Below are 45,501 nucleotides of genomic sequence, written 5' to 3'. Positions count from 1 at the left end.
AGCAGCAGCTGCGCCTCCCCCGTGCGGGTGTGCCCGGCCACCAGCGCCGCGCAGTCCGCCAGGCTGGCCCGGGTCAGCAGCACCTCCCGCGCGTGCGGATAGGGCGCCCGGGGCTCGGCGTGCAGGTCGTCACCGTCATCCCAGATCACCACGAGCCCGAGTTTCGCGACCGGCGCCCACATCGCCGCCCGGGTGCCCACCACCACCGAGACCCGATGCCGGCCGGCCGCCAGGAACCGCCGGTACCGCTCGGCCGGGCCCAGCGCCGCATTCAGCGCGACGTGCCGCCCCTCACCCAGCACGGCGCCGAGCGCGCGGTCGACGCGGTCGAGATCACGCGCGTCCGCGACGACGATCACCACACCCCGGCCGGCCAGCACGGTGGCCGCGGCCGCCTCGGCGATCCGAGCCGCCCAGTCTTCCCCCGGCAGGGCGCCCCAGACGGCTCGGGCCGACCGCCCGTCCGCCAGGACCCGCAGGAACGCCGGCCCCGCCGGGTACGAATCCCAGCCGTCGGAAGCGGGCGGGCGCAACGTGTCCGGAGGCCCGTCGTCCCCAGGGGACGGCAGGGCGGTCGTGGCCGCCTGCGCCTCGACCCGCGCATGCCGCGGCGGCACCGCCAGCCGCAGCACATCGCACAGATTTCCGGCATATCGGTCGGCGACCGCCCGGGCGAGCCGCGCCACCTCCGGATCGAGCACGCGCTCGGGCGAGACGACCCTGTCCACATAGGCGAGCTTGCCCTCGTGCGGCGACGACTCGACCCGGTCGAGCAGATATCCCGCCACCAGCTGCCCGGCGAAGCGCACCTTGACCCGCACCCCGGGCTGAGCCGCCTCGTCGTCGGCGGCCGAGACCAGATAGTCGAAGGGCCGATCAAGATGGGGCAACGGCACGTCGACGCAGACCCGAGCCACCGGCAACCGCTCGGCCGGCACCCGCTCGCCACGTGCGCTCCTGCTACTCATCGCCCACCATCTTGCCGGGACCCGCCGACAATTCCCGCAAGATCAAAGGCCGTCACCGAACGACGCCGGCCAGCGCGGCCGCCATCATCCGGTCCACCTCCGCCGAAGACGGCGCCGGCGATGTCGCCGACCGGTCCGCGAACATCAGATGGCCCGTCCCGATCAGCATGCCCGCCACCGAGGTGACGTCGGCGCCCGGCGCCACCCGGCCCAGGTCCTGCTCGGCCTCGAGATACCGAGAGATCATCGCCACCGCCTCGGTCAGCAGCGGCAACCCGGGCGCGCCGCGCAGCTCGCGCAAGCGGGTCCGCAGGTCGTCCCGGAAGATGACCAGGCTCACGATCGCCACCGCCACCGACCCGAACAGGCCGTCCAGCACCGGGCGCAGGTTGCCGGCCACGGTGCCGGTGCCGGCCTTCCCGAGCAGCTCCGCCGCCTCCGTCTCGAGCCGGGCGGTCCGGTCCATCACCAGCTCGGCGAGGAACGCGTCGAAGTCGGCGAAGTGCTTGTGCAGCACCCCCTTCGCGCAGCCGGCCTCGGCGGTCACCGCCCGGCTGGTCAGCGCGTGCGGGCCGGCCCGCAGCAGGATCCGCTCCGCGGCCGCGAACAACTGCTCGCGTACGTCGCGAAGCGCCACACCGGTCGGCACCGCGGCCCCCTAGCGAAACGTTGAATAGTGGGCGTGTGCCCACTTAAGGTGGGCGCGTGCCCACTATAGCGAGAACGGGAGGCTGACCCGATGAGCGACATCCACCGGCAGCGCCACGTCGCGGAGTCCTTCGGCGCCGATGCCGAGCGGTACGACAAGGGCCGCCCGAGCTACCCGGACGCCATGATCAAGCGAGTGGTCGAGGCGAGCCCCGGCCCCGCGTTCCTGGATGTCGGCATCGGCACCGGCATCGCGGCCCGGCAGCTCCGGGCGTACGGCTGCCAGGTCCTCGGCATCGAGGTCGACGACCGGATGGCCGCCCAGGCCCGCACGCACGGCCTCGCCGTCGAGACCGCCAGGTTCGAGGAGTGGGACCCGGCGGGTCGCCGCTTCGACGCGCTCGTCGCCGCGATGACCTGGCATTGGATCGATCCGGTCGCCGGCGCGGTCAAGGCCGCGGAAGTGCTCGGAACCGGCGGGCTGATCGCCCTTATGTGGAACGTCTTCGACGTGTCGCCGGCGATCAAGCAGGCCTTCGCCGCGGTCAATGCCCGGATCGTCCCGGACTTCCCGAACCCGTGGGCCGCCAAGATCCCGATGGCCGAGGCCTACCAGGCGATCCTCGACACCGCGATCGCCGGCCTCCGGGACTCCGGTAGCTTCGCCCCGCACGAACAGTGGCGGATCGACTGGGAGCTGAGCTACACCCGCGACGAGTGGCTGAGTGTCCTGCCGACCTTCGGCGGCGCCTCCCGGCTGCCCCCGCACACCCTGGCCGAGCTGCTCACGGCCAGCGGCGAGGCGATCGACGCCGCCGGCGGCACGCTGACCGTCCACTACAGCACGCTGACCGTGGCGGCAAAGCGGGCATGAACGCGGAAACGCCCCGGGATCGACCCGGGGCGTTTCCGAAATCCGCTCAGGCAGCGGCGCTCTTCAGGTCCTGCGCGCGCTCGGTGCTCTCCCACAGCAGCTCCGGCAGCTCGCGGCCGAAGTGGCCGTACGCCGCGGTCTGCTGGTAGATCGGGCGGAGCAGGTCGAGGTCGCGGATGATCGCGGCCGGCCGCAGGTCGAAGACCTCGCCGATCGCCTTCTCGATCCGCTCGACCGGCACGTTCTCGGTGCCGAACGTCTCGATGAACAGCGAGACCGGCTGCGCCTTGCCGATGGCGTAGGCCACCTGCGCCTCGCACCGCTCGGCCAGGCCGGCGGCCACCACGTTCTTGGCGACCCAGCGCATCGCGTACGCGGCGGAACGGTCCACCTTGGACGGGTCCTTGCCGCTGAACGCGCCGCCACCGTGCCGGGCGTACCCGCCGTAGGTGTCGACGATGATCTTGCGACCAGTCAGGCCGGCGTCGCCCATCGGGCCGCCGATCTCGAAGCGGCCGGTCGGGTTGACCAGCAAGCGGTAGCCCTCGGTGCTGATGCCGAGGCCCTCGAGCTCGGGCGCGATCACGTGCTCGCGGATGTCGGGGGTGAGCAGCGACTCGAGCGAGATGTCGGCCGCGTGCTGCGACGAGACCACGACGGTGTCGAGGCGGACCGGCCGCAGGCCGTCGTACTCGATGGTGACCTGGGTCTTGCCGTCCGGGCGCAGGTAGGGGATCGTGCCGTCCTTGCGGGCCGCCGAGAGGCGACGGGCCAGGCGGTGCGCGAGCGCGATCGGCAGCGGCATCAGCTCGGGCGTCTCCGAGCAGGCGAAGCCGAACATCATGCCCTGGTCGCCGGCGCCCTGCGCGTCGAGAGCGTGCTCGGAGTCACCCTCACGCAGCTCGATGGCGCTGTCCACGCCCTGCGCGATGTCCGGCGACTGGGCGCCGATGGAGACGCTCACGCCACAGGAGGCGCCGTCGAAGCCCTTCTTCGACGAGTCGTACCCGATGCGCAGGATCGTGTCGCGCACGATGCTCGGGATGTCGGCGTACGCCTGGGTGGTGACCTCGCCGGCCACGTGGACCTGACCGGTGGTGATGAGCGTTTCCACCGCGACCCGGCTGCGCGGGTCCTGGGCCAGCAGGGCGTCGAGAATGCCGTCGCTGATCTGGTCAGCGATCTTGTCCGGGTGGCCTTCCGTGACCGACTCGGAGGTGAACAGGCGGCGTGCCACGGTGCTCCTCAGCTTTGTCGAATACAACGTATCGCGAGAGTGTAGTCACCACGCAGGGCTGCGGTCACCCGGGTGCTAGGTCGTCCCACCGTCACCGACCAGGGACTCCAGGACGCCGATCGCCCGATCCCAAATCATATCGGCCACATCGTCTTTGCGGAGTTCACCGAGAGTTGTCGTGCTCCCGTCCGCGCCGAGCATGGTGACCTGATTGTGATCGGCGCCGAAGACCTTGTCCGCACCCACCTCGTTCACCACGATCAGGTCGGCACGTTTGCGGGTCAACTTAGCCCTCGCGTTCTCCAATGCGTCGTGCGTCTCGGCCGCGAACGCGACCAGCACCTGGCCGGGCCGCTTGTTCGCACCGAGTTCGGCGGCGATGTCCGGGTTCGTCACGAGTGTGATGGGCTCGGGCGTACCGGAATCGGTCTTTTTGATCTTTTGGTGCGCGACCGACGCCGGCCGGAAGTCGGCAGGTGCGGCCGCCATCACCACGATGTCGGCGTCACCGGCCACTTTGATCACGGCCGCACGCAGGTCTTCCGTGGTGCCGACCCGGATGATCTCGATGCCCGCGGGATCGGGCAGCGTGACGTTCGCCGCAACCAACGTTACTCGCGCCCCACGCGCCGCCGCCGCCTTGGCGAGCGCGTAACCCTGCTTACCCGATGACCGGTTTCCGAGAAATCGCACTGGATCGAGCGGTTCGCGCGTTCCACCGGCGGTCACCACGACGTGCCGCCCCCCGAGATCAAGATCAAGACCCCGTTTGCGTACGCGCAAAGCCAGCTCGAAGATCGTCTCCGGGTCGGGCAGCCGGCCCTTGCCGGTATCGGCGCCGGTGAGTCTGCCCACAGCGGGCTCGATGACGATCGCCCCGCGCTCACGCAAGGTAGCCACATTGGCACGCGTCGCGAGGTTCTCCCACATCTCGGTGTGCATGGCCGGCGCGTACACGATCGGGCAGGTGGCCGTGAGCAAGGTATTCGTGAGCAGGTCGTCGGCGATGCCGTGGGCGGCCTTGGCGAGCAGGTCGGCCGTGGCGGGCGCCACCACCACCAAGTCGGCTTTCCGACCGATCCGCACGTGCGGCACCTCGTGTGCGTCGTCCCACACCTCGGTGGCCACCGGACGCCCGGACAGCGCCGCCCAGGTCGGCGCCCCCACGAACTTCAGCGCCGACGCGGTCGGCACGACCCGCACCCCGTGCCCCGACTCGGTGAACAGCCGCAACAGCTCACACGCCTTGTACGCGGCGATACCGCCACAAACCCCCAGCACGACCTCAGTCATAAACGCAATGATCCCGCGCCCCTCCCGGGGACGCGGGATCACCCACGACTTGTGTGGCTGTGCACTCGCCGGCGCCTGGCCCTACGGACGGCGCGGACAACCCGGGCCCATCCGGGGCCGCGCGGCGTGGTGCTCGCGGCTGGTCAATGCCGAGCCTGCGACACCGCGAGCGCCGCCCCTCAGCGCGACAACCGATCCGTGGGGTTTCCGGGGGCTCGGCCCCCGGAGCAGGTATGGATCGGCCGTCCTTTGGTCCGCGCTTTCCGCGGACAGACTGCACCCTACGGCTGATCCGTGGCCTCAGCCGTGAGCAGGCCGGCGTTGATCTCACGCATGGCGATGGAGAGGGGCTTCTCCTGCGGGGTGGTCTCGACCAGGGGGCCGACGTACTCCAGAAGGCCCTCGCCGAGCTGGCTGTAGTAGGCGTTCACCTGGCGGGCACGCTTGGCCGCGAAGATCACCAGAGAGTACTTCGACGAGGTCTTGTCGAGCAGCTCGTCGATGGGCGGGTTGGTGATGCCTTCGGGGTTCGCGATGGTTCCCACTGTTCAACAATCCTTAGTGGTCTGGGGCTTGCGCGGGTGTCAGAAACGATGAACCGAGCAATCCTACCAGCTCGTCGGCGGCACGCTCGACGAAGTCGTTGACCACCGTTCGGTCGAACTCCTTCTCGGCGGCCAGTTCCTCGTCGGCGTGGGCCAGGCGACGGCGGATCGTCTCCTCGTCGTCGGTGCCGCGGCCGACCAGGCGGCGCTTGAGCTCCTCGACGCTCGGTGGCGCGAGGAACACCAGCTGTGCCTCGGGCATCGCGGCCCGGACCTGGCGCGCGCCCTGCAGATCGATCTTGAGCAGGACCGGCCGGCCCTGGCCCAGCCAACCCTCGACCTGCGCCCGGGGCGTGCCGTAGAGGTTGCCGGCGAACTCGGCCCACTCGAGCAGCTGACCGCCGTCGATCAGTCGCTGGAACTCCGGGCGGGTCACGAAGTGGTAGTGCTCGCCGTCGGTCTCGTAGTCACGCATCTTCCGGGTCGTGACCGACACGGACAGCTTGATCCAAGGCGAGCGCGCCCGGATCAGCTCGATCACGCTGTCTTTCCCCACCCCTGACGGGCCGGAGAGGACGGTGAGGCGGGCTGCCGGGCGCGCGTCGTCATCCATGCTCACAGGCTCATTCAACACGAGCCGGTGAGTCAGTTCGCAGCGAACTCCCCCAGGAGGGCCTTCCGCTGCTGGTCGCCGAGACCGCGCAGCCGGCGGCTGTCAGCGATCTTCAGCTTCTCCATGATCTGCGTCGCGCGGATCTTGCCGATGCCCGGCAGCGCCTGCAGCACGGCCGAAACCTTCAGCTTGCCGACGACCTCGTCCCCCTCCGCGCGGTCGAGCACGGCGGCGAGGGTGGTCTTGCCGGACTTGAGCTGTTCCTTCAGCTCAGCCCGAGCCTTGCGAACTTCCGCGGCCTTCTCCAGCGCTGCAGCGCGCTGCTCGGGGCTCAGTGACGGGAGCGGCACCAGTTCTCCTCAGGTCCCTATCGCGCCGTAGTTCAATACCGGCGCTTCTGTGAAACGTGGTGTGCCAGGGAACCAAAGGGGCATGTGGTTCCCGGCGCGGGGAAAACTAGCGGTCAACGGCGCATTCGGCAACGTGGGGGTACCCCCGGCGACGCTGTGTCCCGGCCTGGTAAACAGGCCCGACTCACCCGAGAGCGGCCCGGCAGTCGTCGACGGCGCGCTCGGCGGCGTCCCGCAGAGCGGACACGGAAGGTCCCGCGTTGAGAACTTCCCGTGAGTACGACGGCAGCACGTTGCGCAGGCTTTCGCCGAAGACGGAGCGCAGGTCGGACGGGGTCGCGCCCTGCGCGCCGAGCCCCGGAGCGAGCAACGGACCGTTCACTTGAGACAGGTCGTGACCGGTCCGTCCGATCGTCGCGCCGACCACGAGACCGAGGTTGCCGAGCGGCTGGGCACCCCTGTTGACCTGGGAAATCTCGTCGATCACGCGCTGCGCCACGGTGCGGCCGTCCGCGGTGACCGCGTGCTGGACGCTCGCTCCTTCCGGGTTCGACGTCAGCGCGAGGACGAAGACGCCGGCGCCGTTGGCCGCCGCGAGGTCGAATGCCGGCTGCAACGACCCGACTCCGAGGTAGGGACTCACAGTAATCGCGTCGGCACTCAGCGAACTCGCAGGATTCAGGTACGCGGAGGCGTACGCGGCCATCGTCGAGCCGATGTCGCCGCGTTTCACATCCAGCAGGACGAGCGCCCCGGCCTCGCGCAACTGTCGGATAGTTGACTCAAGGATCGCGATGCCACGTGACCCAAATCTCTCAAAAAACGCCGACTGCGGCTTCACCACGGCCACCCGATCGGCCAGTGCGTCGACCACCGTACGGGCGAAGCGTTCCAGGCCGGCGACGTCATCGCCGAGCCCCCAGCGAGCGAGCAGAGCGGGGTGCGGATCGATGCCGACACAGAGCGGCCCCCGCTTCCCGAGGGCGTCCGTGAGCCGCTGTCCGAAGGTCTCCATCGCTGCCGTCCTCGTTGTCAGGTAGCCGCCACCGCGGCGGCGATCCCCGCCACGATCCGGTCCACGTCGGTCTGGTCCGCCAGGTACGGCGGCATCGTGTAGATCAGGTCCCGGAACGGGCGCAGCCACACGCCGGCGTCGACGGCCGCGGCGGTCGCCTTCGCCATGTCCACCGGATGGTCGAGCTGCACCACGCCGATCGCGCCCAGGACCCGCACGTCGGCGACGCCCGGCATCCCGCGCAGCGGCTCCAGACCGTCCCGGAGACCGCTTTCGATCACCCGGACGAGTGATCGCCAGTCGGTGTCCCGCAGCAGTCCCAGCGAGGCGTTCGCGACCGCGCAGGCGAGCGGGTTGCCCATGAACGTCGGCCCGTGCGCGAGCCCGCCACCCTCCCCCATGGAGATCGCCTCGGCCACCGCGGTCGTCGCCAGCGCCGCCGCGAGCGTCAGGTAGCCACCGGTCAGCGCCTTGCCCACGCACATGATGTCGGGGCTCACCCCGGCATGATCGGCCGCGAAGAACTCGCCGGTCCGCCCGAACCCGGTCGCGATCTCATCAAAGATCAAGAAGATTCCGTACGCCTCCGTGGCCTCCCGCAGGACGCGGAGGTACTCCGGATGGTGGAAGCGCATCCCGCCGGCACCCTGCACGACCGGCTCGACGATCACCGCCGCCACGTCGTCCGCGTGCTCGGCGACGAGCGCCCGCAGCGCGCCGGCATAGCCCGGGTCGAACTCGGCCGGCGGCGCGTCGGCGAAGACCTGGACCGGCAGCACCCCGGTCCACAGCGAGTGCATGCCGCCGACCGGGTCGCACACGGTCATCGGATGGAACGTGTCGCCGTGGTAGCCGCCACGCCAGGTCAGCAGCCGCCGCCGGCCCGGGCGGCCGAGGGCGAGCTGGGCCTGCAGCGCCATCTTGATCGCGACCTCGACGCTGACCGACCCGGAGTCGGCGAGGAACACGTGCTCGAGCCCCGCCGGCGCCAGCTCGACCAGCGTGGTGGCCAGCTCGATGGCGGGGGCGTGGGTGAGCCCGCCGAACATGACGTGGCTCATCCGGCCCGCCTGCTCGGCGAGCGCCGCGTCGAGCACCGGGTGCCGATACCCGTGGATGGCCGCCCACCACGACGACATCCCGTCGATCAGCTCCCGCCCGTCGGCCAGTCGCAGCCGGACGCCCCGGGCGCTCTCCACCAGGTAGGGCTCGCTCCTGCCCGGCATCGGCCCGTACGGATGCCAGACGTGCGCCCGGTCGAGAGCCAGGAGATCGGTCATCTCGTTCTCGCGGCCACCCGGGCGACCGACCGAACCAGGGCCGGACCGTGGTAGATGAAGCCGCTGTAGAGCTGCACCAGCGAGGCGCCGGCGTCCAGCAGCCGGCTCGCGTCGTCGGCGCACATCACGCCGCCGACCCCGATGATCGGCAGTTGGCCGCCGGTCTCGGTGTGCACGAAGTGGACCACCTTGCGCGCCTTCTCGGTGAGCGGCCGCCCCGACAACCCGCCCGCCTCCCCGGCCTTCGGCTGGTCAGCCGCGGCGAGCCCGTCCCGGGCGAGCGTGGTGTTCGTCGCGATCACGCCGGCCGCGCCGTGGCTCAGGCACACCTCGAGCAGCTCGGCGATGGCCGGCTCGGTCAGGTCCGGCGCGATCTTCACGAGCACCGGCACCTTGCCCGCCAGGGCGCCGAGCAGGCCCGCGACCGCCGACCTGTCCTGCAGCGTGCGCAGCCCGGGCGTGTTCGGCGAGGACACGTTCACCGCGATGTAGTCGGCGTACGGGTGCAGCAGCTCGTACGAGGTCAGGTAGTCCTGCACCGCCTCCTCCAGCGGCGTCACCTTGGACTTCCCGAGCGACACCCCCAGCGGGACCCCGATCGGCCCCAGCGCCCGCAGACGGGCGGCCAGCGCGGCCGCCCCGGCGTTGTTGAAGCCCATCCGGTTGATGATCGCCTCGCTGTCCCGAAGCCGGAACAGCCGGGGCTTGTCGTTGCCCGGCTGCGCCTTCGCGGTGACCGTGCCGACCTCGACGAACCCGAACCCGAGCGCCGGCCACGCGGGCAGCGCCACGCCGTTCTTGTCCATCCCGGCGGCGAGCCCGACCGCGTTCGGGAACCGCACCCCGAACACCTCGACCGGCGCGTCGGTCGCATACCGCGTCCGCAGCACCGACCGGGTGCGCTCGCCCAGCCGGGAGAGACGCCCGAGGGTGAACTCGTGCGCCTTCTCCGCGTCACCCCCGCCGAGGCGGAAGAGCACCGGCCGGACCACGCGCTCGAAAGCACTCACGCCGCCGCCCCCACGCCCCGCGCCCCAGCGGCGCCCGCGCCCAGCGTCCCCGCCGCGCCCCGCGTCCCCGCCACGCCCACGCCCAGCGTCCCCGCCGCGCCCCGCGTCCCCGCCACGCCCACGCCCAGCGTCCCCGCCACGCCCGCGCCCCGCGTCCCCGCCACGCCCACGCCCAGCGTCCCCGCCACGCCCGCGCCCAGCGTCCCCGCCACGCCCGCGCCCAGCGTCCCCGCCGCTTCGCCCCGCACCGTCGCCGCGACGCGGGAGGAAGGGCGGGGCGCGCCGGACGAACCGACCGGCGACTCCGGGGTCGCCGTCACTTGTCGCCTCGGAGGGCGGCGTGCAGCTCCTGCAGCGGGCGGACCGTCATGTCGCCGCGCATCAGGGCCTCGATGCCCATCACCGCGGCCGCGGCGCCCTGGGTGGTGGTGATGCTCGGGATGTCGGCGGTGACCGCCGCGCTGCGGATCTCGTACCCGTCGGAGCGGGCGCTCGCGCCGGAGCCCTGCGGGGTGTTGATGATCATCGCGACCTCGCCGGCCAGGATCAGCTCCACCGCGTTCTGGCCCGGGCTCTCGTAGTGCTTCGGGACGACCTCGCAGGCGATGCCGTGCCGGCGCAGCACCTCGCCGGTGCCGGCGGTGGTGACGATCGTGAAGCCGAGGTCGGCGAGCCGCTTGACCGGGAAGATCATCGAGCGCTTGTCCCGGTTCGCGACCGAGACGAAGATCTTGCCGGCGGTCGGCAGCGACCCGTACGCGGCGGCCTGTGACTTGGCGAACGCCTGGCCGAACCCGGCGTCGATGCCCATCACCTCGCCGGTCGACTTCATCTCGGGGCCGAGCAGGCTGTCCACGCCGTGGCCGGCCGGGGTGCGGAACCGCTTGAACGGCAGCACCGCCTCCTTGATCGCGATCGGCGCGTTCTCCGGGGTGGTCCCGCCGTCGCCCTCGGGCAGCAGCAGGCCCTCGGCGCGCAGCTCGGCGATGGTCGCGCCCAGCATGATCCGGGCCGCGGCCTTGGCCAGCGGGACCGCGGTCGCCTTCGAGACGAACGGGACGGTCCGCGACGCGCGCGGGTTGGCCTCCAGCACGTAGAGGGCGTCGTCCTTGAGCGCGTACTGGACGTTGAGCAGGCCACGCACCCCGACGCCGCGGGCGATCGCCTCGGTGTAGCGGCGCACCTCGGCCAGGTGCGAGCCGGCCAGCGTGACCGGGGGCAGCGAGCAGGACGAGTCGCCGGAGTGGATGCCGGCCTCCTCGATGTGCTCCATCACGCCACCCAGGTAGACCTCGCCGGTCGCGTCGCAGAGCGCGTCCACGTCGATCTCGATGGCGTCGTCCAGGAAGCTGTCGACCAGCACCGGGTGATCGGGCGAGATCTGGGTGGCCCGCTCGATGTAGCCGGCCAGCGTGGGCTCGTCGTACACGATCTCCATGCCCCGGCCGCCGAGCACGTACGAGGGCCGGACCAGCACCGGGTAGCCGATCGCGTCGGCGATCGCCTTGGCCTCCTCGAAGCTGGTGGCCGTGCCGTGCTCGGGCGAGCGCAGGCCGGCTTTGTGCAGGACCGCACCGAACTGGCCGCGGTCCTCGGCCAGGTCGATCGACTCGGGCGACGTGCCGACGATCGGGACGCCGGCCGCCTTGAGCCGCTTGGCCAGGCCGAGCGGGGTCTGCCCGCCGAGCTGCACGATCACGCCGACGACGCCGGGGCCGCCGGCCGCCTTGCCGGAGGAGTCCTCGGAGTGGAACACCTCGAGGACGTCCTCGAAGGTGAGCGGCTCGAAGTAGAGCCGGTCGGCGGTGTCGTAGTCGGTCGACACCGTCTCCGGGTTGCAGTTGACCATGACGGTCTCGTAGTCGACGCCCCGCAACGCCATCACGGCGTGCACGCAGGAGTAGTCGAACTCGATGCCCTGCCCGATCCGGTTCGGCCCCGAGCCCAGGATCAGCACCTTGGGCCGGGCGCTCGGCGCCACCTCGGTCTCCTCGTCGTAGGACGAGTAGTGGTACGGCGTGTTCGCCTCGAACTCGGCCGCGCAGGTGTCCACGGTCTTGTAGACCGGGCGCACGCCGAGCCGGTGCCGCAGGGTGCGCACGCCGTCCTCGCCGGCCAGTTCCGGGCGCAGGGCGGCGAGCTGACGGTCGGAGAGGCCGGCCCGCTTGGCCCGGCGCAGCAGCTCCTCGTCCAGCACCGCGGCGCCGGAGATCTCCGTACGCAGGTCGATGAGTGCCTTGATCTCCTCGAGGAACCACGGGTCGATGCCGCCGCTGGCCTCGTGCACCTGGTCGATCGAGGCCCCGAGCCGCAGAGCCCGCTCGACCGTGTAGAGACGCCCGTCGTGCGGAATGCGCAAGGCGGACAAAACGTCCTGGAGTGAGGACGAGTCCTCGGCCGTCGTCCAGAACCCGGCCGCCGGGGTCTCCATCGACCGCATCGCCTTGTTCAGGGCCTCGGCGAAGTTGCGGCCCAGGCTCATCGCCTCGCCGACCGACTTCATCGTCGTGGTGAGCTCGGGGTCGGCGCCCGGGAACTTCTCGAACGCGAACCGCGGGATCTTCACGACCACGTAGTCGAGGGCCGGCTCGAAGGCGGCCGGGGTCTTCAGCGTGATGTCGTTCGGGATCTCGTCGAGGGTGTAGCCGATGGCCAGCTTCGCCGCGATCTTCGCGATCGGGAAGCCGGTCGCCTTCGAGGCCAGCGCGCTGCTTCGCGACACCCGCGGGTTCATCTCGATGACGACCAGCCGGCCGTCGCGCGGGTTGACCGCGAACTGGATGTTGCAGCCGCCGGTGTCGACGCCCACCTCGCGCAGCACCGCGATGCCGAGGTCGCGCAGCGCTTGGTATTCCCGGTCGGTGAGGGTCATGGCCGGCGCGACGGTGACCGAGTCGCCGGTGTGCACGCCCATCGGGTCGACGTTCTCGATCGAGCAGACCACCACGACGTTGTCGTGCCTGTCGCGCATCAGCTCGAGCTCGTACTCCTTCCAGCCGAGCACGCTCTCCTCGATCAGCACCTCGTGCACCGGCGAGGCGGCCAGGCCGGCCCCGGCGATGCGCTCGAGGTCCTCGTCGGTGTGCGCCATGCCCGAGCCGAGGCCGCCCATGGTGAACGAGGGCCGGATGACCACCGGCAGGCCGAGGTCGGCGACGGTGGCGCGCACCTCGTCCATCGAGTGGCACACCCGCGAGCGCGGCGTCTCGCCGCCGGCCTTCGCGACGATGTCCTTGAACAGCTGGCGGTCCTCGCCGCGGCGGATCGCGTCGATGTTCGCGCCGATCAGCTCGACGCCGTACTTCTCCAGCACGCCGCTCTCGTGCAGCGCGACCGCGGTGTTCAGCGCGGTCTGCCCGCCCAGCGTCGGCAGGATCGCGTCCGGCCGCTCCTTGGCGATGACCAGCTCGACGAACTCCGGGGTGATCGGCTCGACGTAGGTGGCGTCGGCGAACTCCGGGTCGGTCATGATCGTGGCCGGGTTGGAGTTGACCAGCGAGACGCGCAGGCCCTCGGCCCGCAGCACCCGGCAGGCCTGGGTGCCGGAGTAGTCGAACTCGCAGGCCTGGCCGATGACGATCGGCCCGGAGCCGATCACCATGACGTGCTTCAGATCCTCACGCTTCGGCATCGCGTCAGCCCTTCTTCTCGACCAGCTCGACGAACCGGTCGAACAGGTAGTCGGCGTCGTGCGGACCAGCCGCGGCCTCGGGGTGGTACTGGACGGTGAACGCGGGGACGTCCAGGCCCCGCAGCCCTTCGACCACGTTGTCGTTGAGGCAGACGTGCGACACCTCGACGGCGCCGAACTCGGTGTCGATCGCCGCATCGAGCGGGGCGTCGACGGCGAAGCCGTGGTTGTGCGAGGTGACCTCGACCTTGCCGGTGGTCCTGTCCAGCACCGGCTGATTGATGCCGCGGTGGCCGTAGCCGAGCTTGTACGTGCCGAAGCCGAGCGCCCGGCCCAGGATCTGGCTGCCGAAGCAGATGCCGAACAGCGGCTTGCGGATCCGCATGACCTCGCGGGCCAGCGCGACCGGCCCGTCGGCGGTGGCCGGGTCGCCCGGGCCGGGCGAGAAGAACACCGCGTCGGGGCCGACCGCGAGCAGGTCCTCGATCGAGGACGAGGCCGGGAAGATGTGCGTCGTGACGCCGCGCGCCGCGAGCCGGCGGGCGACGTTGCGCTTGATCCCGAGGTCGAGCGCCGCAACCGTGTACCGGTGTTCCCCGACCGCCGAAACCGTGTATTTCTCCGAAGTAGTGACTTCGGCGGACAAGTCAGCCCCGACCATCTGCGGCGAGGCAAGAACCTTCTCCAGCAGCGAGGCCGGGTCAAGATCCACACTCGACACACCGACCCGCATCGCGCCACGTGAGCGCAGGTGCCGGGTCAGCGCCCGGGTGTCCACCCCGCTGATCCCGACGACACCCTCGGCCTCCAAGCGAGCCGCGAGGTCACCGGTCGAGCGCCAGTTCGAGGGGCGACGAGCCGGATCCCGTACGACATAACCGGCCACCCAAATGCGGTCGGACTCGTCGTCCTCATCGTTCACGCCGGTGTTGCCGATCATCGGCGCGGTCTGCACCACGACCTGCCGGTGATACGACGGGTCGGTCAGCGTCTCCTGGTAACCGGTCATGCCGGTGGTGAAGACCGCCTCCCCGAACGTCTCCCCCGGGGCGCCGTACGCCTCGCCCCAGAACGTCCGGCCATCCTCAAGTACGAGGATCGCTTTGCTCATCTACTTCACAGCCTTCCCGTCGAGGACCGTCGGCTCTCCCCGGAGGAAGGTCGCCACGATGCGACCCGGCAGGGTGGTGCCCGAGTACGGCGTGTTGCGGCTGCGGCTCGCCAGCTCGGCCGGATCGACGACCCAGCGGGCGGACGGGTCCACCAGCGTCAGGTTGGCCGGCGAGCCGACCGCGAGGTCGGTGCCGTGCCCGGCCAGCCCGGCGATCCGGGCCGGCGTGCGGGACATCCGCTCGGCGATCAGGTCCCAGCGCTCGCCGAGGACGCTGATCACGATCGAGAGCGCGGTCTCCAGCCCGAGCATGCCGGGCCGGGCGTACGCCCACTCGCATTCCTTGTCCTCCACCGCGTGCGGCGCGTGATCGGTGGCCACCACGTCGATGACGCCCTCGACGAGCGCCTCGCGCAGGGCGGCCACGTCCCCGGCCGTACGCAATGGGGGGTTGACCTTGAAAACCGGGTCGTAGGACGCGGCCAGGTCGTCGGTCAGCAGCAGGTGATGCGGCGTGACCTCGGCGGTGACCCGGACGCCGCGGGCCTTGGCCTGGCGCAGCACCTCGACCGAGCCGGCCGTGGAGACGTGGCAGACGTGCAGGCGGCTGCCCACGTGCTCGGCGAGCAGCACGTCCCGGGCGATGATCGCCTCTTCGGCGACGGCCGGCCAGCCGGTGAGGCCCAGCCGGGTGCTCACCTCGCCCTCGTGCATCTGCGCGCCCTCGGTGAGCCGCGGCTCCTCGGCGTGCTGGGCGATGATGCCGTCGAACGCCTTCACGTACTCCAGGGCGCGGCGCATCAGGCGCGGGTCGGCGACGCAGAAGCCGTCGTCCGAGAAGATCCGCACGTTCGCGGCGCTGGTCGCCATCGCGCCCAGCTCGGCCAGCTGCTTGCCGGCCAGCCCGACGGTGACCGCGCCGATCGGCTGCACGTCGACCAGCCCGGCCTCGCGGCCGAGGCGCCAGACCTGCTCGACCACGCCGGCGGTGTCGGCGACCGGCGAGGTGTTCGCCATCGCGCAGACCGCGGTGTAGCCGCCCAGAGCGGCCGAGCGGGAGCCGGTCTCGACGGTCTCGGCGTCCTCCCGGCCCGGCTCGCGCAGGTGGGTGTGCAGGTCGACCAGCCCGGGCAGCGCGACGAGCCCGGTAGCGTCAATGTATTCCGCGGAAATATCGGGAAGGTCCGAAATGAGGCCATCGCGCAGCATCAGGTTCGCCGGCGCTCCCCCGAGAACCGACACATTCCTCAAGACATACGAGCTCACGCCTTGCCCCCCAGCAGCAGATAGAGAACCGCCATCCGGGCACTGACCCCGTTGGCGACCTGTTCGACGATCGTGGAACGGGACGAGTCCGCCACCTCGGGGGCGATCTCCATGCCGCGGTTCATCGGGCCCGGATGCATGACGATCGCGTGCTCGGGCAGCTTGCGCATGCGCGCGACGTCGAGGCCGTAGCGCCGGCTGTACTCCCGCGCGGACGGGAAGTACGAGTCCTGCATGCGCTCGGTCTGCACCCGCAGCATCATCACGACGTCCATGTCGGGCAGGACGCTATCGAGGTCGTACGACACTTTTGTTTTCGGCTCGAGCGCGGCCGCGATGTCCACCGGAATCAGCGTCGGCGGCCCGATCAGGGTCACCTGCGCACCCAGGGTGGACAGCAGCAGCACGTTGGAGCGGGCGACCCGGCTGTGCAGCACGTCGCCGACGATCGCGACCTTCAGACCGTCGAGGCGGCCCAGGCGCGAGCGCATCGTGTACGCGTCCAGCAGCGCCTGGGTCGGGTGCTCGTGGGTGCCGTCGCCCGCGTTGATCACCGAGCCGTCCACCCACGAGGCGAGCCGGTGCGGCGCGCCGGACGCCGAGTGCCGGATCACCACCGCGTCCGCGCCCATCGCCTGCAGGGTGAGCGCGGTGTCCTTCAGGCTCTCACCCTTCGAGACGCTGGAGCCTTTCGCGGAGAAGTTGATGACGTCGGCCGAGAGCCGCTTCGCCGCCGCCTCGAACGAGATCCGGGTCCGGGTCGAGTCCTCGTAGAAGAGATTCACCACGGTCCGGCCGCGCAGCGTGGGCAGCTTCTTGACCTCGCGGCCGGCGAGCGCGGCCATCTCCGCGGCGGTGTCCAGGATCAGGGTGGCGGTGGCCGCGTCCAGGTCGGCGGCCGATCGCAGATGCTTGATCATTTGTCGTCGCCCCCGGTCAGCTCGGCCTCGTCCGATCCGTCGCCCCCGGTCAGCTTGACCTCGTCCAGGCCGTCGGTCTCGGTCAACGAGACCCGCACGCTCTCGGACAGCGCGGTCGGGATGTTCTTGCCCACGTAGTCGGCCCGGATCGGCAGCTGCCGGTGGCCGCGGTCGACCAGCACGGCGAGCTGCACCGAGCTCGGCCGGCCGACGTCGTTCAGCGCGTCCAGCGCGGCCCGCACGGTGCGGCCGGAGAAGAGCACGTCGTCGACCAGAATCACGCGGCGCCCGTCGATGCCCCCGCCGGGCAGCTCGGTCTTGCCGAGGGCGCGGGTGGCGTGCAGGCGAAGATCGTCGCGGTAGAGCGTGATGTCGAGCGAGCCGATCGGCACGTCGATGCCCTCGAAGGCGTGGATGCGGGCGGCCAGCCGCTGCGCGAGCGGCACGCCCCGGGTCGGAATCCCGAGAAGCACGGTGCCGGTGGCGCCCGACGTCTTCTCGAGGATCTGGTGAGCGATCCGGTCGACGACCCGGTGCAGGTCGGACCCGGTCAAGATGATCTTGCTGGTCGTGTCTGCGCGCGGCGAAGCCACGGCGGACCTCCTTCCCCGCCTCACGGGACGGGTCGTTAAAGGATGTCGACGGGACACGTTCTCCCGATGGCGGACGTAACGTTACCAGCGGCGGAGACGTTGACGATGGTGACCTGCCCTACGCCACGATTACCGGATCAATCGGACACTTCACCCACGGACCGCACGACTCATCGGTAACCAGCACTTGACCGGCGGTCTCACACTGCGTACCGTCACGCTCCGTAGCGATCGCGGAGGAAGAACCCTCCGGGCCAGCACAGTGGGAGTGTTCCGAATGCCGTCTGAGTACGCCAAGTCGTTGGGCGCCCGCCTGCGCTCCATCCGCCAGCAGCAGGGTCTTTCCCTGCAAGGTGTGGAAGAGAAGTCGAACGGCCGATGGAAGGCCGTCGTGGTGGGCTCGTACGAGCGTGGTGACCGCGCGGTCACCGTGTCCCGCCTTGCCGAACTGGCCGACTTCTACCGCGTGCCCGTCTCGGAGCTGCTGCCCGACGGCAGCGGCGTCCGCCTCGAGGCCACCAACAAAATCGTGCTCGACCTGGAGAAGCTGTACGACACCACCGGCGAGGACCTCGCCTACGTCGCGCGGTACGCCCGGGCCATCCAGCAGCAGCGCGGTGACTACAACGGCCGCGTCCTGTCCATCCGAGCCGATGACCTGCGTGCGCTCGCCATCGTTTACGACATCTCCCCGTCGGGCCTCATCGAGCGCCTGACGGAGCAGGGTGTCCTGGTGGCCGACCCGCGCGCGTTCTTCGCCAGCTGATCTCGTTTTCCCCTCACGTCAAAGGGCCCGCGGTGAATTCCGCGGGCCTTTGGCATGTCCGCCTGGTCGGCGCGCCCGCGTGCACGTCTTTGGCCGGCCACTCGCCGTCACGGGGCTCTTCGATCGTTGAAACGCTCTAAATCACCGATCGTGCGGATGATCGGGGTCGGGCTTTTGGGGGGTGTCCGTTTTCGCGCATGAAGCAAATGCTCAAGGGCGGTTTGTGGGGTGCGAGAAAACCCTGGGGCGCTGCCCCCGACCCCGGCCGCGCTCGGCTCTTGTGACGCACGAAAGCCGCCCGGCGGAAACCGGGCGGCTTCGGGGTTGCCAGTGCGGGTTACCTGGTGGCGAACTCGGAGATGCGGCCGAGAATGCCGTTCAGGAAGCGTGGGCTGTCGTCGGTCGACATCTGCTTGGCCAGCTCTACTGCCTCGGTGATGGCTACCGGGTCGTCGATCTCGGGGACGTAGAGCAGCTCGTAGACCGCGATGCGGGCCAGGTTGCGGTCGATCACCGGCATGCGGTCCAGGGTCCAGCCCTCGGCGTAGCTGGCGATCAGCTCGTCGATCCGGTCGAGGTTCTTGGCCACGCCCTCGACCAGGCTGATCGCGTAGTCCAGGTGGTCGGGGCGCGGCTTCTCGATCCGGTCGAGGTAGGTGCGCAGCACCTCGCTCGGCGGCAGGTCGCGCAGGTCGGCCTCGTAGAGGACGTCCAGCGCCCGCTTGCGCGCCTTGCGGCGGGCGGGCATCTGCGTCTTGGGGGCCTCAGCCATCAAGAGCGACCGAGGTAGCGGCCGTCGCGGGTGTCGACCTTGATCTTCTCGCCGGTGGTGATGAAGAGCGGGACGTTGACCGTGGCGCCGGTCTCGACGGTGGCCGGCTTGGTGCCGCCGGTCGAGCGGTCGCCCTGCAGGCCGGGCTCGGTGTAGGTGACCTCGAGGAAGACGCTGGTCGGGAGCTCGATGTACAGCGGGACGCCCTCGTGCGTGGCGACCGTGGCCTCGGCCTCGGGGAGCAGGTAGTTCGCGTTCTCCCCGACGGTGCCGGCGGGGACGTGGATCTGCTCGAAGGTGTCCAGGTCCATGAAGACGAAGTCGTCGCCGTCCAGGTAGAGGTACTGCATCGTGCGCTTGTCGACGGTGGCGGTGTCGACCTTCGTGCCGGCGTTGAACGTCTTGTCGACGACCTTGCCGGAGAGCACGTTCTTCAGCGTGGTGCGCACGAACGCCCCACCCTTACCCGGCTTCACGTGCTGGAACTCCACGACGGACCACAGATCGCCGTCGAGGTTGAGCACCAGGCCGTTCTTCAGGTCGTTCGTGGTAGCCATTGCCTGCCTTATCAAGTTCGTATTCGGTGACCGAACGAGTCTACCGACGGTTACCTTGCGTCGCCCACCTGGGCCAAGTGCTCCAGCGCCAGGCGGTAACCATCCACGCCGAGCCCCGCGATCACGCCGGTTGCAACGCCGCTTATGACCGATTTGTGGCGGAATTCCTCGCGCCGGTGAATGTTCGAGATGTGCACCTCGACCAGCCGGCCGCCGAGCAGGGCGCAGGCGTCCCGGATCGCGATGCTGTAGTGCGTCCAGCCGCCCGGGTTGAGCACGACGTCGGCGCCCTCGTCGGCGGCCGCGTGCAGCCAGCGGATCATCTCGAACTCGGCGTCGGTCTGGCGCACCTGCACCTCGAGGTCGAGCCGCTTCGCCGTGTCCTGGCAGGCCTGCACGAGGTCGGCGTAGGTGGTCGAACCGTAGATGTGCGGCTCCCGGGTGCCGAGCCTGCCGATGTTCGGCCCGTTCAACACGTAGATCATCTCGCCACCTCCGCGTAGGCCTCGCGCAGCATGTCCTCGTCCGGGCCGGTCAGGATGCCCGGCTTCGCGAGGCCGTCCAGAACCACGAAGCGCAGCGTGTCGGCCCGCGCCTTCTTGTCGACGCGCATCGCGCCGAGGAGATCGTTCCAAGCCTCCGGCGGGTACGCCGTGGGCAGCCCCGTCATCTCCAGCACCGCCCGGTGCCGGCGCGCCGTGGCGTCGTCCAGCCGGCCGGACAGGCGGGACAGCTCGGCCGCGAAGATGAGCCCGACCGAGATCGCGTGCCCGTGCTTCCAGGTGTACTTCTCACGCTTCTCGATCGCGTGGCCGAGCGTGTGCCCGTAGTTGAGGATCTCGCGCAGCCCCGACTCCTTGAGGTCGAAGCTGACCACCTCGGCCTTGACCCGGATCGCCCGCTCGACCAGCTCGGGCAGGTTTTCCGGCCGCTGCTCCTCGACCAGCTCGAGGATCCGGGGATCGGCGATGAACCCGCACTTGATCACCTCGGCCAGCCCGGCGGTCAGGTCGTCGGCCGGCAGCGTGTCGAGCGCGTCCAGGTCGCAGAGCACCCCGGCCGGCGGGTGGAACGCGCCGACCAGGTTCTTGCCGGCCGCGATGTTCACCCCGGTCTTGCCGCCGACCGAGGCGTCGACCATGCCGAGCAGCGACGTCGACACCGGCACCCAGCGCACCCCGCGCAGCCAGGACGCGGCGACGAAGCCGGCCAGGTCGGTGACCGCTCCCCCGCCGACGCCGACCACCACGTCGGTCCGGGTGAACCCGGCCGCGCCGAGCTCGTCCCAGCAGCGGGCGGCGACCTCGACGGTCTTGCCCCGCTCGGCGTCCGGCACCTCGATCGGCGTGACCCGCTGCCCGAGCCCGCCGGCGATCCGCTCGGCCCGCTCGCGCAACGGCGCCGCATAGAGCACCGCGACCCGCGCCGCACCGTCGATCAGCCCCGGCAGCTCGCCGCCCAGGTCGCGGCCGACCAGCACGTCGTACGGCCGGTCACCACCCACGTGTATACGCGTCACCACGCCCGACACCCTATCGACGCGCGCTGCGCTGCGGGTTGGGGTTATATCTTGCTAACCCCACACGGGTTATAACTGCCGCATGCCGAAAATCAACGTCTACCTGCCGGACGACCTCGCCGACGCGGTCCGGGACGCCGAGCTGCCGGTGTCCGCCATCTGCCAGCGCGCTCTGGAGCAGGCGGTGCGCCGCACCACGGCGATCCGCCAGGCGCTGCTCGACGACCTGCACACCGACCGGCTGGCCGCGCGCCTGCCGAGCTTCACCGCCCGCCTGGTGACCACGCTGACCGGGGCCGCCGACCGGGCGAAGGCGGCCGGCGCCGCCCACGTCACGACCGGCGACCTGCTGGCCGGCATGATCGGCGAGGGCGGCAACCTGGGCCTGCAGGTCCTCGGTGCCCTCGAGATCGAGCCGGGCTCGCTCGAGCCGCCCGCCGACGCCGAGCCCGGCACGAACGGCGCCGGCCTGCGGTTCAGCTCCCCCGCCGCGGTCGCGATCGAGCTGGCCGTCGGCGAGGCGATCGGCATGGGCCACAACTACGTCGGTTGCGAGCATCTGCTGATCGCCCTCGCCGCCGAGACCGACGGCGCGGCCGGCGGCCTGCTGCGATCCCGCGGCGCGGACGCGCGCTCGGTCCGCCGCGCCGTGGCCGCCGCCCTGGCTGGCTACGCGCAGGCGAAAGCGGCCGCCACGCCGACCGGGCTGCGAGCCGCGATGCGGGCCGAGCTGGCGCCCCTGATCGAGCGGATCGATCGCCTGGAGCGTCAGGCCGCCGGCTGACGGCCCGCGTCGGGTGCGAGCTCCATGGAGAGGACAATCTTGCCGCGGGTGTGCCGGGCCGCCAGCTCGGTGTACGCCTCGCGCACCGCCTCCAGCGGGTACACCGCCGCGATCGGCAGCACGACCCGGCCCCAGGCGACCTCCTCGGCCACGAACGCCAGGATCTCGGCGTCGCTCGCCGTCGAGCTGCCCTCGACCTTCGCGCCGGTCCGCTGCGCCGCCGGGTAGTCGATGATCGTGTCGATGCGGGACGGGTCGACGCCCAGCTCGACGGCCAGGTCCACGTACCCGTTCCCGTACGTGTCGATGAATGCGTCGATGCCGGACGGGACCACCTTGCGCAACCGCTCCGCGAGATCGTCGCCGTAGGCGACCGGGATGGCGCCCACCGAGCGCAGCCAGGCCGCGTTGTTCTCGCTCGCGATGCCGATCACCGTGGCGCCGGCGTTGCGGGCGAGCTGCACGGCGAGCGAGCCGACCCCGCCGGCCGCGCCGCTGACCACGACGACCTCGCCGGCCGTCGGCTGCACCGCCCGGACCGTCGCGTACGCCGTCACGCCCGCGACGAACAGGCCGCCGGCCCGGATCCAGTCGAGCGCGAGCGGCTTGCGGGTCAGATGGTCGGCGGGAACCAGGACGTAATCGGCGTGCGAGGACCGCCAGTCGGACCAGCCGAGCACCTCGTCGTCGATGGCGAACTCGGTCACCGAGCCGCCGACCTCGACGACCCGACCGGCGAAGTCGCTGCCCTCGCCGGACGGGAAGGTGGCCGGCCAGCGCTCGTGCAGCAGCCCGGAGCGGATGGCGATCTCGCCGGGGTTGATGCCGGCCGCGACCACCTCGACGAGGACCTGGTCGGCTGCCGGTTGGGGACGCTCGACGTTCTCGATGCGCAGGACGTCCACGTCACCGTACTGATCGAAATGAACCGCTCTGGTCATGGAATCAGTCCTATCGCGTCGATGGGTACAGCGGACCGTCTCGTCCGTCACACTGTGACCGTGACGGGTATCGAGACGGCATTGGTCAAGGTCGGCCAGGCGGTGGTCACCCCGTTCGTCACCCGCTGGCTGGCCGGCCGGCGCGAGACCCGCGAGCGCACGCTGCCGCTGAGCGATCTGCTGCGCCAGCGGTCCACCGACGAGTTCACCCGCCGCCGCGGTGAACGTCAGATCGAGGCGGTCGTCGACGACGTCGCCGAACGCCTGAAGCCGCTGGTCGCCACCCAGTTCGCGGTGCTGCCGGCGAACGAGACCGAGGCGGCGCTCGAGGCGGTGGCCGACACGTTCCTGCGCGCCGACCTGTCTGACGACGCGCTCTTCACCACCGACCTCGACCCGGCCCGGCTGGTGGCCCACCTCAGGCGGTCGGCCCCGCCGGCTGCCCTCTCGGACCTGGCGCAGAGGCTGTACGACGTCGCGCTGGCCGACTGCGCCCGCTGCTACGTGCAGTTCGTGGTGCGGGCCGCGCCGTTCGGCAACCGGGCCGCGGTCGAGATGCTCGGCCGCCTCACCGACCTGACCGACATGATGTCCGAGACGCTGCGCCAGCTTGCCCTGCTCAGTACCGGCGCGATGGACGAAGACGAGTTCCTGGCCCGCTACTACGAGGCGCTGACCCGCAAGCTCAACGTGCTGGATCTGGTCGGCCTCGACACCCAGTTCCGCCCGCGGACGACCCTGAACGTCGCCTACATCAGCCTGAGCGTCAGCGGGGACGGCCCGGCGGCCCGGCGGCGGGCAGCAGCATGGGACCCGTCGCTGGTGCGGCACGCCCGGCTCGAGGACGCCGGGGCGGAACGCGTCGAGCAGGCGCTCGGCCGGTGCACCCGGGCGTTGATCCGGGGCGAGGCCGGGGCCGGCAAGTCGACGCTGCTGCGCTGGCTCGCGGTCACCGCGGCGGCCCGCGCGTTCACCGGCGACCTGGCCGAGTGGAACGGCCGGGTGCCCTTCCTGATCAAGCTACGTAGCTGGCCGACCAAGCTGCCCGCGCCCGAGCAATTCCTGACCGGGGTGGCCGACCCGATCGCCGGCACCATGCCACGCGGCTGGGTGCACCGCCGACTGGAGTCGGGCGCTCTCCTGCTGGTGGACGGCGTGGACGAACTGCCGGCGGAGCGGCGTCCAGCGGTCCGCGCGTGGATCAAGGACTTGCTGGACATGTTCCCCTCGGCCGCCGCGGTGGTCACCTCCCGGCCGCCGGCCGCCCCGGTGCGCTGGCTCCAGGACGAGGCCGACTTCGTCACGCTGACGCTCGAACGGCTTGCCCCGAACGATGTATTCGCGCTGATCGAGCAGTGGCACAAAGCGGCTCGGACGGCGCCATCGCTGCCCTGCCTGCCCAGCGAGCTGCATCGCTACCACCAGTCGCTGCTAGGCCAGCTGGCGGCGAACCGGCACCTCTACCGCCTGGCCGGAAACCCGCTGATGGCGGCCATGCTGTGCGCCCTCAACCTCGACCGGGAGACGCACCTGCCGCCCGACCGGATGGGCATCTACCAGGCCGCAGTGGACATGCTGCTGCACCGGCGGGACACCGAGCGCAGCGTTCATTCGGCGATGCCGGAAATGAGCGTCCGCGAGCGTCGCCAACTGCTGCAGGACCTGGCCTGGCGGATCTCGTTGAACAACCGCTCGGAGCTGTCCCGGGCGGACGCGCTCGCCTATGTGGCTCGGCGCCTCGACGGCATGCCACGGGTCACCGCTGACCCGGCGGCGGTGCTGACTCACCTGCTCGAGCGCAGCGGCGTGCTCCGGGAGCCGGCAGTGGGGCGGATCGACTTCGTGCACCGCACCTTCCAGGAGTACCTGGCCGCGCTGGAGGCGGCCGAGCAGGACATGGGCGGGATGCTCGCGAACCATTACGCGCACCTGGACACCTGGCGCGAGATCGTCGTCATGGCGGCCGGGCACGGGCACAGCGCGATGCGCTCCGAACTGATCGACGGGCTGCTGAGCCGGGCCGAACGCGAGCCGCAGCACCGCCGCACGCTGGTGTTGCTGGCGGCTGCGTGCTTGGAGACCGTGCCGTCGCTGGAGCCGCCGGAGCTGCTTGCTCGCGTCAATCGGGAGCTGGACACCTTGCTGCCGCCGCGCAGCCGGAGCGAGGCGCAGCGGTTGCACGCTGTAGGTGAGCCGCTTCTCGGCCGCCTGCCGTCGGACCTGTCCGGTTTGTCCACCAGTCGGGCCGCAGCGGTGGTGCAAGCGGTCGCGCTGATCAACGGCCCGCGGGCGCTGGAACTCCTGGCCGCATATGCGTCCGATTCTCGCTACGAGGTCCAACGCGAACTCGTCAACGCCTGGTCCTACTTCGACCCTGAGGAGTACGCCCAGCGCGTCCTCGCCGACGCACCGCTGCCCGCCGGCCACGTCAACATCAACCATGTGGCGTTGCTCGGCTCGGTGCGTCACCTCCGGAACCTCGTCAGTGCGAGCCTGTTCCTGATGGGCCGGGTGAGCCTCGCGGACTTGCCGGCATGCCCCCAACTGGAATCGATCTACCTCATCGGCGGCGCGGACGGCTCACTGAGTGAGCTGGACAAGTTCCCCAATCTCACCACGCTCTATTGGAACGAGGGCATCACGCCGACCGGCATCGCTTCGCTGGCGGCACTGCCAAAATTGACCTCCCTGTCGCTCTTGGCCAACTCTGCGGCGGAAGCGCTCGACAAGATCGGCCAGTGCGGGGGCTTGACCGAGCTCACGATTTCATTGAACGACGAGGTGAATGGAATCGACGCCCTGGCCGGACTGTCCAGGCTGCGAACGTTTGCCGTGCTTTCCGGACAGGTCCGCAGTTTCCACCCGCTCGCCGAAGCACCCATCACCGACTTCACCTACGGGTGTTCCCGGCCGCCTCGACGAGGGTCGGCAGATCTGGTCGACAGTTTCCCGGTGGTGGAGGGGCTCAGTATCTTCGGCGGCCCGGATTGGCCGCGCCGCCTGGACTTCGTCGACCGTTTCGAGCGTCTAGAGCGGCTGGCGTTGCACCACATCCGGCCACGATCGCTCGCCGGCCTGACCCTGCCGCCTAGGCTGCGCGCCATCCGGCTCTACCAGGAGACCACAGCGGATCTGGCGCCGTTGGTCGACCACATCCAGTTGACCCAGCTCACCGTCGATGGCCCCGGACCCGATACCGACATATCGTGCTTCACCAACTGGCGCGGCGGCCGGCTCACCATCGAGATCGACAAGCGCGCCACGATCCCTGCAGGTCTCCCACCCTCGGTCCGGCTCCGCCGGCGTTAGCCCTTCAGCAGTGCCGCGACCTCGGCCGCGATCTCCTCGGGCTCGCGGCCGTCGGTCACCACTGTGTGGGTGGCCACCTCGGCGTACAGCGGCCGGCGCTGGTCCAGCAGGTACTTCAGCGTCGCGCGCGGGTTGACCGCCAGCAGCGGCCGCCCGGCGCCGAGCCCGACCCGCTTCACCGCGTCCGACAGCTCCACCGACAGATAGACAACAGTCTGGTCGGCCAGCAGCGCCCGGGTGGCGTCGTTCAGGATCGCGCCGCCACCGAGGGCCAAAATCCCGTTAAATCCAGACAAAGCGTCGGCGATGGTCGCCCGCTCCAGGGCCCGGAAAGCATCCTCCCCGTCATCGAAGAAGATCTCCGGAATCGGCTTCCCGGCCCGCTCCTCGATGATCGCGTCCGAGTCGGCGAAGGCCACACCCAGCTGCTCGGCCACCGCCGACCCCACCGTCGTCTTCCCGGCGCCGGGCGCGCCCACGAACACCGCCACCGGCGCCATCAGCGGATCACCAGCGAGTCAAGGTACGCCGCCAGGTTTCGCCGGATCTCGGCCACCGAGTCGCCGCCGAACTTCTCCGTCGCCGCCTCGGCCAGCACCAGCGCCACCATCGCCTCGGCCACCACGGCCCCGGCCGGCACCGCGCACACGTCCGACCGCTGATTGATCGCCGTCGCCGGCTCCCCGGTCGTCACGTCGATCGTCTGCAGTGCCCGGTTCAGCGACGAGATCGGCTTGAGCGCCGCCCGCACCCGCAGCGGCTCGCCGTTGGTGATGCCACCCTCGAGCCCACCGGCCCGGTCGGTGACCCGCCGGACCCCGTCCTCGGTCGGAATGATCTCGTCGTGCGCCACCGACCCGCGCGACCGCGCCTGGGTGAACCCGTCGCCGATCTCCACGCCCTTCACGGACTGGATGCTCATCAGCGCCGCGGCCAGCCGCCCGTCCAGCTTGCGATCCCACTGCACGTGCGACCCGAGACCCGGCGGCACCCCGTAGGCCAGCACCTCGACGATGCCGCCCAGCGTGTCCGCGTCCTTCTTGGCCGCGTCGACCTCGGCCACCATCCGCGCGCTGGCCTCCGGGTCGAGGCACCGCAGCGGGTCGGCGTCGATCCGCTCGGCGTCCTCCGGCGTCGGGATCAGACCGGACTTGGCCGCCACCGAACCCAGCTCGATCACGTGCGACACGATCTCGATACCGAGCGCCTGCCGGATCAGCGCCTTGGCCACCACACCCACGGCGACCCGCGCCGCCGTCTCCCGCGCGCTGGCTCGCTCGAGGATCGGCCGGGCGTCGGTGTGCCCGTACTTCTGCATGCCGGCAAGATCGGCATGCCCCGGCCGCGGCCGGGTCAACGGCGCGTTGCGCGCCTGCTTGGCCAGCTCCTCCGGATCCACCGGGTCGGCCGCCATCACGGTCTGCCACTTGGGCCACTCCGAGTTGCCCACCCGTAGCGCCACCGGGCTACCGAGCGTCACCCCGTGCCGAATGCCGCCGACGACCTCGACCACGTCCTGCTCGAACGACATGCGAGCACCGCGCCCGTAGCCGAGCCGTCGCCGAGCGAGATCACGCCCGATCTCCGCCGTCGTCACTTCCACCCCGGCGGGCACGCCCTCGAGCATCGCCACCAGCGCCGGTCCATGGGATTCACCAGCCGTAAGCCACCGCAACACGGCGAAAATTGTTGCACGCCGACGCCAGCCCGAGCCGCGCCCCCGCCCGCGTCCCGCCCACCGGAATCGAGACTGTCAAATTCCCCACCAAGCAGACGTACGCGGACGGTGGCCGACCAACCGCAATACCGCGAACCGCCCCGCCACCGCGACCCAGGCGATCCGGCACGCCCGGACCCGCGACCGCCGGGCAGAGCTGCCGACAAAGACCAACCCCGCCCGCCGCCGCCCGCCGCCGGCCGCCGCCCCCGCCGGCCCGCCAGGCCAACGCATCTCGCGCAGAGCGGGAGCGCCTGTGCTCGACGCGGGCGACGCCGGGGGTCACGGGACGAGGGCGACGAAGCCGAGGCCCGTCGTGCGCTCCGCCAGGTCGAGGGCGGCCGTGGGCGGCCATGGTCGCGTCCGCCGTCGGTGTGGCGCCGAGGGCGCCGAGGGCCACGTCCACCGGGCCGACGCCGGCCACGTCCACCGGGCCGACGCCGGCCGCGTCCGCCGCGCGGTCGCCGGTGGATGCGCACCCGGGGGTCGAGCGCGGCCAGCCGGTCGAGCGCCCCAGCGTTGCGGCCCACCGCCGTCACCGTCGCGGCGTCCTCGGCGAGCGCGAGCAGCACCGCCGCGCCGCCCAGCCGGCCCGTCGCGCAGCGGCATCGGGCCACAACGTCGTGCGCTGGATGTTGACCGAGGCCGCCGCCCGCGAGGTGCTGGTCGACTGGGAGCGGGAGGCGCGCAACCTGCTGGCCCGGCTGCGGGCGATCGCGGGCCGGCATCCCGGCCACCCGCGGGTGACCCGGCTGGTGGCCGAGCTGACCGCGGCGAGCCCCGAGGTGCGCGAGTGGTGGCCGCAGTACGACATCCAGTTCAGCCACGCGGGCCGCAAGCGTTTCCGGCATCCCCGGCTGGGCGAGATCACCGTGTCGCACGCCGCGTTCCACGTCGCCGAGCGGCCCGAGCAGACATTGGTGGTCTACCAGCTGCCGGACAGCGCGACCGACCGCTGACCCAGCGGCCGGGCGTTTCGCCGGGCGTTTCGCCGGGCGTTTCGCCGGGCGTTTCGCCTGGCGGAAGCGGACGCGGGCGCGGGCCCGAGCGCGACGGTAGGGTCCCGCTCGTGACAGATGCGGCGGCCGAAGGTTCGGAAATACGGGACGAACCAGGCGACGCCCGCGGCGGCGGCGTCGCGAGCAGGCCGCAGCCGGGCGCTCCCGGTGCCCTGATGATCGTCATGCTGGGGCTGGTCACGGCGGTCGGGCCGCTCTCGATCGACATGTATCTGCCGGCGTTTCCGGCCATCTCGCACGACCTCGGCGTGTCCGCGTCTCAGGTGCAGCTGTCGCTCACCGCCTGCCTCATCGGGGTCGCGGGCGGCCAGCTCGTCTGCGGGCCGCTGAGTGATCGGTTCGGGCGGCGGCGGCCGGCGATCGCGGGCCTTGCGGCGTACGCAATCCTCTCGTTCTTGATTGCTCTTTCGCCCTCGGCGCCGGTGCTGATCGGGCTGCGGCTGCTGCAGGGGCTGGCCGGCGGGACCGGGGTGGTGGTGGCCCGGGCGATCGTGCGGGATCTGCACTCCGGTGCGGCGGCGGCGCGGTTCTTCTCGCGGCTGACGCTGATCTACGGGCTGGCGCCGATCCTCGCGCCGAGCCTGGGCAGCGCGGTGCTGCGGGTCAGCTCGTGGCACGGCATCTTCGTGGCGCTCGGTGTCCTGGCCACGCTGCTGACGATCCTGCTGGCGGCGCGGCTGCCGGAGACGCTGCCGGTCGAGCGGCGCACGGCCGGCGGGCTGCGCGCCACCGTGCGGCTGGCGAGGCCGCTGTTCGGGGACCGCTCGTACGTCGGATACACGCTGGCGTTGGGGCTTGCCTTCGCTGCGTTGTTCGCCTATCTGGCCAACTCACCGTTCGTGCTACAGGACGGCTACGGATTGTCGCCGACGATGTTCTCGCTGCTCTTCGGCCTGAACGCGGTCGGACTTACCGCGCTGAGCCAGGCCAACGCCCGGCTGCTCGACCGGTACCCGACCCGCTCGCTGCTGGTCGCCGGGCAGTGCGGGCAGGCCCTCGCCGGGCTGGTGCTGACCGGCTCGGCGCTGGCGGGCAGCCTGCCGGGCGTGGTGGCCGGCCTGTTCCTGCTGGTCTGCACGATCGGGATGATCCAGCCGAACGCCACCGCCCTGGCGCTGGAGACGCACGGCGACCGGGCCGGCACCGCGGCGGCCGTGATGGGCGGGATTCAGCCGGTGGTGGCCGCGGTGCTGGCGCCGCTGGCGGGGCTGGGCGCGATCGGGACCGGCGTCCCGATGGCCGTGCTGATCCTCGGATGCGCGTCGGCGAGCCTGTTGACGGTCATGCTGCTCACCCACGAGCGCTAGCGGGAACGCGCGGCCGCGAACAGGGCCTCCCGCATCGCCGCCTCGGGGGCCGGCACCACGCCGGTGAACTGCTCGAACTGGCTCAACGCCTGCCCCAGGAGCAGGTCGAGCCCGGACACCACCGGCACGCCGGCCCGCTCGGCCGCCGCGGCCAGGGGCGTGGGCCACGGGTCGTAGATCGCGTCGAAGAGCACCGTCCCCGGCCGCCACACCACCTCGGCGGCGAGGTGGTCGGCGGCGCCCTTGGGCACGGTCGAGATCACCGCGTCGGCCTCGAAGAGCGACGCCGCCGCCGTCCAGTCGGCGCCGAGGAGCTTCACCCCGAGCGCGTCGGCGGCCGGTCGGAGCTCCTCGCGCGCGGCGGGCCGGCGGGTCACCACGGTCACCTCGGTCGCGCCCAGCGCGGCCGCCGCGCCCAGCGCCGCCCGGCAGGTGCCGCCGCCGCCGAGCACGGTCACCGACGGTTGCGCGCCGAGGCCCGCGGCACGCAGGACCCGGACCATCCCGGCGACATCAGTGTTGTCGGCGCGCCAGGAGCCGTCGGAGGCGCGTACGAGAGTGTTGGCCGCGCCCGTTGCCAGCGCGACCGGTGTCGCCGTCGCGGCAAGGCGCAGCGCCTGCTCCTTGAGCGGCATGGTCAGCGACAGGCCGGCCCACGAGTCGTCGAAGTCGTCGATCACCCGGGACAGCTCGGCACACTCGATCGCCACGTAGCTCCAGCCGATGAGCCCGGCCGCCGCGAACCCGGCGTTGTGGATCACCGGGGACAGCGAGTGCCCGATCGGACTGCCGAGCACGGCGGCCCGGCGGCGAGGTGTGTCGGCGGACGTCACCGACACACCCTAGCCGGTCACTATCCGCAGAGCGGAATGCCGTTCCTGCAGGCGATCTGGATGTTCGCGTTGTGCTCGGCGAGCGTCTTTCCGTATTTCATCGTGCCCTTGTTGTCGACGCTCACGAAATAGAAGTACGGGAAGTTCGCGGGCGGATTCATGGCGCCCTCGAGCGCGGACTTGCCGGGGCTGCCGATCGACCCCGGCGGCAGGCCCGCCTTGTCGTACGTGTTGTACGGGTTCTTCGCGTCGTGCATCTCGGAGACGGTGAGGTGCTCGGACGCCTTGCCGCCCTTGCCGGTGACCTTCAGCCAGTAGTTGACGGTGCTGTCCAGCCCGAGGCAGTTGCACGGGAACTTGTTCGAGTACGCCCGGTTGTAGAGAACCCGGACGACCTTGCCCATGTCCTCGTCCTTGAGCGCCTCCGCCTGCGCGATCGACGCCGCGACCAGGGCCTCGTTCGGCGAGATCGACAGGTTCTTCTGCACCGTGTCGGCGAAGCCCATGTCCCCGGTGACCGTGAGGAACCGCTGGATCATCACCTGCAGGATCTGCTCGGCGCTCAGCTTGGGGTCGAACTCGTACGTGTCGGGGAAGAGGAAGCCCTCGACCGTCTTGATCGCGGTCTTGCCGTCGCGCCGGTTGAACCAGTACGCCGGGATACCGAGCGCCACCGGGTCCTTGGCCGCCGTCTCGAAGTCCTTGACCGGGATCTTCGTGGCCTTGGAGAGCAGCTCGAAGGTCTCCGGAACGGTCTTTCCCTCGGGAATGGTGATGCCGGAGGTGATCCGCGACTTCGGGTCGAGGAGCGCGGTGACCGCGTTCTTCGCGGACATCTGCTTCTTCAGCTTGTACGTTCCGGACTGGATGTTCTTGCCGCGCGGATTGTCGCTCGCCGCATTCACAAAGGCCTTTGTGCTTTTCACGACGTCCGACTCGACCAGAGTGTTGCCGATGTCGGTGAGCGTCGAATCCTTCGGGATCGTCACCTGCACGGCCGTCGTGCCGGAGCCGCTGTAGTCGGCCGCGACGAAGAAGTCCTTGACCTTGCTGTAGCCGAAGTAAACCCCACCGCCCAGCACCGCCAACAGGATGAAAGCCATCAAAAAGGCGACGCCGGACTTACCCGAGCCCTTCTTTCCACCGCGGCTCCCCCGCCGGTGGCGAGGTTTTCCGTGGTCGGCGTGCTCGTCGAACGCCAGGTCCAGCTCGTCGATCATCTCTGCCTCCGCTGCGCGTCCAGCCAGCTCTGCAGGATCTCCACCGCGGCCGCCTGGTCGACGACCGCCCGCTGCCGCTTGCCCCGGACGCCGCGCTCGGCGAGCCGTCGGGTTGCGACCACGGTTGACATCCTCTCGTCCGCCAGGGTGACCGGCACTGTGCCGACCGCCTCCGCCAGTCGCCCAGCGTACGCACGAATGTCGATGGCGGCAGGGCCTTCGGCACCATTGAGGCGCACCGGAAGCCCCACCACGATCCCGACCGCCTCGTGTTCCCCCACGAGACGAACGAGCTCGGCTATGTCGCCGGGCACGGCACCAGGCGCCGTGCCCATGTCACGGGCAACCGTGACCAGGGGGGTGGCCAGGATCCCGTCAGGGTCACTTATGGCGACCCCGACGCGCACCTTACCTACATCCACGCCCAGTCGCCTACCCCGCGACAGTGCGGCCATCCGGCCACCCTCCGTAACGTCAGTCACCCGGCGGCCTCAACCACCGCCTTCTCCACGGCCGCTAGCAGCGCCGGAACCTGGTCGGCCGGCACCCCGCCGCCCTGCGCGAGCTCCTTGTTCCCGCCGCCTCGGCCGGAAAGAGCGCCCTTCACCAGATCGGCCGCGGAGAAGCCTCGACTGAGGGCGGCACCGTTGATCGCTACGATCAGCGACGCCTTCCCGTTGGCCCGGGAGGCCACCGCGACCACCGCCGGGCGCGCGGAGTCGATCTTGCCGCGGATCTCCTGAGCCAGCGTACGCACGTCGTTGCCGGCCGCGCCCTCCGGTGCCTCGGTGCCGACGTACGCGACGCCGTGCAGGTCCTTGGCCTGGCCGGCGAGCGCGCCGGCACCGCCGAGCACCATCTGGGCCCGCAGCTTCTCCAACTCCTTCTCGGCGTCCCGCAGCGCGGTCACGGTCTGCTCGACCCGGTCGGCGACCTGCTCGCCGGGCACCCGGAACAGCTCGGCGAGCCGGGACACCAGCAGGTGCTCCTTGGCCAGGAAGCCGAACGCGTCGATGCCGACCAGCGCCTCGACCCGGCGCACGCCGGAGCCGATCGAGGACTCGCTGAGGATCTTCACGAGGCCGAGCTGGCCGGAGCGGGCGACATGCGTGCCGCCGCAGAGCTCACGCGCGTAGTCGCCGACTTCAACCACCCGGACCTCATCGCCGTACTTCTCCCCGAAGAGTGCCATCGCGCCCAGCCGGCGCGCTTCCTCCTGGGAGGTGATGAACGCGTGCACCTCGAGGTCGCGGAGCAGCACCTCGTTCACCTGCTGCTCGACGTCGTGCAGCACCGCGGGCGAGACGGCCCCGGGCGTGTTGAAGTCGAACCGCAGCCGGCCCGGCGCGTTCAGCGAACCCGCCTGGGTGGCCGACTCGCCGAGGAAGTGCCGCATGGTCTGATGGATCAGGTGGGTCGCGGTGTGCGAGCGCGAGATCGCCCTCCGCCGGGTCACGTCGATCTCGGCTTCCGCCGACTCGCCGGCGCGTACCTCGCCGCGGATGACCCGGGCCTTGTGCACGATCAGGCCGGGAATCGGCTGCTGGACGTCGACGATCTCGACCTGACCGGCCCCGACCCGGATCACGCCGGTGTCGGCCTGCTGGCCACCGCCCTCGGCGTAGAACGGGGTGGTGTCGAGGACCAGCTCGACGAAGTCGCCCTCGCCGGCCGCCTCGAGCCGCGCCCCGCCGCTACCGAGAAGCGCACGAACGCGCGATTCACGGGAGATCTCCTGGTACCCGGTGAACTCGACCGGGCCACCGGCATCCAGCACGCTCCGGTAGGCGGACAGGTCGGCGTGGCCCGTCTTGCGCGCGGCGGCGTCCGCCTTCGCGCGGGCCCGCTGGTCGGCCATGAGGCGCCGGAAGCCGTCCTGGTCGACCGACAGACCCTGCTCGGCCGCGATCTCCAGGGTCAGGTCGATCGGGAAGCCGTAGGTGTCGTGCAGCTGGAAGGCCTGCGCCCCGGACAGGTCGGCGATGCCCGACTTCTTGGCGTCGGAGATCGCGGTGTCCAGGATCGTGGTGCCCGCCCGCAGCGTGGACAGGAACGACTCTTCCTCGGCGTACGCGTAATCGGAAATTCGCCCGAACTCCTCGGCGAGCTCGGGGTACGACGGCGCCATGCAGTCCCGGGCCACCGGCAGCAGCTCGGGCAGCGCCGGCGCCTGCCAGCCGAGCAGGCGGATCGCCCGGATCGCCCGCCGCATGATCCGCCGCAGGACGTAGCCGCGGCCCTCGTTCGAGGGGATCACGCCGTCGCCGATCAGCATCAGCGCGGTGCGCACGTGGTCGGCGATCACCCGCAGGCGGACATCGTCCGGGTGGCTCTCCGAGGCGGCGTGCCCGGAGTGGGCGCCGTACTTCTTCCCGGTCATCTCGGCCGCGCGCGCCAGGATCGGGCGCACCTCGTCGATCTCGTACAGGTTGTCGACGCCCTGCAGGATCGACGCGATCCGCTCGAGGCCCATGCCGGTGTCGATGTTCTGCTTCGGCAGGTCACCGACGATGGTGAAGTCCTCCTTCGACCGCACGTCGGTGATCTCGTGCTGCATGAAGACCAGGTTCCAGAACTCCAGGTACCGGTCCTCGTCGACCTCCGGGCCGCCCTCCGGCCCGTACGAGGGGCCGCGGTCGTAATAGAGCTCGGAGCAGGGGCCCGCCGGACCCGGGATGCCCATCGACCAGAAGTTGTCCTTCTTGCCGCGCCGGACAATGCGGGAAGCAGGCATGCCGGTCTGCTTCCAGATCTCGATGGCCTCGTCGTCGTCCAGGTAGACGGTCGCCCAGATCCGGTCCGGGTCGAGCCCGAACCCGCCCTGGTCGACCGGCTTGGTGGACAGCTCCCAGGCGAGCGGGATGGCGCCGGCCTTGAAGTAGTCGCCGAACGAGAAGTTGCCGTTCATCTGGAAGAACGTGCCGTGCCGGCTGGTCTTGCCGACCTCGTCGATGTCCGGCGTCCGGATGCATTTCTGGACGCTGGCCGCGCGCGAGTACGGCGGGGTGCGCTGCCCCAGGAAGAACGGGACGAACTGCACCATGCCGGCGTTGATGAACAGCAGGTTGGGGTCGTCGATGGCCGGCAGCGGGGCACTCGGCACGACCGTGTGCCCGTTGGCCTCGAAATGCGCGAGAAAGCGCCGCTTGACTTCCGCCGTCTTCATCGGTTCCCCTCCTGGGCGTCATCCAGCCCGTCTTCGAACAGCTCACCCTCGGCGAACGCCTGGTTGATCTGCTCCTGCCGCTCGGTCATCCCTTCGCGGACGTCCTCCACGAAGCTACGCACCGACTCGACCAGCCCGCCAGCCGATTGCGACAGCGAGGTCGCGATGCCCGACGGGGTGAACTCGTTCGCCTTCTTGGTCATCTTGCGAACGACGAGGGCGCCGACGGCCAGGCCCACGCCCAGCCACAGGAGGCGCTTCATTTTGCTTTCCCCTTCGAGTTAGCGCCGGGCCTTACGGCGCTGCTTGATCGTCTCGCGGACCTCGCGGTCCTCCTCGGCACGCCGCCGGTTGTTCACGGCCTTGCGCAGGCCGTAGCCGAACGAGGCCACCTTGACCAGCGGGTTCGCGGCGGCCGCGGCCACAACCGTGGACAGGTTCGCCACGTTGGCGGTGACGTGCGCGGCGTGCTCGGTGATCGTGTCGACCTTGGCCAGCTGCAGGTTGACACCGTCCAATGAGACCTGCACCTGGCCGAGGGTGGTGTTCACATTCTCCACCGTCTCGTTGACGTTGGTCAGCAGCGGGCCGGTGCGGTCGTTCAGGTCGTTGATCGCCCGGGTCGCGGCGTCGACGGTCCGGCCCAGCTTCAGGATCGGCACCGCGAGCACGATGACGAGCATCAGGAAGGCGCCCGCCGCGATCAGTCCTGCGATTTCTCCGGCGTCCATCTGGCGCTTCTCCTCTACGGGTGGCAGGTCAACGTGCAGACCTTACCGGCCGTGACGGCCGCCCGCTTCACGACGCCGCGGGTGTCGGCGTCAAGAGCGGATCGTCGGAGAGCGTCGGGACGGGTGTCTCGCCGGTGAGCGGCTTGTCCTGCTTCGGCTCGGGCTTGCCGCGGGTGTCGGAGATCGCATTCTGCACGTGGATGCTGACCGTCGACCCCACGCACTTCTTCGGCTCGGGCGTCGCCGCGTCCGACGGCAACGTCACCGCGTCCTGGGCGGCCACCTGGTCCACGGCGCACTCGGGCTGCCGCACCCAGAGGTCCAAAGTGAACTCGTCTCGCTTCCAGCAGCTGTAGGTGCCCTGGATCGGGGTCTCCGGGCACTCCGAGACCTTCCACGACGACCAGCCGGCCTTCTTCAGCGCCGCGGTGTAGGTCGCGGTGGTGTCCTCGATCGGCTTCGAGGACTGCGCGATCCGCTCCCGGAACCGGCAGTCGATGAAGCACCACCGGCTGCCGCTGCCGTTGTCGCGCACCTGCTGGGCGGCCCACGAGGGCACGGCGAGCGAGTCGAGCGAGCCGAACACCGGGTCGTTGCTGGCCGACCGCAGCCCGAACAGGACGGGCAGCAGCACCAGCACCACGACCGCGAGCGAGAGCAGCGTCACCACCCGAAGCCGCCGCTGCGTGCGCATCTTGTTCCGCAGCTCGTCGCGCGCTCCGCGCAGGCCTTCGCCGGCCTTTCCGGCGGCTTGCGGGGCTTCTTCACCCATTTGCGGTACGCCCGGAGCACCCGTACGCGGATCGGCGGGGCGATTGACTCCCGGTGCGAGAGTCCCCTTCGCCGCGGCGGCCACGGAGGCGGCCCCTACCGAGGCGGCTCCCACGGACGCGGCGCCCACCGATGCCGCGCCTTTGAGGGGAGCGCCCACGGACGCGGCGCCCTTGGGCGGAGCGCCTACTGAGGCGGCGCCCTTGGGCGGAGCGCCTACCGACGCGGCGCCCTTGGGCGGAGCGCCTACCGACGCGGCGCCCTTGGGCGGAACGCCTACCGACGCGGCGCCCTTGGGCGGAACGCCTACCGACGCGGCGCCCTTGGGCGGAACGCCTACCGACGCGGCGCCCGCCGGGCCTTTCGGCGCGGTGTCGACCGAGGCAGCGCCCACCGACGCGGAACCCACCGAGGCGGAGCCGACCGAAGCCGCCCCGACCGAAGCCGCACCAACCGAAGCCGCACCAACCGAAGCCGCACCAACCGAAGCCGCACCAACCGAAGCCGCACCAACCGAAGCCGCACCGACGGAGGCCGCGCCGACCGAAGCGGCGCCCGCTATCGAGGCCGCGCCGGCCGAGGCCGAACCGCCGCCACCGCCCCGGCCGCCGTTCCGACCCGGTGCCGCACCGCGCGGACCCGGACCGGCCTGAGCCGCACCGACCCGGCCGGGCAGCGGCTGACCCTGCTGGCCGGAGACGGGGCGCCCCGGCAGAGGTTGGCTGCGCTCGGGATCGCGGAGTCCACGCGGGCCCGCACCCGGCTCGCCCGAAACCGGACGGCCCGGCAGAGCCTGACTGTGCTCGGGATCGCGGAGACCACGCGGCCCCCCACCCGGCTCCCCCGAAACCGGACGGCCCGGCAGACCCGGCCCGCCGGAGACCGGACGGCCCGGCAGACCCGGCTCGCCCGAGACCGGACGGCCCGGCAGACCCGGCTCGCCCGAGACCGGACGGCCCGGCAGGGCTTGGCTGTGCTGCGGGGAGCCACCGAACGGCGGCCGGCCCGGCGAAACCGGACGGGGCGCCATCCCGCCGGCCCGCGACCCGATCGGCCCGGACGGCATGTCCACCGGCCCCGAAGGCGCGTCGTCGACATCGGGGCGCCGGCCACGCCGACCGCCGACCGGCCCCGAAGGCATCTCGTCCACGCCGGGACGAGGCCCACCCGGACCACGCTGCACACCAACCGGGCCGGACGGCATCTCATCCACGCCGGGACGAGGCCCACCCGGACCACGCTGCACACCAACCGGGCCGGACGGCATCTCATCCACGCCGGGACGAGGGCCGATCGGGCCGGAGGGCATGCCGTCGCTGCTCGGCGGCGGGCCGGCAGCGCCCGGAGGCATGCCTGGAGCACCCGGACCGGTCTGCGTCATGCCGGTGGCCGGGCCGTTGCGCGGGCCGCGACCGCGGGGCTGGCCGCCGGGGGCGGGGGAAGTGTCGCCGGGTCGCTGAGCGGCGCCGCCCGCCATCGCGCCGGCGCGTCCGGGGACCGCCGGGGCGCGCGCGCCCTGCCGGCCGGGCACCACCGGGGGCATGACCTTCGCCGACGCCCGCGCGGCGCCCGCGGCCGGCCCGCCGGGACCGCCCGGACCGTTGGGACCGCCGGGACCCCCCGGACCACCGGGCCCACCCGGACCGTTGGGACGTCCCGTGCCGCCGGGACCACCCGCGCCGCCGGGACCGCCGGGACCGCCCGTGCCGGGGCCGCCCGCGCCGGGACCGCCTGGGCGGCGACCGGGGTCGCCGTTGGGGCCGCTCTGGGCCGGGACCGGGCGGGCGCCGCGGCCGCGGCTCGGGGGTTTGGCGCCGGCTAGGTCTTCGGCTCGGCGTCGGCCGGTGGTTCCGCCGTCGTCGGGCGTGCCGTGCCGGCCGGTGCCCTCGCCGGCGTCGCCGCCGTGCCGGGCCGAGCCGTGCCGGCCGGTGGTCTCGCCGTCTTGATAACGCGGCCCGGTCGGGAAGTCACCCGCGTCGCCGCCATGCCGACCGGTGGACACGCCACCGTTCGTAAAATCCGGCCCACCGCCAGGGCCGTCGCCGGCGCGCCTGGGCCCGGCGTCGTTGCTGGGGAAGGCGTCACGCCGGACGTTCGAGTCGCCGCCGTGCCGCCCGGTCGACTCGCCGCCGGAGAAGCCGTCACGCCGCCCGGTGGACTCGCCGCCCGGGAAGCGGCCGCCGCCGTGCCGACCGGTGGACTCGCCCCCCGGGAAGCCGTCGCCGCCGCGCCGCCCGGTGGACTCACCAGCCGGGAAGCCGTCGCCGCCGTGCCGACCGGTGGACTCGCCGCCCGGGAAGCCCTCGCCACCGTGCCGCCCGGTGGAGCCGTGCCGGCCGGTGACGTCGTCGGAGTAGCCCGCTCTGCCACCGGGGAGGTTCGCACCCCCGCCGGGGATGCCGGGACCGCTGCCGCCCGGGAGTCGTCCACCCGCGGGCGGCCCGGCCGGCGAGGCCGGCTGCGGCGCGCCCGGCATCGGCGACCGGCCACTCTGCGGCGGTCCGTCGGTGCGGAAACGATCGCGCGGCCCGGCCGACGAGGTGGGCCGGGACGCCGGGGACACCGGGCGCGACGCGGGCGAGACCGGGCGCGACGCCGGCGACACCGGGCGCGACATCGGCACCTCGGGCGCGTTGCCGGAGAGCGGCACCGACGGAATCGGCCCGGAGGTCGACGGATCGAGCGCGGGCGAGCCGTGCCGGGTGGCGTAGGAGGCGTCGTCGGCCGACCCTCGCCGCTGACCGGGAATACGCGGCTGACCGGGAAGCTGCGGCTGACCGGGCGCACCCCGGCGGCCGGCGGCACCCGGCGAGACGGGCGCGGCGCCCATCGGACCCGCCGGATATTGCCCCGCCGGGCCCTGGCCGGACGGGTCCTGACCAGAGGGCATCGGTGCGGACGGGCCGCGGCCGGGCGGTACCCGGCCCGGCGGCATCTGCTGGGCCGGCGACACCGGTCCGGCGATCTGCCGCGGCACCGGGTTCGGCCGGGGACCCCGGCCGCCGGGCGCGCTGACCGGCCCGGGAGCGGGCCGCCCGTCGTCCCAGCCGCTGTCCCGCCGCCCGGGAGCAGGACGGGAGTCGTCCCAGCCGAAGGTGTCGTCGGGGCGGCCCGGGGCCGGACGGGAGTCGTCCCAGCCGGAGGCGCCGTCGGGGCGACCCGGGGCCGGACGGGAGTCGTCCCAGCCGGAGGCGCCGTCAGGGCGGCCCGGGGCCGGACGGGAATCGTCGTATCGGGCGGGCGGGGGCACCGGGCCCGACCGCGGGGCGGCCGGGTAGGCGCCGCTCCCCGCCTGCCAGCCGGGTTGGGCGGGCGGCTGCGGCGCGTCACGCCGGCCGGGCGCCGGCATCGCGCCGCTCGGGGCCTGCCAATCGGGCTGGGCGTCACGCCGACCAGGGGCCGGGTGCGCGCCGCTCGGAGCCTGCCAATCGGGCTGGGCGTCACGCCGGCCCGGGGCCGGGTGCGCGCCGCTGGGCGACTGCCAGCCGGGCTGGGCGTCGGGCAGGCCGGCGCTGAACGGCAGATCGTCGTCGGGGTCGTCGTCGGGGCCGGGCGCCACTCGGCCGCTCTTGCTGGGGCGGGTCTCGCCGACCAGGGTGCCGGGGCCGATCGCGCCGCGCTGTTCCTTCGCGGTGCGCAGGTCGTCGAGCCAGCCGGTCTCCTCGCGGGGAACCTCCGCCGGCTCCGCCGCCTCGGGGCGCCCTCGACCGAACCGGCGGCCCTTCTTGGCCCCGGTCCCGTTGCGCAGGTCGGCCTCGTCGTCGGGCCGTTCGGCACCGCGCGAATTCACGGCTGTTCCTCTCCGGCGGCGTCGCCACTGTCGTCTGCCCTGCTCACGGCCTCGTCGGCCGGCTTGGTCGGTGCGGCCGCCGGTGGCGGTACCGGCGGTTCGTCCCCGTCCGGCGCCACCGGGGGCGGCGCCAGGTCGGTGCTAACCGAAGAGCGTGACGCATCCGGGCCAGATCCACCACCCGCCGCGCGGTCGGGTGTCGGCACCGAAGCGACCTCCGGGGGACGGGGCGGGGCGGCCAGGCCCCGGACGATCCGGCGCAGCCGCGGCACCCGTTCGCTCACCGCGCGCTCGGCGCCGTGCTCGGTGGGCTGGTAGTACTCGGCCTCGACAAGATCGTCGGGGATGTACTGCTGGGTGACCACGCCGCGCGGGTCGTCATGCGGGTATTTGTAGCCGCGACCGTGACCAAGACCACGCGCGCCGGGGTAGTGCGCGTCGCGCAGATGTGCGGGCACCGCACCGCCCCGACCGGCCCGCACGTCCGCCATCGCCGCGCCGAGCGCGCTGGTCACCGTGTTCGACTTCGGGGCGGTGGCCAGGTGCACGACCGCCTGGGCGAGGTTGAGCTGGCACTCGGGCAGGCCGATGAGCTGCACGGCCTGGGCCGCGGCGGTGGCCACGACCAGCGCCTGCGGGTCGGCCATGCCGACGTCCTCGCTGGCGAAGATGACGATGCGCCGGGCGATGAACCGCGGGTCCTCGCCGGCCACCAGCATGCGGGCCAGCCAGTGCAGCGCCGCGTCCGGGTCGCTGCCCCGCATGCTCTTGATGAATGCGCTGATCACGTCGTAATGCGCGTCGCCGTCCCGGTCGTAGCGCACGGCCGCGACGTCGACCGCCTTCTCCGCGGTGGTCAGGTCGATCTCGGGACTGCCCTGGGCCTGCGCCGTGGACGCGGCCGCCTCGAGTGCGGTCAACGCCTTGCGCACGTCACCCGACGCCAGGCGTACGAGATGCTCCTCGGCCTCGTCGGAAAGGGTGACGGCGCCGCCCAGCCCTCGTTCGTCGGTGAGCGCGCGGCGCACCAGGCGTCGAACGTCGTCGTCGCCCAGCGCCTGCAGGGTGAGCAGCACGCAGCGGGAGAGCAGGGGCGAAATGACCGAGAAGTACGGGTTTTCCGTCGTCGCCGCGAGCAGCGTGACCGTCCGGTCCTCGACCGCGGCAAGCAACGAGTCCTGCTGGGTCTTGCTGAAGCGGTGCACCTCGTCGATGAACAGGACGGTCGGCGGCCCGCCGTGCCGGCGCTCGCGCCGAGCCGTGTCGATCACCGCGCGCACGTCCTTCACGCCGGCCGACAGCGCCGACATGGCCACGAACTTGCGGTTGGTGGCGGCGGCGACCAGGTGCGCGATGGTGGTCTTGCCGGTGCCGGGCGGCCCCCAGAGGATCACCGACATCGGGCTCGAGCCGGTGACCAGCTGGCGCAGCGGGCTGCCGGCGGCGAGCAGATGCTCCTGGCCGACCAGCTCGTCGAGGCCGGTGGGACGCATGCGGACGGGCAGCGGCGAATCCGCGGACGGCGGGGTGAAGGCCGCGACCGGCGACGCGGCCGAGACGCCACCCGGGGAAGCCAGCGAGAAGAGCCCGTCCGTTTCCATCGGCACCGACAGTACCGGCCCGCCGAGCGATGCCGGAAATGCACCAATCGGGGGAGCCGGTACCTAAATCAGCCGGTATTGAAATCAGCCGATGCCGAAATCAGCCGCGGCCCGGGCGACGTCCGTAGAAGCGGCGGCCGGAGCCGGAGCCGGTGCGCGGGCCGCTGCCGAAGCCGGCCAGGTAGAGCGAGAGCAGCAGCAGTCCGATCAGCACCAGGGTGTTGAAGTTGAACAGATCGTGGGCGCCCAGGTCGGTGTTGAGGAAGTCGAGCAGGAGCGCGAACGCGAAAACGATGGCTGCGGCGATGGCGAGCATGCGGTTCCTCCGGGGATGAGAGCCTGTGGCCTGCGATTACCCACCGGAGTGGCAATGCCAAACTCCAAACTCCACCGTGGAGTCAGCCGAGCGAATTGATCGCCTGGGCGACGACCAGCGCGGCGATGATCAGAGCGATCGTCGACTCGAGCGCCATGCCCGACTTCGCGCCGCGGGTCATCGGCAGCGTGTCGGTCGGGCTGAACGCGGTCGCGTTGGTGAACGCGACATACAGATAGTCGGCGAACCGGGGTTCCCAGTCCTTGTGGGCCATGTCCGGCGAGGTCATCGGGGGAAAGAGGAAGTCCGGGTACGGGTCGGTGCCGCGCGCCCGGGCGGCCGGCCCGCCACGGTCCAGCTCCCAGAACCACACCGCGAAGGTGAGGATGTTCATCAGGTAGATCCCGCCGCCGACGAAGAGCCGCTGGCCGGGCGTGCCGGCGTCGTGCTTGCCGACGATGTCGCGCACGAGCATCGCCACCGAATAGACGGTGCCCAGGCTGACCACGGTGATCAGGCCGAGCGCAACCATCCGCAGCGCCGGGATGTCTCGCTTCACCCGGCCCGGGTCGGCCGCGTTCAGCACCACGACCAGCGCCACCTCGATCACCGGCAGCAGCCACCGCGGGCCGGGGGTGAGCCGGTCGGGCAGCAACCACTGCAGCGCGATCACCGCCGCGATGGCGGTCGCGACCGGCCAGCGGGGCTCACCCTCGGTGTGCCGCCGCCAGGCCGGTTGCGCGTCGTCGTTGGCGTCGATTGCCCGGGACTCAGTTCGAGTGCTCGACCGGGGCCGCCTGGCCGCCGGTGCCGGGGGTGCCCGTGGTCGCCTTGGGCTTGGCGTCGATGCCGGCCTCGAGGCGCTGCTGCGCGGTGATCGGGGTCGGCGCGGTGGTCAGCGGGTCGAAGCCGCCGCGGGTCTTCGGGAACGCGATGACCTCGCGGATCGACTCGTTGCCGGACAGCAGCATGCAGGTGCGGTCCCAGCCGAGCGCGATGCCCGCGTGCGGCGGCGGGCCGTACTTGAACGCCTCGAGCAGGAAGCCGAACTTGTCCTGCGCCTCCTCCGGCGAGATGCCGAGCAGGTCGAAGACCCGGCTCTGCACGTCGGCGCGGTGGATACGGACGCTGCCGCCGCCGATCTCGTTGCCGTTGACGACGATGTCGTACGCGTAGGCGAGGGCCCGGTCGGGCGCCGACTCGAAGTTGTCGATCCAGTCGGCGTTCGGCGAGGTGAAGGGGTGGTGGACCGCGGTCCAGCCGCCCTCGTCCGTCTTCTCGAACATCGGGGCGTCGACCACCCAGCAGAACGCCCAGGCGCTCTCGTCGATCAGGCCGGACCGCTTGGCGATCTCGATGCGGGCCGCGCCGAGCAGCTCCTGGGCCTCGCGGCGCTCGTTCGCGGCGGCGAAGAAGATCGCGTCACCGGGCTTGGCGCCGACCGCGTCGGCCAACCCGGACAAATGCGCTTCCGACAGATTTTTCGCGACAGGGCCGCGAGCTTCTCCGGTCGACTCGTCGAGCACCACGTAGGCCAGCCCGCGAGCGCCGCGCGCCTTGGCCCAGTCCTGCCAGCCGTCCAGCTCCTTGCGGGTCTGCGACGCGCCGCCCGGCATGACCACGGCGCCGACGTACCCGCCGGCCGCGATGGCGCCCGAGAAGACCCGGAACTCGGTGCCCTCCAGATACGAGGTCAGCTCGACGAGCTCCACCCCGTACCGCAGATCGGGTTTGTCGGATCCGTAGCGGTTCATCGCGTCGGTCCAGGTGATCCGCGGGATCGGGAGCTGCACCTGATAGTCGGCGAGCTCGCTCCACAGGCGGGACACGATCTCCTCGCCGAGCTCGATGATGTCGTCCTGGGTGACGAACGACATCTCGATGTCCAGCTGGGTGAACTCGGGCTGCCGGTCGGCGCGGAAGTCCTCGTCCCGGTAACAGCGGGCGATCTGGTAGTACCGCTCCATGCCGGCCACCATCAGCAGCTGCTTGAACAGCTGAGGCGACTGCGGCAGCGCGTACCAGGTGCCGGGCTGCAGCCGGACCGGGACCAGGAAGTCGCGGGCGCCCTCCGGCGTCGACCGGGTCAGGGTCGGCGTCTCGATCTCGTTGAAGTCGCGGGCGTGCAGCACCTCGCGGGCGATCTGGTTGGCCCGGCTGCGCAGCCGCAGCGCGGCGGCCGGCCCGGAGCGGCGCAGGTCGAGGTAGCGGTACTTGAGCCGGAGGTCATCGGCCGCGGTGATCGTGTCGTCGATCGGCAGCGGCAGCGGCGCGGCCTCGGAGAGCACGGTCAGCTCGCGGGCGACCACCTCGACGGCGCCGGTGGCGAGGTCGGGGTTCTCGTTGCCCTCGGGGCGCGCGTTGACCTCGCCCACCACCTTGACGCAGAACTCGTTGCGCAGGGCGTGCGCGTCCTCCTCCCGGAAGACCACCTGGACCACGCCGGAGGCGTCTCGGAGATCGACGAAGATGACCCCGCCGTGGTCGCGCCGGCGGGCCACCCACCCGGCGAGCGTCACCGTCGTGCCGGCGTCGCTCGCGCGGAGGCTGCCGGCGTCATGGGTACGGATCACGGGAACTCGACTCCTCACCGATGCTTCTCGTCACAGTGCGCAACGGCCATTCTGTCAGGAGTCAACCCTCCACCTTCCAGGAGGTGGCCCGCATCCCGGCGGTGCCGGTGGCGCCCACGTCGGTGACCTCGACCAGCGACATCGACGGCGGGATCGCGGCGGTCAGCACGCACAGGGTCACGCCCTTGCGCACCTCGACGCTGCCGCCCGGCCCGATCGGGCTGTTCCGGATCGCCTGCTGGCAGCCCTCGGCGTCGGTGTTCCCATCCTTCACCTGCGCCCCTGCCGCCGCACCCGGGCCGAGGGTGAGACGCGGCAGGTCCTGCCCGCATCGGCTGTCGTAGCGCAGGTCGCTGACCTTCTCGTCGGCGTTCGCCCGCGGCTCGTCCAGGTCCAGGAAGAGCACGGCCGAGCAGCCCACCTGCACGCGCAGCGGTTCCTGGGCGTACGTGACG

40 protein-coding genes and 1 pseudogene (1 of these 41 only partly in view) are annotated in these 45,501 nt (G+C 71.5%); 6 read left to right on the top strand and 35 right to left on the bottom strand.

What is annotated here, in order from left to right:
* Positions 1–968: pseudogene (locus ODJ79_RS14215) on the bottom strand (primosome assembly protein PriA); the annotation flags it as partial.
* A 52-nt stretch (positions 969–1,020) separates the two neighbouring features.
* Entirely contained in the window at positions 1,021–1,617 is a 597-nt protein-coding gene (locus ODJ79_RS14210) for a TetR/AcrR family transcriptional regulator (protein ID WP_263023883.1), read from the bottom strand.
* A 90-nt stretch (positions 1,618–1,707) separates the two neighbouring features.
* Between ODJ79_RS14210 and ODJ79_RS14205 the strand changes: the two genes are divergently transcribed.
* A complete protein-coding gene (locus ODJ79_RS14205) occupies positions 1,708–2,490 on the top strand; it encodes a class I SAM-dependent DNA methyltransferase (protein ID WP_263023882.1) in 783 nt (260 codons plus the stop codon).
* 46 nt (positions 2,491–2,536) lie between these two features.
* On the opposite strand, the gene metK is transcribed toward ODJ79_RS14205, so the two are convergent.
* The 14 genes from metK to pyrR all read right to left on the bottom strand — a co-directional run bounded on the left by metK (position 2,537) and on the right by pyrR (position 17,354).
* A complete protein-coding gene (metK, locus tag ODJ79_RS14200) occupies positions 2,537–3,727 on the bottom strand; it encodes a methionine adenosyltransferase (protein ID WP_263023881.1) in 1,191 nt (396 codons plus the stop codon).
* A 75-nt stretch (positions 3,728–3,802) separates the two neighbouring features.
* Positions 3,803–5,020, bottom strand: coding sequence for a bifunctional phosphopantothenoylcysteine decarboxylase/phosphopantothenate--cysteine ligase CoaBC (coaBC, locus tag ODJ79_RS14195; protein WP_263023880.1), 1,218 nt, complete (start codon positions 5,018–5,020; stop codon positions 3,803–3,805).
* Between the two features lie 281 nt (positions 5,021–5,301).
* The gene (gene rpoZ, locus ODJ79_RS14190) at positions 5,302–5,565 is read right to left on the bottom strand and encodes a DNA-directed RNA polymerase subunit omega (RefSeq protein ID WP_071807772.1); all 264 of its coding nucleotides are present in this window, start codon (positions 5,563–5,565) and stop codon (positions 5,302–5,304) included.
* A 13-nt stretch (positions 5,566–5,578) separates the two neighbouring features.
* Entirely contained in the window at positions 5,579–6,178 is a 600-nt protein-coding gene (gene gmk, locus ODJ79_RS14185; RefSeq protein WP_263023879.1) for a guanylate kinase, read from the bottom strand.
* Positions 6,179–6,210: 32 nt separating this feature from the next.
* Positions 6,211–6,528, bottom strand: a complete 318-nt coding sequence (gene mihF / locus ODJ79_RS14180; RefSeq protein ID WP_203797403.1) for an integration host factor, actinobacterial type — start codon at positions 6,526–6,528, stop codon at positions 6,211–6,213.
* A gap of 184 nt (positions 6,529–6,712) precedes the next feature.
* Positions 6,713–7,543 (bottom strand): orotidine-5'-phosphate decarboxylase, encoded by an 831-nt coding sequence (gene pyrF, locus ODJ79_RS14175; protein ID WP_263023878.1) that lies wholly within the window; start codon positions 7,541–7,543, stop codon positions 6,713–6,715.
* 17 nt (positions 7,544–7,560) lie between these two features.
* Positions 7,561–8,823 (bottom strand): adenosylmethionine--8-amino-7-oxononanoate transaminase, encoded by a 1,263-nt coding sequence (locus ODJ79_RS14170; protein ID WP_263023877.1) that lies wholly within the window; start codon positions 8,821–8,823, stop codon positions 7,561–7,563.
* Positions 8,820–9,833 carry a quinone-dependent dihydroorotate dehydrogenase gene (locus tag ODJ79_RS14165; protein ID WP_263023876.1) on the bottom strand — a complete coding sequence of 338 codons (1,014 nt, stop codon included), beginning with the start codon at positions 9,831–9,833 and terminating at the stop codon, positions 8,820–8,822. The genes ODJ79_RS14170 and ODJ79_RS14165 overlap by 4 nt, the downstream gene beginning before the upstream one ends.
* Complete coding sequence (locus tag ODJ79_RS14160; protein WP_263023875.1) at positions 9,830–10,153, bottom strand: hypothetical protein; 324 nt, start codon at positions 10,151–10,153, stop codon at positions 9,830–9,832. The genes ODJ79_RS14165 and ODJ79_RS14160 overlap by 4 nt, the downstream gene beginning before the upstream one ends.
* Entirely contained in the window at positions 10,150–13,464 is a 3,315-nt protein-coding gene (gene carB / locus ODJ79_RS14155; protein ID WP_263023874.1) for a carbamoyl-phosphate synthase large subunit, read from the bottom strand. The genes ODJ79_RS14160 and carB overlap by 4 nt, the downstream gene beginning before the upstream one ends.
* Positions 13,465–13,468: 4 nt before the next feature.
* On the bottom strand, positions 13,469–14,575 hold the full coding sequence (gene carA, locus ODJ79_RS14150; protein ID WP_263023873.1) for a glutamine-hydrolyzing carbamoyl-phosphate synthase small subunit: 1,107 nt from the start codon (positions 14,573–14,575) through the stop codon (positions 13,469–13,471).
* A complete protein-coding gene (locus ODJ79_RS14145; RefSeq protein WP_263023872.1) occupies positions 14,576–15,841 on the bottom strand; it encodes a dihydroorotase in 1,266 nt (421 codons plus the stop codon).
* On the bottom strand, positions 15,838–16,761 hold the full coding sequence (locus ODJ79_RS14140) for an aspartate carbamoyltransferase catalytic subunit (protein ID WP_263023871.1): 924 nt from the start codon (positions 16,759–16,761) through the stop codon (positions 15,838–15,840). The genes ODJ79_RS14145 and ODJ79_RS14140 overlap by 4 nt, the downstream gene beginning before the upstream one ends.
* Positions 16,758–17,354, bottom strand: a complete 597-nt coding sequence (gene pyrR, locus ODJ79_RS14135; RefSeq protein ID WP_263023870.1) for a bifunctional pyr operon transcriptional regulator/uracil phosphoribosyltransferase PyrR — start codon at positions 17,352–17,354, stop codon at positions 16,758–16,760. Before pyrR ends, ODJ79_RS14140 begins: the two co-directional genes overlap by 4 nt.
* A 277-nt stretch (positions 17,355–17,631) precedes the next feature.
* Between pyrR and ODJ79_RS14130 the strand changes: the two genes are divergently transcribed.
* Positions 17,632–18,120: a transcriptional regulator gene (locus ODJ79_RS14130; RefSeq protein ID WP_020517563.1), complete on the top strand. Its 489-nt coding sequence runs from the start codon at positions 17,632–17,634 to the stop codon at positions 18,118–18,120.
* A 337-nt stretch (positions 18,121–18,457) separates the two neighbouring features.
* Here the strand turns inward: ODJ79_RS14130 and nusB are convergent, their stop codons facing one another.
* From nusB to aroB, 4 genes are read right to left on the bottom strand one after another with little or no spacing between them, the layout of a single operon-like run.
* On the bottom strand, positions 18,458–18,868 hold the full coding sequence (gene nusB, locus ODJ79_RS14125; protein WP_263023892.1) for a transcription antitermination factor NusB: 411 nt from the start codon (positions 18,866–18,868) through the stop codon (positions 18,458–18,460).
* A 23-nt stretch (positions 18,869–18,891) separates the two neighbouring features.
* The gene (gene efp, locus ODJ79_RS14120; protein ID WP_263023869.1) at positions 18,892–19,449 is read right to left on the bottom strand and encodes an elongation factor P; all 558 of its coding nucleotides are present in this window, start codon (positions 19,447–19,449) and stop codon (positions 18,892–18,894) included.
* A gap of 50 nt (positions 19,450–19,499) precedes the next feature.
* Positions 19,500–19,934 carry a type II 3-dehydroquinate dehydratase gene (gene aroQ, locus ODJ79_RS14115; RefSeq protein ID WP_263023868.1) on the bottom strand — a complete coding sequence of 145 codons (435 nt, stop codon included), beginning with the start codon at positions 19,932–19,934 and terminating at the stop codon, positions 19,500–19,502.
* Entirely contained in the window at positions 19,931–20,971 is a 1,041-nt protein-coding gene (aroB, locus tag ODJ79_RS14110) for a 3-dehydroquinate synthase (protein ID WP_411267313.1), read from the bottom strand. The genes aroQ and aroB overlap by 4 nt, the downstream gene beginning before the upstream one ends.
* A 79-nt stretch (positions 20,972–21,050) precedes the next feature.
* Between aroB and ODJ79_RS14105 the strand changes: the two genes are divergently transcribed.
* Positions 21,051–21,752, top strand: coding sequence for a Clp protease N-terminal domain-containing protein (locus ODJ79_RS14105; protein ID WP_263023866.1), 702 nt, complete (start codon positions 21,051–21,053; stop codon positions 21,750–21,752).
* Here the strand turns inward: ODJ79_RS14105 and ODJ79_RS14100 are convergent.
* Entirely contained in the window at positions 21,737–22,693 is a 957-nt protein-coding gene (locus tag ODJ79_RS14100) for an NADP-dependent oxidoreductase (protein ID WP_263023865.1), read from the bottom strand. The genes ODJ79_RS14105 and ODJ79_RS14100 overlap by 16 nt on opposite strands.
* Positions 22,694–22,753: 60 nt before the next feature.
* Between ODJ79_RS14100 and ODJ79_RS14095 the strand changes: the two genes are divergently transcribed.
* On the top strand, positions 22,754–26,002 hold the full coding sequence (locus ODJ79_RS14095) for an NACHT domain-containing protein (protein WP_263023864.1): 3,249 nt from the start codon (positions 22,754–22,756) through the stop codon (positions 26,000–26,002).
* On the opposite strand, the gene ODJ79_RS14090 is transcribed toward ODJ79_RS14095, so the two are convergent.
* Together ODJ79_RS14090 and aroC are read right to left on the bottom strand one after the other, a co-directional pair.
* On the bottom strand, positions 25,999–26,502 hold the full coding sequence (locus ODJ79_RS14090) for a shikimate kinase (protein ID WP_263023863.1): 504 nt from the start codon (positions 26,500–26,502) through the stop codon (positions 25,999–26,001). The two genes, ODJ79_RS14095 and ODJ79_RS14090, sit on opposite strands and share 4 nt — an antisense overlap.
* Complete coding sequence (gene aroC, locus ODJ79_RS14085; protein ID WP_263023862.1) at positions 26,502–27,680, bottom strand: chorismate synthase; 1,179 nt, start codon at positions 27,678–27,680, stop codon at positions 26,502–26,504. Before aroC ends, ODJ79_RS14090 begins: the two co-directional genes overlap by 1 nt.
* 392 nt (positions 27,681–28,072) lie before the next feature.
* Between aroC and ODJ79_RS14080 the strand changes: the two genes are divergently transcribed.
* On the top strand, positions 28,073–28,678 hold the full coding sequence (locus tag ODJ79_RS14080; RefSeq protein ID WP_263023861.1) for a hypothetical protein: 606 nt from the start codon (positions 28,073–28,075) through the stop codon (positions 28,676–28,678).
* Between the two features lie 215 nt (positions 28,679–28,893).
* Complete coding sequence (locus ODJ79_RS14075; RefSeq protein WP_263023860.1) at positions 28,894–30,045, top strand: multidrug effflux MFS transporter; 1,152 nt, start codon at positions 28,894–28,896, stop codon at positions 30,043–30,045.
* On the opposite strand, the gene ODJ79_RS14070 is transcribed toward ODJ79_RS14075, so the two are convergent.
* The 12 genes from ODJ79_RS14070 to ODJ79_RS14015 all read right to left on the bottom strand — a co-directional run.
* Entirely contained in the window at positions 30,042–30,884 is an 843-nt protein-coding gene (locus tag ODJ79_RS14070) for a shikimate dehydrogenase (RefSeq protein WP_263023859.1), read from the bottom strand. The genes ODJ79_RS14075 and ODJ79_RS14070 overlap by 4 nt on opposite strands.
* A 14-nt stretch (positions 30,885–30,898) precedes the next feature.
* On the bottom strand, positions 30,899–32,098 hold the full coding sequence (gene mltG / locus ODJ79_RS14065) for an endolytic transglycosylase MltG (RefSeq protein WP_263023858.1): 1,200 nt from the start codon (positions 32,096–32,098) through the stop codon (positions 30,899–30,901).
* Positions 32,095–32,553 carry a Holliday junction resolvase RuvX gene (gene ruvX, locus ODJ79_RS14060; protein ID WP_263023857.1) on the bottom strand — a complete coding sequence of 153 codons (459 nt, stop codon included), beginning with the start codon at positions 32,551–32,553 and terminating at the stop codon, positions 32,095–32,097. The genes mltG and ruvX overlap by 4 nt, the downstream gene beginning before the upstream one ends.
* A gap of 23 nt (positions 32,554–32,576) precedes the next feature.
* The gene (gene alaS, locus ODJ79_RS14055) at positions 32,577–35,264 is read right to left on the bottom strand and encodes an alanine--tRNA ligase (RefSeq protein WP_263023856.1); all 2,688 of its coding nucleotides are present in this window, start codon (positions 35,262–35,264) and stop codon (positions 32,577–32,579) included.
* Complete coding sequence (locus tag ODJ79_RS14050; RefSeq protein WP_263023855.1) at positions 35,261–35,527, bottom strand: hypothetical protein; 267 nt, start codon at positions 35,525–35,527, stop codon at positions 35,261–35,263. Before ODJ79_RS14050 ends, alaS begins: the two co-directional genes overlap by 4 nt.
* A gap of 18 nt (positions 35,528–35,545) precedes the next feature.
* Positions 35,546–35,995 carry a DUF948 domain-containing protein gene (locus ODJ79_RS14045; RefSeq protein ID WP_263023854.1) on the bottom strand — a complete coding sequence of 150 codons (450 nt, stop codon included), beginning with the start codon at positions 35,993–35,995 and terminating at the stop codon, positions 35,546–35,548.
* A gap of 67 nt (positions 35,996–36,062) precedes the next feature.
* Positions 36,063–40,556 (bottom strand): hypothetical protein, encoded by a 4,494-nt coding sequence (locus tag ODJ79_RS14040; RefSeq protein ID WP_263023853.1) that lies wholly within the window; start codon positions 40,554–40,556, stop codon positions 36,063–36,065.
* Entirely contained in the window at positions 40,553–42,157 is a 1,605-nt protein-coding gene (locus tag ODJ79_RS14035; protein WP_263023852.1) for a replication-associated recombination protein A, read from the bottom strand. The genes ODJ79_RS14040 and ODJ79_RS14035 overlap by 4 nt, the downstream gene beginning before the upstream one ends.
* 100 nt (positions 42,158–42,257) lie before the next feature.
* Positions 42,258–42,473 (bottom strand): hypothetical protein, encoded by a 216-nt coding sequence (locus tag ODJ79_RS14030; protein WP_263023851.1) that lies wholly within the window; start codon positions 42,471–42,473, stop codon positions 42,258–42,260.
* A gap of 82 nt (positions 42,474–42,555) precedes the next feature.
* Positions 42,556–43,146, bottom strand: a complete 591-nt coding sequence (locus tag ODJ79_RS14025; protein WP_263023850.1) for a hypothetical protein — start codon at positions 43,144–43,146, stop codon at positions 42,556–42,558.
* A 97-nt stretch (positions 43,147–43,243) separates the two neighbouring features.
* Positions 43,244–45,046 (bottom strand): aspartate--tRNA ligase, encoded by a 1,803-nt coding sequence (gene aspS, locus ODJ79_RS14020; RefSeq protein ID WP_263023849.1) that lies wholly within the window; start codon positions 45,044–45,046, stop codon positions 43,244–43,246.
* Positions 45,047–45,107: 61 nt separating this feature from the next.
* Positions 45,108–45,501, bottom strand: partial view of a hypothetical protein gene (locus tag ODJ79_RS14015; RefSeq protein WP_263023848.1) — the 3' portion only. It continues 305 nt past the right edge of the window; the window shows 394 of its 699 coding nt (coding positions 306–699); its start codon lies off the right edge, out of view; it ends in the stop codon at positions 45,108–45,110.

This window comes from Actinoplanes sp. KI2 (assembly GCF_025630775.1).
Lineage (GTDB): Bacteria > Actinomycetota > Actinomycetes > Mycobacteriales > Micromonosporaceae > Actinoplanes.
This window is presented reverse-complemented; position numbering and strand designations above follow the sequence as displayed.

Coding starts and splice junctions, on each gene's coding strand:
- ODJ79_RS14170 (WP_263023877.1), bottom strand. CDS start 8,823: ATGACCGATCTCCTGGCTCTCGACCGGGCGCACGTCTGGCATCCGTAC.
- ODJ79_RS14075 (WP_263023860.1), top strand. CDS start 28,894: ATGATCGTCATGCTGGGGCTGGTCACGGCGGTCGGGCCGCTCTCGATC.
- ODJ79_RS14035 (WP_263023852.1), bottom strand. CDS start 42,157: ATGGAAACGGACGGGCTCTTCTCGCTGGCTTCCCCGGGTGGCGTCTCG.
- gmk (WP_263023879.1), bottom strand. CDS start 6,178: ATGGATGACGACGCGCGCCCGGCAGCCCGCCTCACCGTCCTCTCCGGC.
- mltG (WP_263023858.1), bottom strand. CDS start 32,098: ATGATCGACGAGCTGGACCTGGCGTTCGACGAGCACGCCGACCACGGA.
- ODJ79_RS14080 (WP_263023861.1), top strand. CDS start 28,073: ATGGTCGCGTCCGCCGTCGGTGTGGCGCCGAGGGCGCCGAGGGCCACG.
- ODJ79_RS14050 (WP_263023855.1), bottom strand. CDS start 35,527: ATGAAGCGCCTCCTGTGGCTGGGCGTGGGCCTGGCCGTCGGCGCCCTC.
- pyrF (WP_263023878.1), bottom strand. CDS start 7,543: ATGGAGACCTTCGGACAGCGGCTCACGGACGCCCTCGGGAAGCGGGGG.
- ODJ79_RS14090 (WP_263023863.1), bottom strand. CDS start 26,502: ATGGCGCCGGTGGCGGTGTTCGTGGGCGCGCCCGGCGCCGGGAAGACG.
- alaS (WP_263023856.1), bottom strand. CDS start 35,264: ATGAAGACGGCGGAAGTCAAGCGGCGCTTTCTCGCGCATTTCGAGGCC.
- ODJ79_RS14045 (WP_263023854.1), bottom strand. CDS start 35,995: ATGGACGCCGGAGAAATCGCAGGACTGATCGCGGCGGGCGCCTTCCTG.
- ruvX (WP_263023857.1), bottom strand. CDS start 32,553: ATGGCCGCACTGTCGCGGGGTAGGCGACTGGGCGTGGATGTAGGTAAG.
- aroQ (WP_263023868.1), bottom strand. CDS start 19,934: ATGATCTACGTGTTGAACGGGCCGAACATCGGCAGGCTCGGCACCCGG.
- carA (WP_263023873.1), bottom strand. CDS start 14,575: ATGAGCAAAGCGATCCTCGTACTTGAGGATGGCCGGACGTTCTGGGGC.
- carB (WP_263023874.1), bottom strand. CDS start 13,464: ATGCCGAAGCGTGAGGATCTGAAGCACGTCATGGTGATCGGCTCCGGG.
- nusB (WP_263023892.1), bottom strand. CDS start 18,868: ATGCCCGCCCGCCGCAAGGCGCGCAAGCGGGCGCTGGACGTCCTCTAC.
- coaBC (WP_263023880.1), bottom strand. CDS start 5,020: ATGACTGAGGTCGTGCTGGGGGTTTGTGGCGGTATCGCCGCGTACAAG.
- ODJ79_RS14205 (WP_263023882.1), top strand. CDS start 1,708: ATGAGCGACATCCACCGGCAGCGCCACGTCGCGGAGTCCTTCGGCGCC.
- efp (WP_263023869.1), bottom strand. CDS start 19,449: ATGGCTACCACGAACGACCTGAAGAACGGCCTGGTGCTCAACCTCGAC.
- ODJ79_RS14130 (WP_020517563.1), top strand. CDS start 17,632: ATGCCGTCTGAGTACGCCAAGTCGTTGGGCGCCCGCCTGCGCTCCATC.
- ODJ79_RS14100 (WP_263023865.1), bottom strand. CDS start 22,693: ATGACCAGAGCGGTTCATTTCGATCAGTACGGTGACGTGGACGTCCTG.
- ODJ79_RS14030 (WP_263023851.1), bottom strand. CDS start 42,473: ATGCTCGCCATCGCCGCAGCCATCGTTTTCGCGTTCGCGCTCCTGCTC.
- ODJ79_RS14140 (WP_263023871.1), bottom strand. CDS start 16,761: ATGATCAAGCATCTGCGATCGGCCGCCGACCTGGACGCGGCCACCGCC.
- ODJ79_RS14105 (WP_263023866.1), top strand. CDS start 21,051: ATGCCGAAAATCAACGTCTACCTGCCGGACGACCTCGCCGACGCGGTC.